General features: G+C 72.4%; 51 protein-coding genes and 1 pseudogene (1 of these 52 cut by a window edge). 21 read left to right on the forward strand and 31 right to left on the reverse strand.

The annotated features are described in order from the left end of the window. From C1729_RS06065 to C1729_RS06085, 5 genes are all read right to left on the reverse strand, one after another. The coding region (locus C1729_RS06065; RefSeq protein ID WP_102510554.1) for a type II secretion system F family protein at positions 1-1,059 on the reverse strand (1,059 nt) is incomplete at its 3' end. Next, positions 1,056-1,910, reverse strand: a complete 855-nt coding sequence (locus C1729_RS06070) for a type II secretion system F family protein (RefSeq protein ID WP_102509141.1) — start codon at positions 1,908-1,910, stop codon at positions 1,056-1,058. The genes C1729_RS06070 and C1729_RS06065, both read right to left, overlap by 4 nt. A 1-nt stretch (position 1,911) precedes the next feature. Next, positions 1,912-3,135, reverse strand: a complete 1,224-nt coding sequence (locus C1729_RS06075; protein ID WP_102509142.1) for a TadA family conjugal transfer-associated ATPase — start codon at positions 3,133-3,135, stop codon at positions 1,912-1,914. 223 nt (positions 3,136-3,358) lie between these two features. Then, a complete protein-coding gene (locus C1729_RS06080; RefSeq protein ID WP_102509143.1) occupies positions 3,359-3,844 on the reverse strand; it encodes an RrF2 family transcriptional regulator in 486 nt (161 codons plus the stop codon). 95 nt (positions 3,845-3,939) lie between these two features. Continuing rightward, a complete protein-coding gene (locus C1729_RS06085) occupies positions 3,940-5,163 on the reverse strand; it encodes a multidrug effflux MFS transporter (RefSeq protein ID WP_242493734.1) in 1,224 nt (407 codons plus the stop codon). A 70-nt stretch (positions 5,164-5,233) separates the two neighbouring features. Between C1729_RS06085 and C1729_RS06090 the strand changes: the two genes are divergently transcribed. Next, on the forward strand, positions 5,234-5,968 hold the full coding sequence (locus tag C1729_RS06090) for an SOS response-associated peptidase (RefSeq protein ID WP_102509145.1): 735 nt from the start codon (positions 5,234-5,236) through the stop codon (positions 5,966-5,968). Positions 5,969-5,974: 6 nt separating this feature from the next. Here C1729_RS06090 and C1729_RS06095 read toward each other — a convergent pair whose 3' ends face one another. Next, the gene (locus C1729_RS06095) at positions 5,975-7,015 is read right to left on the reverse strand and encodes an adenylate/guanylate cyclase domain-containing protein (RefSeq protein WP_102509146.1); all 1,041 of its coding nucleotides are present in this window, start codon (positions 7,013-7,015) and stop codon (positions 5,975-5,977) included. A gap of 15 nt (positions 7,016-7,030) precedes the next feature. Further along, on the reverse strand, positions 7,031-7,894 hold the full coding sequence (locus C1729_RS06100; protein WP_102509147.1) for a biotin--[acetyl-CoA-carboxylase] ligase: 864 nt from the start codon (positions 7,892-7,894) through the stop codon (positions 7,031-7,033). 305 nt (positions 7,895-8,199) lie between these two features. Between C1729_RS06100 and C1729_RS06105 the strand changes: the two genes are divergently transcribed. The 4 genes from C1729_RS06105 to C1729_RS15335 all read left to right on the forward strand — a co-directional run bounded on the left by C1729_RS06105 (position 8,200) and on the right by C1729_RS15335 (position 12,552). After that, positions 8,200-9,747 carry an HNH endonuclease signature motif containing protein gene (locus C1729_RS06105; RefSeq protein WP_102509148.1) on the forward strand — a complete coding sequence of 516 codons (1,548 nt, stop codon included), beginning with the start codon at positions 8,200-8,202 and terminating at the stop codon, positions 9,745-9,747. A gap of 261 nt (positions 9,748-10,008) precedes the next feature. Further along, positions 10,009-11,652 (forward strand): acyl-CoA carboxylase subunit beta, encoded by a 1,644-nt coding sequence (locus C1729_RS06110; protein WP_102509149.1) that lies wholly within the window; start codon positions 10,009-10,011, stop codon positions 11,650-11,652. Further along, positions 11,649-12,308, forward strand: a complete 660-nt coding sequence (locus C1729_RS06115) for a hypothetical protein (RefSeq protein ID WP_102509150.1) — start codon at positions 11,649-11,651, stop codon at positions 12,306-12,308. Before C1729_RS06110 ends, C1729_RS06115 begins: the two co-directional genes overlap by 4 nt. A gap of 19 nt (positions 12,309-12,327) precedes the next feature. After that, entirely contained in the window at positions 12,328-12,552 is a 225-nt protein-coding gene (locus C1729_RS15335; protein WP_102509151.1) for an acyl-CoA carboxylase subunit epsilon, read from the forward strand. Here C1729_RS15335 and C1729_RS15185 read toward each other — a convergent pair. Continuing rightward, positions 12,460-13,827 carry an acyltransferase family protein gene (locus C1729_RS15185; RefSeq protein WP_102509152.1) on the reverse strand — a complete coding sequence of 456 codons (1,368 nt, stop codon included), beginning with the start codon at positions 13,825-13,827 and terminating at the stop codon, positions 12,460-12,462. The two genes, C1729_RS15335 and C1729_RS15185, sit on opposite strands and share 93 nt — an antisense overlap. Before the next feature lie 241 nt (positions 13,828-14,068). On the opposite strand from C1729_RS15185, the gene C1729_RS06130 reads away from it, so the two are divergent. From C1729_RS06130 to C1729_RS06155, 6 genes are read left to right on the forward strand one after another with little or no spacing between them, the layout of a single operon-like run. After that, on the forward strand, positions 14,069-15,337 hold the full coding sequence (locus tag C1729_RS06130; protein WP_102509153.1) for a cytidylyltransferase domain-containing protein: 1,269 nt from the start codon (positions 14,069-14,071) through the stop codon (positions 15,335-15,337). Beyond that, positions 15,334-16,242 (forward strand): N-acetylneuraminate synthase family protein, encoded by a 909-nt coding sequence (locus C1729_RS06135; protein ID WP_102509154.1) that lies wholly within the window; start codon positions 15,334-15,336, stop codon positions 16,240-16,242. The genes C1729_RS06130 and C1729_RS06135 overlap by 4 nt, the downstream gene beginning before the upstream one ends. A 38-nt stretch (positions 16,243-16,280) precedes the next feature. Further along, positions 16,281-17,291 (forward strand): glycosyltransferase family 2 protein, encoded by a 1,011-nt coding sequence (locus C1729_RS06140; RefSeq protein ID WP_165375433.1) that lies wholly within the window; start codon positions 16,281-16,283, stop codon positions 17,289-17,291. Further along, positions 17,288-18,832, forward strand: a complete 1,545-nt coding sequence (locus C1729_RS06145) for a polysialyltransferase family glycosyltransferase (protein WP_102509156.1) — start codon at positions 17,288-17,290, stop codon at positions 18,830-18,832. The genes C1729_RS06140 and C1729_RS06145 overlap by 4 nt, the downstream gene beginning before the upstream one ends. Beyond that, positions 18,829-19,908, forward strand: coding sequence for a hypothetical protein (locus C1729_RS06150; protein ID WP_102509157.1), 1,080 nt, complete (start codon positions 18,829-18,831; stop codon positions 19,906-19,908). Before C1729_RS06145 ends, C1729_RS06150 begins: the two co-directional genes overlap by 4 nt. Continuing rightward, on the forward strand, positions 19,905-21,350 hold the full coding sequence (locus tag C1729_RS06155) for a DUF6716 putative glycosyltransferase (RefSeq protein WP_102509158.1): 1,446 nt from the start codon (positions 19,905-19,907) through the stop codon (positions 21,348-21,350). Before C1729_RS06150 ends, C1729_RS06155 begins: the two co-directional genes overlap by 4 nt. Before the next feature lie 139 nt (positions 21,351-21,489). Here C1729_RS06155 and C1729_RS06160 read toward each other — a convergent pair whose 3' ends face one another. Genes C1729_RS06160 through C1729_RS06170 form a run of 3 tightly spaced genes read right to left on the reverse strand, consistent with a single transcriptional unit; the run spans position 21,490 to position 24,712 of the window. Next, positions 21,490-22,746, reverse strand: coding sequence for a glycosyltransferase family 2 protein (locus tag C1729_RS06160; protein WP_242493737.1), 1,257 nt, complete (start codon positions 22,744-22,746; stop codon positions 21,490-21,492). 9 nt (positions 22,747-22,755) lie between these two features. Beyond that, on the reverse strand, positions 22,756-24,006 hold the full coding sequence (locus tag C1729_RS06165; protein WP_102509159.1) for an acyltransferase family protein: 1,251 nt from the start codon (positions 24,004-24,006) through the stop codon (positions 22,756-22,758). Positions 24,007-24,055: 49 nt separating this feature from the next. Continuing rightward, complete coding sequence (locus C1729_RS06170) at positions 24,056-24,712, reverse strand: vitamin K epoxide reductase family protein (RefSeq protein ID WP_102509160.1); 657 nt, start codon at positions 24,710-24,712, stop codon at positions 24,056-24,058. Positions 24,713-24,858: 146 nt separating this feature from the next. Between C1729_RS06170 and C1729_RS06175 the strand changes: the two genes are divergently transcribed. From C1729_RS06175 to pgi, 4 genes are all read left to right on the forward strand, one after another. Continuing rightward, positions 24,859-26,604, forward strand: a complete 1,746-nt coding sequence (locus tag C1729_RS06175) for a DUF885 domain-containing protein (RefSeq protein WP_102509161.1) — start codon at positions 24,859-24,861, stop codon at positions 26,602-26,604. A gap of 360 nt (positions 26,605-26,964) precedes the next feature. Then, complete coding sequence (locus C1729_RS06180) at positions 26,965-27,636, forward strand: nucleoside triphosphate pyrophosphatase (protein WP_102509162.1); 672 nt, start codon at positions 26,965-26,967, stop codon at positions 27,634-27,636. Positions 27,637-27,868: 232 nt separating this feature from the next. Next, positions 27,869-29,644 (forward strand): acetyl/propionyl/methylcrotonyl-CoA carboxylase subunit alpha, encoded by a 1,776-nt coding sequence (locus C1729_RS06185; protein ID WP_102509163.1) that lies wholly within the window; start codon positions 27,869-27,871, stop codon positions 29,642-29,644. 173 nt (positions 29,645-29,817) lie between these two features. After that, entirely contained in the window at positions 29,818-31,500 is a 1,683-nt protein-coding gene (pgi, locus tag C1729_RS06190) for a glucose-6-phosphate isomerase (protein ID WP_102509164.1), read from the forward strand. 311 nt (positions 31,501-31,811) lie between these two features. On the opposite strand, the gene C1729_RS06195 is transcribed toward pgi, so the two are convergent. Both C1729_RS06195 and C1729_RS06200 read right to left on the reverse strand, forming a co-directional pair. Beyond that, positions 31,812-32,300, reverse strand: coding sequence for a hypothetical protein (locus C1729_RS06195; protein ID WP_102509165.1), 489 nt, complete (start codon positions 32,298-32,300; stop codon positions 31,812-31,814). Between the two features lie 2 nt (positions 32,301-32,302). Next, positions 32,303-32,599: a hypothetical protein gene (locus tag C1729_RS06200; protein ID WP_165375434.1), complete on the reverse strand. Its 297-nt coding sequence runs from the start codon at positions 32,597-32,599 to the stop codon at positions 32,303-32,305. Positions 32,600-32,918: 319 nt separating this feature from the next. Here C1729_RS06200 and C1729_RS14560 point away from each other — a divergent pair, with 319 nt between their 5' ends. Genes C1729_RS14560 through C1729_RS06215 form a run of 3 tightly spaced genes read left to right on the forward strand, consistent with a single transcriptional unit; the run spans position 32,919 to position 36,346 of the window. Further along, positions 32,919-34,997: an endonuclease/exonuclease/phosphatase family protein gene (locus C1729_RS14560; RefSeq protein WP_102509167.1), complete on the forward strand. Its 2,079-nt coding sequence runs from the start codon at positions 32,919-32,921 to the stop codon at positions 34,995-34,997. Between the two features lie 13 nt (positions 34,998-35,010). Next, positions 35,011-35,559, forward strand: a complete 549-nt coding sequence (locus tag C1729_RS06210) for a hypothetical protein (protein ID WP_102509168.1) — start codon at positions 35,011-35,013, stop codon at positions 35,557-35,559. Between the two features lie 55 nt (positions 35,560-35,614). Then, a complete protein-coding gene (locus C1729_RS06215; RefSeq protein ID WP_242493738.1) occupies positions 35,615-36,346 on the forward strand; it encodes an HAD hydrolase-like protein in 732 nt (243 codons plus the stop codon). A gap of 91 nt (positions 36,347-36,437) precedes the next feature. Here the strand turns inward: C1729_RS06215 and C1729_RS06220 are convergent, their stop codons facing one another. Beyond that, a complete protein-coding gene (locus C1729_RS06220) occupies positions 36,438-37,886 on the reverse strand; it encodes an NAD(P)H-quinone dehydrogenase (protein WP_422917641.1) in 1,449 nt (482 codons plus the stop codon). Positions 37,887-37,976: 90 nt separating this feature from the next. On the opposite strand from C1729_RS06220, the gene C1729_RS06225 reads away from it, so the two are divergent. The 3 genes and pseudogenes from C1729_RS06225 to C1729_RS06235 form a co-directional block, all read left to right on the forward strand. Continuing rightward, positions 37,977-38,804 carry a purine-nucleoside phosphorylase gene (locus C1729_RS06225; RefSeq protein ID WP_102509170.1) on the forward strand — a complete coding sequence of 276 codons (828 nt, stop codon included), beginning with the start codon at positions 37,977-37,979 and terminating at the stop codon, positions 38,802-38,804. Then, on the forward strand, positions 38,804-40,558 hold the full coding sequence (locus tag C1729_RS06230) for a phospho-sugar mutase (RefSeq protein WP_102509171.1): 1,755 nt from the start codon (positions 38,804-38,806) through the stop codon (positions 40,556-40,558). The genes C1729_RS06225 and C1729_RS06230 overlap by 1 nt, the downstream gene beginning before the upstream one ends. Before the next feature lie 118 nt (positions 40,559-40,676). Beyond that, positions 40,677-40,862: pseudogene (locus C1729_RS06235) on the forward strand (response regulator transcription factor); the annotation flags it as partial. 109 nt (positions 40,863-40,971) lie between these two features. On the opposite strand, the gene C1729_RS06240 reads toward C1729_RS06235, so the two are convergent. The 17 genes from C1729_RS06240 to C1729_RS06320 form a co-directional block, all read right to left on the reverse strand. Beyond that, on the reverse strand, positions 40,972-43,329 hold the full coding sequence (locus tag C1729_RS06240; protein WP_102509173.1) for a hypothetical protein: 2,358 nt from the start codon (positions 43,327-43,329) through the stop codon (positions 40,972-40,974). Beyond that, positions 43,326-44,081 (reverse strand): ABC transporter ATP-binding protein, encoded by a 756-nt coding sequence (locus C1729_RS06245; protein ID WP_102509174.1) that lies wholly within the window; start codon positions 44,079-44,081, stop codon positions 43,326-43,328. Before C1729_RS06245 ends, C1729_RS06240 begins: the two co-directional genes overlap by 4 nt. After that, a complete protein-coding gene (locus C1729_RS06250) occupies positions 44,081-44,416 on the reverse strand; it encodes a peptidase inhibitor family I36 protein (protein ID WP_165375435.1) in 336 nt (111 codons plus the stop codon). Before C1729_RS06250 ends, C1729_RS06245 begins: the two co-directional genes overlap by 1 nt. Before the next feature lie 408 nt (positions 44,417-44,824). Continuing rightward, positions 44,825-45,610, reverse strand: a complete 786-nt coding sequence (locus C1729_RS06255; RefSeq protein ID WP_242493739.1) for a siderophore-interacting protein — start codon at positions 45,608-45,610, stop codon at positions 44,825-44,827. Beyond that, positions 45,611-46,309: a deoxyribose-phosphate aldolase gene (deoC, locus tag C1729_RS06260; RefSeq protein WP_102509176.1), complete on the reverse strand. Its 699-nt coding sequence runs from the start codon at positions 46,307-46,309 to the stop codon at positions 45,611-45,613. After that, positions 46,306-47,433 (reverse strand): adenosine deaminase, encoded by a 1,128-nt coding sequence (locus tag C1729_RS06265; RefSeq protein ID WP_102509177.1) that lies wholly within the window; start codon positions 47,431-47,433, stop codon positions 46,306-46,308. The genes deoC and C1729_RS06265 overlap by 4 nt, the downstream gene beginning before the upstream one ends. Before the next feature lie 146 nt (positions 47,434-47,579). Continuing rightward, on the reverse strand, positions 47,580-47,819 hold the full coding sequence (locus C1729_RS06270; RefSeq protein WP_102509178.1) for a hypothetical protein: 240 nt from the start codon (positions 47,817-47,819) through the stop codon (positions 47,580-47,582). Positions 47,820-47,915: 96 nt separating this feature from the next. After that, complete coding sequence (locus tag C1729_RS06275; RefSeq protein ID WP_102509179.1) at positions 47,916-48,917, reverse strand: hypothetical protein; 1,002 nt, start codon at positions 48,915-48,917, stop codon at positions 47,916-47,918. Beyond that, on the reverse strand, positions 48,914-49,258 hold the full coding sequence (locus C1729_RS06280) for a DUF202 domain-containing protein (protein ID WP_102509180.1): 345 nt from the start codon (positions 49,256-49,258) through the stop codon (positions 48,914-48,916). The genes C1729_RS06275 and C1729_RS06280 overlap by 4 nt, the downstream gene beginning before the upstream one ends. Then, entirely contained in the window at positions 49,255-49,806 is a 552-nt protein-coding gene (locus C1729_RS14735; protein ID WP_102509181.1) for a DUF202 domain-containing protein, read from the reverse strand. The genes C1729_RS06280 and C1729_RS14735 overlap by 4 nt, the downstream gene beginning before the upstream one ends. 121 nt (positions 49,807-49,927) lie before the next feature. Beyond that, positions 49,928-51,238: a thymidine phosphorylase gene (locus C1729_RS06290; protein ID WP_102509182.1), complete on the reverse strand. Its 1,311-nt coding sequence runs from the start codon at positions 51,236-51,238 to the stop codon at positions 49,928-49,930. 116 nt (positions 51,239-51,354) lie between these two features. Continuing rightward, entirely contained in the window at positions 51,355-51,759 is a 405-nt protein-coding gene (locus C1729_RS06295; protein WP_102509183.1) for a cytidine deaminase, read from the reverse strand. Between the two features lie 57 nt (positions 51,760-51,816). Beyond that, positions 51,817-53,112: an ABC transporter permease gene (locus C1729_RS06300; RefSeq protein ID WP_102509184.1), complete on the reverse strand. Its 1,296-nt coding sequence runs from the start codon at positions 53,110-53,112 to the stop codon at positions 51,817-51,819. Continuing rightward, the gene (locus C1729_RS06305; RefSeq protein ID WP_102509185.1) at positions 53,109-54,413 is read right to left on the reverse strand and encodes an ABC transporter permease; all 1,305 of its coding nucleotides are present in this window, start codon (positions 54,411-54,413) and stop codon (positions 53,109-53,111) included. Before C1729_RS06305 ends, C1729_RS06300 begins: the two co-directional genes overlap by 4 nt. After that, positions 54,410-55,927, reverse strand: a complete 1,518-nt coding sequence (locus C1729_RS06310; protein ID WP_102509186.1) for an ABC transporter ATP-binding protein — start codon at positions 55,925-55,927, stop codon at positions 54,410-54,412. The genes C1729_RS06305 and C1729_RS06310 overlap by 4 nt, the downstream gene beginning before the upstream one ends. A gap of 82 nt (positions 55,928-56,009) precedes the next feature. Beyond that, positions 56,010-57,116 (reverse strand): BMP family lipoprotein, encoded by a 1,107-nt coding sequence (locus tag C1729_RS06315; RefSeq protein ID WP_102509187.1) that lies wholly within the window; start codon positions 57,114-57,116, stop codon positions 56,010-56,012. A gap of 292 nt (positions 57,117-57,408) precedes the next feature. Next, positions 57,409-57,671, reverse strand: the 3' portion of a protein-coding gene (locus C1729_RS06320) for an amidohydrolase (RefSeq protein ID WP_102509188.1). Its footprint extends 928 nt past the window's final position; only the last 263 of its 1,191 coding nucleotides appear in the window; its start codon lies off the right edge, out of view — the gene reads right to left on this strand; its stop codon occupies positions 57,409-57,411.

The raw sequence follows: 57,671 nt of genomic DNA on the forward strand, positions 1-57,671 counted from the left end.
TAAACAGCCACATCTTAACAAAAAGCAGAAAACAGTCGATGTAATACATGTAGTTTTGTTTTTGCTGTATAGAGATGTGTGGAGAAGAAAGAGCACAGGAAGGAGTCGTAGGAAGGGTGAGATGGGTAGAAGAGAAAGAAAGAGAAAGAAGGAGGGAGGGTAGAGGGCGAAGAAGATCGTGATCGGCAGGACGAGGAAGACGACGGGCACGAGCATCGCGACCTCCTTGCGTCCGCCGATCTCCATGAGCCGTCGGTGCCCGTCCTCGCGGACGTCCTGCGCCTGGGCGCGGAGGACCTCGGCGACGGGTGTGCCGCGCTCGACGGCGACGGCGATTCCCTCCGCAAAGCGGCCGAGCGCCGGGACACCGGTGCGGTCGGCGAGCCGGTCGAGGGCGTCGGAGAGGTTGGCGCCCGCGTGGATGTCGGCGAGAGCGTGTCGCATCTCGCCGACGAGTTCGCCGTCGGCGATCCGGGCGACGCGCTGGAGCGCGGCGTGCGGGCTCTCGCCCGCGGCGACGGCGAGGGCGAGAACCTCCGCGATCGTCGGGAACTCGAGGAGCATCGCCTCCTCACGCTGCTTGATCGCGGTGCCGAGCCGGACGTCGGGCAGGATCGCGCCGCTCAGGCCGAGGAGGAGGACGAGCACGATCGCGACCGGCACGGGAAACGCTCCCGCCACTCCCGCCGGCACGGCGACGACGAGCCCGAGAGCGAGCCCCACGCACAGCCCGACCACCTGGCTCGCACGGACCTGCTCGACGCTCCGGGCGTCCCCCGCGCGCCGCAACCGACGAGCGAGCTCGTCGCTCCCGCCGAGGATGCGGACCGTGGCGTGCGTCGCGCGGCGCAGCGGCGCGCCGAGCATACCGCCGAGGAATCCACTGAACTGGGGCAGCGCACCCTCGTCGGTGCCCGCGCCGAGGTCAGGACGTGGGACGTACGGCGCGAGCCGCTGCTCGAAGGTGACGCGCCGCGCACGCACGTGGGCGTGGAGCAGTACGATGCCAAGACCGAGGGCGAGCCCAGCCCACATGCCCACGGAGTCGGCGCCCGTCATCGGAGCACCCTCCTGTCGGCGGGGAGCCGCCCGACCCTCACCATTGCCCGGTACGCGACGAGACACATGAGGCCCCCGACCGCGAGGACGAGGGCACCTGCGGGGGTGCCGTACGCCGCAGCGGTCCCGGGCCGGGTCGCGAGGAGTGCGAGCGTCACCCAGGGCGCGGCGACCGCGAGCCGTGCGCCGGCGACGGTCCAGCTCTGCCGGGCCTCGAGCTCGCCGCGCGTCCGGTTGTCCTCACGGAGGAAGCTCGCGAGGGTTCGCAGGAGCCGCCCGAGGTCGGTCCCGCCGACCTGCCGGGTGATCCGGAGAGACTCGACGAGCCGGTCGGCGACCGGGTCCGCGAGCCGTGCCTTGAGATCGTCGAGACTCTCGTCGAACCGTCCGGACGCACGATGGTCGGCCGCGAAGCGCGCGAACTGGCCCCTGAGCTCGGCGGGCCCACGGTGTGCGAGCTGCGCGAGCGCCTCCGGCAGCGAAAGGCCGGCACGCACTCCCGAGACGAGGTGGTCGACGACCTCGGGCCAGACCTCACGCATCGCCTTGGCCCGCGAGGCGGCCCGGGCCCGCACGACGGTCGTCGGCGCGCCCGCGGCGATGAGGCCGAAGCACACGCCGAGCGGCACCGCGCCGGTCGCGGCGCTCGCCCCGACGAGGACGAGCACGCCGAGGACACCGGACAGTACGACGAGCCCCGCCGGGCTCGTCCCTGGAAGACCCGCGCCTGCGAGATCGTCCGCGAGGCGGCCGAGCGCGCGCGGGCGCTTCCGCGGGCCGGCCGACTCCCAGCTCGCAGTCCAGACGAGCAGCAGCCCGCAGCCCAGGAGGAGCCCGACGACGACGTCCACGTCAGTCACCCGCCCGGAGCAGCGCCGCGACGTCGATGCCGACGCGCGTGAACGGCTCGGTGCTCACGGGGTGCCCCGCGCCGCGGACGAGCGCGTCGCGCTCCGTGCGGTAGATCTCGGCGAGCTCGACGACGCCGCTCTCGACGCGCCCGGTGACGAGGGCGATCTCGCGGACGCGCCGTGCCCCGCGCGCGTCCCGCGCGAGGTGGACGACGACGTCGAGCGACGTCGCGACGGACGGCACGACGAAGCCCGACGTGACGTTCTCTCCGGCGAGCAGCGGGAGCGTGCACATCTTCGCGACCGCCTCGCGCGCCGAGCCGGCGTGGAGGGTGCACATGCCGGGGATGCCTGACGAGAGGGCGACGAGCAGGTCGAACGCCTCCGCCTCACGCACCTCGCCGACGACGATCCGGTCGGGTCGCATGCGCAGCGCTTCCTTGACGAGCCGTCGCAGCGGGATCTCGCCCGTCCCCTCGAGGCTCGGCTGGCGGCACTGCATGCCGACGACGTCGCGGCCCGGAAGCCGCAGCTCGAAGACCTCCTCGCAGACGATGACGCGCTCGTCGGCGGGGATCGATCCGCCGAGGGCGTTGACGAGCGTCGTCTTGCCGGCGTGGGTCGATCCCGCGACGAGGACGTTGAGGCCCGCGCGGACGCACGCATCGAGGAAGCGTGCGGCTGGAGCGGTGAGCGTGCCGAGCGCGACGAGATCGTCGAGGCTGCGGGCGCGGGCGACGAACTTGCGGATGTTGAGGGACCACTCGCGTGTGACGTCGGGGATGACGACATGGAGCCGCTCGCCGCCGGGGAGCGAGGCGTCGACGAAGGGGCTCGAGACGTCGATCCTCCGACCGGTGGGCTCGAGCATGCGCTCGACGAGGTCGGCGACCTGGCCGGAGGTGAGGATCGTCGGCGTAAGCTCGGCCGTCCCGCCGCGCGCGACGAAGACGCGGGAGGGCGAGTTCACCCAGATCTCTTCGATCTCGGGGTCGTCGAGGTAGCGCTGGAGGGGGCCGAGCCCCGCGACGGCGTCGCGGACGGCTCGCTCGGCGCGCACGAGGTCGAGGAGCGGCGGCACGGCGCCGCGGCCCGCGCGGCGCTCATAGTCCTCGCGAGCAGCGTCGAGGAGTCCGTCGAACGCAGTCCTGTCGCGGACGGGGTCGATTCCGTGGGTGCGCACGAGTTCGCGCACCTCGGACTCGAGGATCGCCACCGCGTCCACGTGCACCTCCTTGCCGGGCGGTCAGAACCTCGCCGACACTAGGTGAACGATTCGGACTCCGCTCGCCGAATGTGGATAACGCTCAGCGCACCCGACTGTGGACAGGAAGGACCGCACGCGGCCAACATCGCGCCGACCTGCGGCGATACCGTGCACATCATCCGCGCGACTGTGTCTTGCGTTGTGGACGACAGAGTGTTCTCACCCGATCGCCCGGGCGGACTCACCCCTCGGCGTCACGGCCGGGCACCGGACGCGTCACGTACGCGTCATCGTGCGACAGCAGCTCGCGCGCCACCGCGGGCAGGTCCCCCGCAACCACGTCCGCCAGCGTCGTCGCCTCGAGCACCGAGCGCATCGCGACCCGCAGCGCGACCCACGCGTCCCTCAGGTGCACCGACGCACCCCGGTAGTCGACGTCCTCCGGCTGCACGCCCGCGATGCTCGCGAGCGGCCCGTCGATCGCCCGGATGACGTCCGCGAGAGCGACGTCCGCCGGGTCGAGCGCGAGCCGGTACCCTCCGTCCGCCCCGCGGCGCGACTCGACGATCCCCGCGGCGCGCAGGTCACCGAGGATCGAGAGCATGAATGCACCCGGAATCTGCTGGGCAGCCGCGATCTGGTCGGCCTTGAGCATGCCGTCGGCCCGGTGCGCGGCGAGCTCGAGGCACCCACGCACGGCATAGTCGATCTTGGCGGTCACACGCATGGGGTCAGCATGCCAGCCGCCACGACCCGTCGTCGGGCGCGTTCAGGAGCGGCGTCAGCGCCGCTCGGGCCCGACGCCGTCGGCGACGGCGACGCTCAGGGCGCGCCCCACGCTCCCCCGCGCCGGTACGCGGGCGTCGCGGTCGCGAGCACCGTGAACGCGACGAGCACCGACGCCGTCATCACCGCGACCATCGAGACACCCGACCCACCCGTGAACCCCACGATCGGAGAGACGAGGCCGCCGAGCGCCGCCTGCATCGCGCCGAGGAACGCGGCAGCCGTCCCCGCCATGTGACCGTAGTCGTTGAGCGCGAGCACGCTCGCGTTGCCCGGCACGAGCCCCTGCATCGACAGCATCAACCAGAGGACGACGCACATGAGCGCGAGCCCACCGAGCCCGCTCGCCGTCACCGCGACGAGCGTGAGCCCGAGGAGCGCCTGGACGACGATCGCGACCCGGAGCACCCGCAGCGGCGCGAGCCGCTTGACGAGGTGCGCGTTGACCTGCGCACCCCCGACGAGCGCGACGCCGTTGATCGCGAAGAGCAGCGCGAACTGGTTGGCGTCGAGCCCGTGCTCACGCTGGAACACGTACGTCGAGCCAACGACGTAGCTCATGATGACGGCCTGCGCCATGCCCGGAATGAGCGCGAGAGCCATGAAGCGCCGGTCGCGCAGCAGCTCGAGGTAGCCGCGTGCCACACCCCGCGGGCCGGCGATCCGCCGGCGGTCGGCCGGCAGCGTCTCCGGCATGAACCGCCACACGAGCACCGCAAGCGCCACGCCGAGCCCCGCGAGGACGCCGAAGACCCCGCGCCACGTCCACGCGTGCGCGATCGCGCCGCCCACGGCGGGCGCGAAGAGCGGCGCGACACCGATGACGAGCATGAGCCGCGAGAGGAGGCGCGCGGCGTCGGACCCGACGAAGCGGTCGCGGATCACCGCGATCGCGACGACGGACGCGGCCGCGTTGAAGAAGCCTTGGAGGACGCGCAGCGCGATGAGCGCCGTGATGTTCGGCGCGACCATGCACAGCACCGACGTGAGCACGTGGCCGAGGAGCCCGACGAGCACGGGCAGGCGTCGCCCGAAGCGGTCCGAGAGCGGACCGATGACGAGCTGCCCGACGGCACCGCCGACGAGCATGCCGGAGATCGTCAGCTGGGCGGCGGCCGCGGTCGCGCCGAGCTCGGCGCCGACGGTCGGCAGTGACGGGAGGTAGATGTCGGTCGTGATCGCGGGGACGGCAGCGAGCGAACCGAGGAGAAGGACGTACTTGGGGCCGGGGCGGTACTGCGGAGGGGCCGGGGTCGTCACCACGAGATCATAACGTTTCGAGACACCGGTTCCCGGCGCCGGTGTCCGTGGCTCGTGCCACAGTGGAGACATGTGCGGACGCTTCGCCTCGGCCCGGGCGACCCAGGACCTCCTCGACGCCTTCATGATCGACCCGACGCTGCCCCTCGACGACGAGCTGCGCCAGTGGCGCGCGTCCTGGAACGTCGCCCCCACCCACGACGTCCGCATGATCGTCGAACGCGCCCCGCGCGAGACCCCCGACGCCCCGCCCGTCCGCCAGCTGCGCACCGCCCGCTGGGGCCTCGTCCCGTCGTGGGCGCGCGACCCGAACGGCGGCGCCCGACTCCTCAACGCACGCTCCGAGACGGTCCTCGAGAAGCCCTCCTTCAAGCGCGCCGCAGCATCCCGCCGCGCCGTCGTGCCCGCCGACGGCTACTACGAGTGGCGCAAGCTCGACGACGGCCCGCGGCCCTCCAAGCAGCCGTTCTACATCCACCCCGCCGACGGCTCCGTCGCCGCCCTCGCCGGCCTCTACGAGTTCTGGCGCGACAAGGACCTCCCCGACGACGACCCGGGCCGTTGGCTCGTCACGTGCACCATCCTCACGCGCGCTGCCACCGGCGAGCTCGCCGACATCCACGACCGCACGCCCGTCATGCTCACGGACACGACACTCGACGGCTGGCTCGACCCCTCGACCGACGGCCGCGAAGCGCTCGACCTCGCACTCTCCGACGCACCCGAGCTCGCCTGGCACCCCGTCTCCCCACGCGTCGGCCGGGTGAGCGAGAATGACGCGAGGCTCCTCGACACCGAGGGGTAGACACGCTCAGTCGCGCGCGAAGTCCAGCCGCACCGGAGTGAGCGTCCCGAGCCCCAGCACCTCACGTGGCTCGAGCGTCGTGAGCGCGAAGTGCGGGTTCGACGCAAGCCGGTGCGCCGTCACCTCGTCGAGCAGCACCGTCGACGGCTCCGCCTGGTCCGTGAGCCGCGACGCGAGATTGACCGACGGGCCGAAGACGTCACCGAACCGCGCCAGCACCCGACCCCACACGAGGCTCACCCGCACCGGACGCCCCGCGATGCCCGCCACTCCGAGCTCGTCCTCGGTCGCCTTCGCGAGGCCGAGCGCGACGCGCGCCCCCGTGACGACGTCGTCCGCGATGAACAGCAGCGCGTCACCGATCGTCTTGACAACCCGCCCGCCGTTCGCCGTGACGATGTCCCGCGCACGCGTCTCGAACGCCTGGATGAAGTTCGCGAAGTCGTCCGGCGCCATCGTCGCCGTCATGCGCGTGAACGAGACGATGTCGGCGAAGCCCACCGCCCGCGGCAGCGGCAGGTCACGGCCCGAACGGATCGACGCCGTGTCCTGCGCCTCGTCGCCGAACTCCTCCGCCATGCGCGTGACGAGCGCCGTCGTCTGCCGGCGCCACGCGTGCACGAGCTGACGCTCGAGCACCGGCGCAAGCCGGCCCATCGCCCGGATGACCGCACGACGCGCGTCCGGGTCGAGCAGACCCTGCTGTCGGACGACGTGGTCGACGAGCGCCTCGAAGTGCCACCACGACAACCGCTCGGTCGAGTGGCCGACAGACCTCACGAGCGACGCGATCGTGCGTGCGTCGAGGTTCTCCCGCACCGCGAGGTCGTGCAGGTCCGCGAGCGCCTGCGCATCCTCGCGCGTGTACTCGGTGGCGTCAGGACTCGACGGGGGCAGCCCCATGAGCTGCCAGTAGCGCTCGACCCATGACTCGTCGAGCCCCGCCTCATCGGCGAGGTCGTGCAGGGTCGACGAACGCTCGCCGCCGAGCAGACCAGCGACGACGCGCTCGACCTCGTCGGCCCACTCGTGCGACACGTCGGCCATCCTAGGACGTCACGCTCACTCGGTGCCGATGACGCGCAGGTGCTGTACGTCGCCGCTGACGATCCGTTCGACCTCGCCCGCCGTCGTCCTGACGAGGAGCGCCCCGTCGTCGTCGAGCCCCGCCGCAGTGCCCCGCAGCTCTCGGCCACCCGCTGCGGTGACGCGGACGTCCGTGCCGACGGTGACGCACACCGCCGTCACCTCCTCGGCGAGGCCCGCCGCGACCGCGTCGCCCGCGTGCTCGCGCCAGAGCTCGAGGACCTCGACGAACGACGTCTCCATGCCGGCGATGAGCATCTCGCGCCGCTGCGACGCACCGTGCGCGGCGAGCGAGGACGCCGACGCGACGGGGAGCTCGTCGGCCACCTGGTCGACGTTGACGCCGAGCCCGACGACCACACGTTCGTCGTCGACGACCTCCGCGAGGATGCCGCCGACCTTGCGCCACGGGCCCCAGCCGAGCAGGTCGGAACCGTCGGGCGCAGGAACGAGCAGGTCGTTGGGCCACTTCGTCCGGACGTCGAGCGCCGTCATGCTGCGCAGCGTCCGCGCCGCGGCGAGCCCCGCGAGCAGCGGGAGCCAGCCCCACGTCTTCCGGGGCGTGCCCGGCGCGACGAGAAGCGACGCGGTGAGCGCGGTGTGCGGCGGGGTCTGCCACGCACGGTCGAGGCGACCGCGGCCCGCGGTCTGATGGTCCGCGACGAGCAGGGACGGGGGCGGCCACGCGTGCGGCGCCTCGCGCGCCTCCGCGACGAGGACCGTGTTCGTCGACGTCACCTCGGCACGGACGTCGACGCGGTGGAGGACGCCGACGGGCGCATGGAGCAGGTCGCGCAGCAGCTGCGCGTCAAGCGGCTCACGAGGCGCGTCGGAGGTCATGGGTCCATCCTTGCGCACGTTCGTGCGGCGCGTCGCACGCGTTCGTAGAACGCCGCGCGGGTGCGCGCGGAGCGCAGAGCTGGCGTCCGTGGATCCTGGCAGTTCCAGGGGTGAGAGCGGGGTGAGAGGTACGCTCGCCCCACCCAAGTCGAACGAGTGTTCGATAGAGTGAGGGGGTCGCTCCAGCCGGGCAGAAGCTCCCCGGCTATGGCGCTGCGGCGCTGACGACGAGACTTCTGGCAGGACCTGGACGCGAGCAGATCGCGGCGAACGTGACGTGGTGGAACAGACGAGGCGGTGAGCGCATGAACGACGGCACGGACGACCGCGCAACCGACGCGCTCGGGCTCCTCACGTCGATCGAGACGCTCGTCGACGGGCTGTGCTCGCTCGATCCCGCGGCCGCGCCCGGCAGCCTCGCCGCCGAGGCCTCGGCCCGCACCGTCGCGATCCTCGACCGGCTCGGTGCCCAACGGTTGGGGTGGCTCGGTCGGGTCGAGTCCGAGGGCGCCTGGATGGCGGAGACCATGCGGTCGTTCGCGCACTGGGTCGCCTGGAAGGAAGGGCGCGGGCTGCCCGTCGCACGTCGCGAGGTGCTCGCTGCCACGCGCCTGCGCGACGACCTGCCAGCGACGCTGCGCGCAGCGCGCGCAGGACGGCTCAGGGGCCCGCAGGTCGACGTCCTCGTCCGCACGCTCCCGACCTCGGACGCACGACGGGCCGCCCTTGCGGCGCTGCACCCTCAGGACGACGCTCACCGCGGCGCGCAACTTGAGTCCTCGGTCGCCACGCGGGACGACAGCACGCAAGTCGACAGCACGCAGGTCGACAGCACCGCGCCGTCGCTGCTGCCCTCCTCGCTCGAGGACCATCTCCACGCCCCCGGCTGCACCGCGGACGTCGGCCGCTGCACCTGCCCGCGACAGGTCGTCTCCGGCGAGCAGGTGATGCTCGGACTCGCCGCCCGTTTCGACCTGCGGGACCTCGGCTCGGCGGCACGACGCTTCGCCCACGTCGCCGACCCGGAGGCCGACGAGCGCGGGTACCGCCACGCCCAGGACCGGGAGCACCTCGACCTGTCCCGCACGCTCGGTGGCTATCACGTCGCCGGTTTTCTCACCGAGGAGCACGGGCAGGAGCTCTCGACCGCACTGTCCGCCCTCATCGGCGTACCGCCCGCCGACGACAGGCTCCGACCCACCCAGCGTCGCGCCCTCGCTCTCGCAGGGCTCGCCCGCCGCGTGCTCGACGGCGGCGACCTCGGCCGCGGCTCGGCAGTCCGGCCTCACCTCACGGTCCTCGTTCCGTGGCAGGACTTCGAGGCCCTCGGCGCCCGGCCGGGCACCGCGCACGCGGGCACCGCGCACCCGGGCACGCTCGCGGGTGACCGCACGAGCGCGGAGTCCCTCCGAACCGAGCTGTGCAGTCCCGGACCGACGTGGCTCGACGGCACCGGCCCGGTCCCCCGTGAGGTGCTCGAGCGCATCGCTGCCGATTGCAGCGTCACGCGCGTCGTCTTCGGCCCCGACTCCGAGGTGCTCGACGTCGGACGCGCGCAGCGCACCTTCACCGCGGCCCGCCGCAAGGCGGTCATCGCACGCGACCGCACGTGCGTGTGGCGCGGCTGCGACGCACCGCCCCAGATCTCCGAGGTGCACCACGCCCAGGTCCACTGGGCCGACGGTGGCCCGACATCGACCGACAACGCCGCGCTCCTGTGCTGGTTCCACCACCGGCACGTCGATCAAAGCCGCATCGCCATGACATGGCGCGGAGGGTGGCACTTCGGCGAGCCCGGGTCCTACGGCGCGCCTCCCGTCCCGGAGCCGGTCCCCCGGGCACGGACCGGGTGAACGGCGAGGACCGCCGTCCGCGAAACCGCGACTCTCAGCGGCCCACCCCCCGGGAGAACTGCGACGACCGCTGTCCGCCGACCCGCGACTCCCGGCCTCCCGGGGCACAAACCGGGTGACCTCCCCGCACCGCTTCCCTCGCGCCGACCGCCCCCGACCACTTGTGCGACGTCGACATCGACCACCCCAGGAGAACCCTGCATGCCCAGCACCTCCGCACACGCTTTGTCGACTTCCGACAACTCCCGCACCTCAACTCGCATGAGACGCACGGCTCCGCCGGCTGCTGTTCGCCCTACGCTCGGAAGAGTGACCGAGACCTCCCGCACCGCGACATCCCGCACGGCCGCCAAGCTCGACGACCTCCGCGCCCGCCGGGCCGCCGCGATCGACGACCACGAGGCCCTCGCCCGCGAGAAGCAGCACCCGCGCGGCAAGAAGACCGCCCGCGAGCGCATCGAGGCGCTCCTCGACGAAGGCAGCTTCGTCGAGCTCGACGCGTTCGCGACCCACCGGTCGACGAACTTCGGTCTCGACAAGCGCAAGATCGCGGGCGACGGCGTCGTCGTCGGGCACGGCACGATCGACGGCCGCCAGGTCTGCATCTACTCCCAGGACTTCACGACGTTCGGCGGCTCGCTCGGCGAGGTCCACGGCCAGAAGATCACCAAGGTCCAGGACCTCGCCCTGCGCATCGGCGCGCCGATCATCGGCATCTCCGACGGCGGCGGCGCACGCATCCAGGAGGGCGTCGCAGCGCTCACGCAGTTCGCCGAGATCTTCCGGCGCAACGTCGCGGCCTCAGGCGTCGTCCCGCAAATCTCGCTCATCCTCGGCCCGTCGGCTGGCGGCGCCGTCTACTCCCCGGCGCTCACCGACTTCATCGTCATGGCCGACGGCACCTCGAACATGTTCATCACCGGCCCCGACGTCATCCGCGCGGTCACCGGTGAGGACGTCGGCTTCGAAGAGCTCGGCGGCGCACGCACCCACAACGAGCGCTCGGGCGTCGCCCACTTCATGGGGACGGACGAGGACGACGCGATCGACTACGTCCGCCACCTCGTCGGGTTCCTCCCGCAGAACAACCTCGCGGACCCGCCGTCCTTCCCCGAGGAGGCCGACCTCACGGCGACGGACGCCGACCTCGAGCTCAACACCCTCGTGCCCGACTCCGACAACCAGCCGTACGACATGCGGACCGTCATCGAGCACGTCCTCGACGACGGTGACCTCCTCGAGGTCCAGCCGATGTTCGCGCCCAACGTCCTCGTCGGCTTCGGTCGCGTCGAAGGACGCTCCGTCGGGATCGTCGCCAACCAGCCGCTGCAGATGGCCGGCACCCTCGACATCGCGGCCGCCGAGAAGGCCGCACGCTTCGTGCGGACGTGCGACGCCTTCAACATCCCCGTCCTCACGTTCGTCGACGTCCCCGGATTCCTGCCCGGAACCGACCAGGAGTGGGACGGCATCATCCGCCGCGGCGCCAAGCTCATCTTCGCGTACGCCGAGGCCGCCGTCCCGCTCGTCACCGTCATCACCCGCAAGGCGTACGGCGGCGCCTACATCGTCATGGGCTCCAAGCAGCTCGGAGCCGACGTCAACCTCGCCTGGCCGACCGCCCAGATCGCCGTCATGGGCTCGGGTGGCGCGGTGAACATCCTCCAGCGCGGCGCGCTCAAGAAGGTCGCCGACGCGGGCGGCGACGTCGAGGCCGAGCGCCAGCGCCTCACCGACGAGTACGAGGACGCGATCGTCAACCCGTGGGACGCTGCCGCGCGCGGCTACGTCGACGACGTCATCGAACCGTCGACGACCCGCGTCCAGATCGTGCGTGCTCTGCGGGCACTGCGCACCAAGCGCGCCTCCCTTCCCGCCAAGAAGCATGGGAACATCCCACTGTGAGCACCGACCCCACAGCGATCCCCAGCCCCGACGAGCCCCACGCCGACGGAGGACCCAGCGGCGCGCACGACGACGACGCGCACGACGCAGCCGCCGAGGTGGGCGACGACAATCTCAACCACGACCGCCTCGACGACGCCAGTGACCCCGACGATGACCTCGACGACGTCGACCCGAAGCACCTCGCGCCGCTCGTCGTCGACTCGACCGATCTCCACGCGCGCGTCGACGAGCTCACGGCGGCACTCCACCGCTACGTCGACCTCGCAGTCGGAGCCCGAGCAGAGTTCGACGCGGCCACCGTCGAGGACGACCCACGCATCGAGGCAGCCGAGGACGAGATCGGGCGGCTCAACGCCGCGGTCTCCGAGGCGTTCGAGTCCGAGCTCGGGCTCGTCTCGGGCCACACGACCGAGTCGTGGGAGTCGGACGACCTCGACGACCTCGACGACGACGACCTCGGCACGCTCGTCGAGCTGACGTTCACGGTGAGCCCCGGACCGTCGACCACCGGCGACGACCCGCTCGAGCGCGCCCTCGAGATCGTCGAAGACGCTGCCGACCAGGTGACGAGCGCGCTCGAGGACGCGGGCTACACCGTCGACGGATGGTCCGTGAGCCGCGACATCAACCTCGATCTCGACGACGACGACTGAGGAACGCAGAGGAGAGCACATGAGCATCGTCAACCACGACCTCCCAGGCGTCCGCGTCGTCCGCGGTGCACCCGACGACCTCGAGCTCGTCGCACTCGTCGCAGGCCTCGCCTCGACCACCACGGACGACGCCCCCGAGGACGCGCCCGCCTCAACCCCCGTCTGGGGACGGGACCGCGGCATCCGCGGCGCCCGGCCCTATGGCCTCGACAGCGACGCGTGGCGGTGGAGCACCCGCCGCTGAGCGCTGCGGATGCCACCGCGACAGTGGCGCGGTCGAGGGCGCGAGCACCGTCGGCGGAGCCGGCGCGGGAGCAGGTCTCGTGAAGCCCGCGGGAGCACAGGCGGCCGCGGAAGCACGCACCGGCGCTGGAACAGGCGCAGGGGCAGGCGCAGAAGCAGGATCAGGATCAGGTGCGGACGCAGGACCACGCACCGACGCAGGATCCGGTGCACCGCCAGCCACCGACGACCCCGGCGGCGGCGCGAGCCACCATGTTCCGCGGGGCTGCACGAGCGGCCGGAGCACGGCCCGCACAGGCGGGCTCGCGAGCACCAGGGCGAGCCCGACCCCGACCACGACGAGCGCGACGAGGTCCGCCGGCTCGCGCACCGCGTCGAACGCCCGGACGCTCTTCGCATGCTGCACGAGCACCGGGTGCACGACGTACACGGTCATCGACCCCGCGCCGAGCGTCGTCCACCACGGCACGCGCGTGACCGGCACGAGCGCGAGCGCGCCAAGCGCCCCGACCGTCCCGAGGGCGAGCACGAGGCCGCGAAGACCTGCCTCGCCGAGCTGCTGCTCCCACCCACCCCCGTACGGACCCGCGAACCTCAGCACTCCCCGTCCGAACCGCTGCGAGAGCAGGAGCATCCCGCCGCCCGCGACCGCGAGCCCGACAGCCCCGACGACCCGGGCCCGCACCGTCCCCAGCGCGCCCCGCGCACCGCGCTGCCGCAGTCGCCATCCGAGCCAGAACAACGGCAGGTACGCGAACGTCCGCGAGCCGGCGAACGCCTGACCGAGTTGCGGGACGAACCCCGCGCCGAGCGCGAGCACCCACACGAGCGCACCCGCACCACGGACGCGCACGAGCAGAGGAAGCATGAGACGCCACCACAGGAGCGCGAGGAGGAACCACAGCCCGAACGCGGGAGAGGCAGGTTCGTAGCGCCACAGGTCGTCGACGATCCCTCGCCGCAGGAACGCGACGAGGTCCCACACGAGGTAGACGCCGAGGACGTTGCGGAGGAGGACGACGATCCTGCGGTCGTCAAGCGGCCGCGCATCAGAGAAGTACCCGGCGACGAGGACGAACACCGGAACGCGGAGCGGCCACGTCGCCCAGTAGAGACCCGTCGCGGTGCTCGAGCGTGCGAGCACGGGCTCGAGCAAGTGCATGACGACGATGAGGGTTGCCGCGACGAGACGCGCGTTGTCGGCCCACGGGTCGCGAGCACCGCGCGCGACGGCACGGGACGCAGCATCCGGGGCACCGGGAAGATGAGGTCTCACGGTCGCACGCTAGGGTCCCCGCACGCCCAGGAGTCGCTCCGCCCTGCATGTCCGGCCAAGGTTCCCGCCCTGTTCAACACTGCGTCGCCGGCGCTCAACGTGACGTCGCGACGCCGGTTGCCCGCCGTCGCGCGGCCACCTCCGCCTCACCGTCCCGACACCCGACGCTCCTAGCGTCGGCGACGTGACAGTCAACTCATCTGGTCGTGTCGGGCACGGTCCCGACCGGTTCCCGGACGACGTGCCGCTCGCCGTCGTCGTCATCCCCGCCCGAGGCGGGTCGCGCGGCATCCCGCGCAAGAACCTCGAACGCGTCGCGGGCAGGAGCCTCGTCGCCCGCGCGGTGCGCTCCGCGCTCAGCGCGGGCGTCGGCCCCGTCGTCGTGTCGACGGACGACGAGGAGATCGCGGTCGAGGCTGCCCGTCATGGCGCACGGGTCGTCCGCCGGCCCCCCGGGCTCGCGACGGACACGGCTGGCTCGGAGGGCGTGGTGCTCCACGTGCTCGATCAGCTCGACGCGCACGGCGAGGCTCTGCCGCCCGTGACGGTGCTCGTCCAGGCGACGAGCCCGTTCCTCGATCCGCTCGACCTTGCCGTCGCGGTGCACCGTGTCGCCGACGACGCGGCGGACGTCGTGCTCGCCGCGACCGCGGACCACAGCTTCCGGTGGACGCACGACGCTGACGGCGTCGCGTCGCCCGTCGGGCACGACGCCTCGCACCGGCCGCGCCGTCAGGACCTGCCGCCGCAGCTGCGGGAGACCGGCGCGTTCTACGCGATGCGCACGACAGGTCTGCGCGAGCACCGCAACCGCTTCTTCGGCCGCATCGCGCTCCACGAGGTCCGCGGGCTCACGTCGATGGAGATCGACACGCCCGCGGACCTCGCCCACGCCCGAGCCATCGCCGCGCACCTCCTCGACCCGTCGTCCGCGCCGCACCTCGACGTCGACGCGATCGTCACCGACTTCGACGGCGTCCACACCGACGACCGTGCGTCCGTCGCGGCCGACGGCACCGAGCACGTCCGCGTCCACCGGGGCGACGGGCTCGGCGTCGCCCGGGTGCGGCGTGCAGGCGTCCCGTTTCTCGTCCTGTCGACCGAGCGCGACGGTGTCGTCGCTGCGCGCGCCCGCAAGCTCGGCGTCGACGTCGTCCACGGGAGCGACGACAAGGCCGGCGACCTGCTCGCATGGCTCGCCGCGCACGACCTCGACCCTGCACGCGTCGTCTACGTCGGCAACGACGTCAACGACCTCGCGCCGATGTCACTCGTCGGCTGGCCGGTCGCCGTCGCCGACGCGCACCCCGAGGTGCGAGCGGCCGCACGCCACGTCCTCACGCGGGCGGGCGGCGAGGGTGCGGTCCGCGAGATCTGCGACCTCGTGCTCGCAGCCCGCGACGAGCACGCTCCCATCTCGCACGGCGCCACGTCGCACGTCCCCAGCTCTCCCGTTCCAGCCTCATCCACCCACGCGGCGACCGCCGCCACGCTCAGGAGCTACTCATGACCCCGTCCCCGCTCACCGCACCCGCCGCCGCCCCCGCACCCGTCGCGATCGGCGACCAGCTCGTCGGCGAAGGGCAGCCCGTCTACGTCATCGGCGAGATCGGCATCAACCACAACGGCGACGTCGAGATCGCCAAGCAGCTCATCGACGTCGCAGCCGACGCCGGCGCCAACGCCGTGAAGTTCCAGAAGCGCACTCCGGAGATCTGCACGCCGGCCGCGCAGCGCGACCAGATCCGCTCGACCCCGTGGGGCGAGATGACGTACCTCGACTACCGCTACCGCGTCGAGTTCGACCGTGGCGCGTACGAGAAGATCGCGCAGCACGCCGCGGACCGCGGTCTGCACTGGTTCGCGTCGCCGTGGGACGTGCCGTCGGTCGACTTCCTCGAGGACCTCGGCGTCGTCACCCACAAGGTCGCGTCCGCGTCCGTCACCGACCTCGAGCTGCTCCGCGCGCTCGAGGCGACGGGCAAGCCGATCATCCTCTCGACGGGCATGTCGACGCTCGAGCAGATCGACACGGCCGTCGAGACGCTCGGCACGTCACGCCTCGTCCTCATGCACGCGACGTCGACGTACCCGCTGCCGCCCGAGGAGGCGAACCTCCGGACCATCGCGACGCTCGCCGAGCGCTACGGCGTGCCCGTCGGCTACTCGGGCCACGAGCGCGGCCTGCAGATCTCGGTCGCGGCGGTCGCGCTCGGCGCCGTCACCGTCGAACGCCACATCACGCTCGACCGCACGATGTGGGGCTCCGACCAGGCCTCGTCGCTCGAGCCGACCGGCCTCTCCCACCTCGTGCGTGACATCCGCATCATCGAGAAGGCCATGGGCGACGGCGTCAAGCGCGTCTTCCCCGGCGAGCTCGCACCGCTCTCGCGGCTGCGTCGCGTCGACGCCTGAGCATGACGCACCCGCTGCCCGCGTCGGGACGACCGCGCGTGAGCGTCGTCGTCCCGGCGCGGGACCAGGCCGAGCACGTCGAGGCTGCGCTCACGAGCCTCACCCGTCAGCTCGACGACCCGCGCGAGCTCGAGGTCATCGTCGTCGACGACGGATCGGTCGACGGCACCGGGGGCATCGTCGAGGAGATGTCCGGACGATTCGCCCGGCTCGAGCTCGTCCGCAACGACACCCCGACGGGCGTCGCGAACGCCCGCAACACGGGTCTCGCGCTCGCGCGCGGACGCCACGTCGCGTTCCTCGACCCCGACGACTGGTTCGCGCGCGGACACCTGCAGCATCTCAGCGACGCCCTCGAGCACCTCGGCGTCGACTTCCTCCGGTGCGACCATGTGCGTGACGACCATGGCACGCGGTCCGTGCACGCTGTGCCCGAGCACCGGCGCGACCTCGTCCTCGACCCCCGCGACGGCATCGGCGCTGCCCACCTCACGACGCCCGTCGACTACCCGTTCGTACCGTTCGGTCTCTACGACGGCCGTCTGCACGACGAGGGGCTGCTCGGCTTCGTCGCAGGTCTGCACACCGCGGAGGACCGCGCATGGATCTGGCGCATGCACCTGCACGCGCGGACCTGGGCGGTCGTCGGCGGCCTCGGAGCCTTTTACCGGCGCGGCACACCGACGTCGCTCACCCGTGTCCTCGACCGACGGCAACTCGACGTCATCCACGCATATCGCGAGATCTTCCTCCTCGTCCGGCGTGACCCCGCCCACGAGCGGCACTGGGCGAAGGCTGTCCGGCAGCTGCTCGCGATGGCATGCCACCACCTCGCACGGCTCGCGGACGTCGACCCCGCACTCGCCGCCGAGCTGCGCGACGGCGTCGACGTGACGCTGGCGATCGCGCCTCCCGAGGTCGTCAGCGCGACGCTCCGCGACCTCGCGCCCCGACGCCGTGCGCTGCTGCTCGGCGACCCGACAGGCACGGACGTGTCGTTCGCACCCGCACGGGCCGACGGCTCGGCAACCTCCCGGAGCTCACGTTGACGCAGCTGCTCGTCGTCACCTCGCCCCGTCAGATGCTGCTGCTCGCCGCAGCGATCGACCACGGCGCTCTCCCTCCCGCCCCGCGCGGGCGCGTCGTCGTCCTCGCGGACACCGTACCCGTGCCGGAGACGGGTCCCGAGCTCTCGGCGAGCGCAGCGCTCGGTCCTCTCGCGCGCCGCACCAACCGCATCGTCAGCTGGACAGCGACGATCGCGCCGCTGCGGCCCGCGACGTTCGTCCCGCGACGGGACGAACAACCAGTCTGGGAGCGTCTCCTCCGCGAGCACTGGCAGCTCGGCGACGGCCCCGTCACGCTCGTGCTCGCCGACCCGGCGCAGGGGCCGGGGCGCGCGCTCACACGTGTCCTCCCCCACGCACGTCTCACGCTCGTCGCCGACCGTCTCGAACGATGGGCGCCGCCACGAACGCCGCTGCGGGACGGGTTGCCGGCGCGCATCGACGCGCTGGTCGCGCCCGCGCTCCTCCCAGGTCTGCTGCCGCACGCGTACGACGAGCACGGCACCCGGACGGTCCTCGTGCCCGCACGACGTCTCGTCAACGTCGTCGCGGAGGCCGCCCGCGACATCGCGGACGGCGCCCACGAGGTCTCGTCGAACGTCTCGGTGCCCGACCGGCCCGCACACAGCACGGGGGCTGCCGGGGCCGGCGAGGACATGGCCCTGCTCATCGTCGACGCGCCCGAAGACCTCGGCCACGACGGTGGCGATCGCGAGCCCACGAGCGCGGCCGGCTCCAGCGCCTCGGCCGGCTCCGGAGGTCCCGGCAGCCTCGGCGCGCTCGCCGAAGGGCTCGCGGAGCTCGCGGTCACCGAGATCCGTGCCGCTGGGCTCCGGCGCGTCACGCTCGTCGTCCACCCACGGGCGACGCCGACCCAGGTGCGACGCACCGTCCAGGCGCTGCGAGCCGCGAGCCTCGACGTCACGATGTCGGGCGCAGACGTGCCCGCGGAGGTCGTCGTCGTCCGCGACGCGCCGAGGCTCGTCGTCGGGACCGCGTCGACCGCCCTCGTCACGGCGCTCGTGCTCGGGGCGCACGACGTGCGCGCGGTCGGCACGGCCGAGGTGCTCGACGCGCTCACTCCGTACCACCACCCCGCGCGCACGGCCCTCACCGTGACGGACCGCCTGCTCGCGACGGGTCCCGAACCGTCGACGACCGACGTGGTCCGGCTCCTCGAGGCCGTCACGTACGTCATGCACCCGGATCGTGTCCCCCACCTGCGGCCGGCCGCCGTCGCCGTGCTCACGTCCATGCAGGGCACGGACGCCGAGGGGCGTCCACCGTGGCGCCGATGGATACGGCGGCGACGCGTCGAACGGCTGAGGCTCGTCGCTGCCCCCGACGGTGCCGTGACCGACGTGCCGCCCCCGACGCCAGGCCCCGCGCCCATACCGGTGCCGGAGCCGATGCCCGTGCCGACCGCACCGGCCCGCGCCGCGGCAGCCCCGCGGCGCGGCCGAGGCCTCCGGACCGCTCTCCGCCTCATGCGTGCGGGCGACGCACCGCGGCAAGAACCATGACGGGCCTCGCGATCGTCGAGTCGCCCCTGCAGGTCCTGGGCCTCCTCGACGCGCTCCTTGCGGGGTCGCTCGGCCCGGTGACCGCCGTCGTGCGGACCGATCCAGCCCGGGCGACGTTCCGTGCGCTCGCCCCCCACGTGGGTGCGGCTGCGCCACCCATCACCGCGCCTGCGAGCCTCCGGGAGGTCCGACGCGCCATGATCGGGCCTGCCGACGTCGTCGTGCTCGGCGACCCGTTCTCCGGCGTCGCGCAGTCGCGGCTGCTCCTTCCCGGACGCCCCTCCGAGATTGTGCTCGTTGACGACGGCACCGCGACCGGTCTCGTCGTCGATGCCCTTCTCGGACGGGCCCCGCTCGTGCGCGCGCACGTTCCGGTTGCCTTCCGGAGGCGGGTGCTGGGCGCTGTGGCGTCCGCGACTCTTGCGCGGCAGGCGGGCGCCCGGCGTCTGACGCTCCGCACGTGCGTCGGGGTGCCCGACGACGACCGTGTCGCGCTCGCCCGTGAGGGCGTCGTCGTCGCGGAGCACACGCTCGGGAACGTACGAGCCCTCGACGTGGGAGCACCCGTCACCGAGGACGTCGTCGTGCTGGGCTCAGCACTCGCCGACGACGGTCTCATCGCGGCCGACGCCTACGACGCGTGGCTCACCCGCACTGTCGACGACGCGCTGTCGACAGGAGGCACCGTCCGGTACCTCGCGCACCGTCGTGAACCCGCGTCGCGGCTCGCAGCACTCGCACGGCGAGGAGTGCGGACCGACACCGTGCCCCTGCCGGCCGAGCTGCGGCTCCGGCCCGGGAACGGCGTCCGACGCGTCGTGTCGCTGCCCACGTCGGTCCTCCTGACGATCGGTGCCGCGCTCGTCGAGGACGGCGTCGACGTTGACGCACAGTACGTCCCCGACGCGTGGTGGACCGCGAGCCCCCCGGCCGAGCTACGAGCCCACCTCGATCAGCCGCGTGCCCGCCTCGCCGACGGGACCGGGACGGCGCGGCCACGGCAGCACCGCTCACCGGGGGACGCCGCCGCGGCACCCGGGAACCCGACGATGCCCTCGGAGGCGCGACCCGCATGACCCTCAGCACCGGAGTCCAGCTCGCTCCCGCCACCACGACGTCCGTCCGTGTGCTCGCGGTCGCCGACTCGGACTCGTACCTCAAGTGGGGGGCGTCGACGCTCGCGACACTCCCCGACGACGCGACGCTCGACCTCGTGCTCCTGAGGTCGCCGATCCTGCCGTCCGCCGACCAGCGCGCCGCGGCGGTCGCGGGCACGCCGTTCGCGGACGCCGACGTCCCGGTCCTCACGCCCCGGGCGCTGTGCGCGCACCTGCGTGCGACGGATCCCGACGTCGTGCTGCTCTCGGCGACAGGCCCGATCGCTGAGCTCGTGGTCCGGCTCGTCGAGCGCGTCGGCGGCAGCCGTCGGCCCGCGCTCGTCGGCGGTCTGCCCGGCATGTCGTACCCGGCGACGCTCCGGGCGTTGCGCTTCCGGGCGGGGCAGGATGCGTTCGTCGTGCACTCCCTGCGGGAACGACGCGAGTTCACCGCGGTCGCTGCCCAGCTGGGGCTCGACCTGCCCGTCGTGCTCGCGCCGCTGCCGTTCCTCGCGCCGTCGCCGCCGGGCGCGCCGGTGTCATCGGGCGCGCCGGTGTCATCGGGTGCGCCGGTGTCATCGGGTGCGCCGGTGTCATCGGGCACATCGGTGTCGTCAGGCGCGTCGGGCGCGACAGGCGCATCAGACGCGTCGGGCCCGTCAGGCCCGTCACGGTCGACGGACGACGGCCGCACCTCGCCCTGGCTCTCCCGCGTCGTCTTCGCACCCCAGGCGAAGATGCCCGTGACGCGAGCGCACCGCGAGCAGATCCTCCACGCCCTCGCTCGTCTCGCGGACGACCGCCCCGACGTCGACGTCGTCGTCAAGGTGCGCGGGCTCGCAGGCGAGGCGCAGACGCACCACGAGGCGTTCCCGTTCGACGTCCTCCTCGCGGACCTCGTCGCGGCCGGCGACATCCCGGCCGGGGCGGTCCGGGTCGCGACCGGGCCGCTCGCCGACCAGTTCGGTCCGGGGTCGGCGCTCGTCACGGTGTCGTCGACAGCGGCCCTCGAGTCGATCGCCGCCGGCATCCCGACGCTCGTCCTCGAGGACTTCGGCGTCAACGAACGCATGCTCAACGCGGTGTTCCTCGGCTCGAGCTGCCTCGGCACGCTCGACGACCTGGCCTCCGGACGCTTCGGGGCGCCCGAGCCGCGGTGGCTCGCGGACAACTACCTCCACCGCACCCCGAGCGAGCTTCCCGACGCGGTCCGTCGGCTCGCGGCGGCACGCCGTGCGGGCGGGCTCACGCCACCGCGCACCCGCCGCACGCGCGGGGTCGTCCTCGGCAGGGTCCGTCGTCGGCTCCTGCGGACGTTCGTCCGGTCCCAGGCACCGCGGCCACTCCTCGTGGTGCTCGGTCTGCCGGGGCGCGTCCGGAGATCGCTGGCATCGTCACGGTCACGGGTCGCGGCCCGGTAGCTGGCAGCGCCGCGGTCGCAGGCAGCGGCCCCACCGTGGGCCCTGCCCAGGCGTGGACTCTGCCCAGGCGTGGGCCGCGAATCGGTCACAGACGGCCTCTCCGTCGCGGACGACGCGCCGCTCAGGACGGCGAGACAACCTACCTCGGCGTGCCGATCCCCCGGAGGAACCCCGCGCCCCACGTGAGGTGCATCGTCGCGAGCACCGCAGGGAGCCTCACGACGACGCGCCACGGGTGCCCACGGCCCGCGACGAGCGCACCCCCGACGACGACGAGGCCGTACCCGAGCCACGGCAGCGCCCCGAGCGTGAGCAGCCACGGCGCCCAGGCGGCGCCGACGGCAGCCGCGTACACGCCCGCCGCCGCGACCACAAGGCCCACGAGGAGCGCGAGGACGGTGAGCGGCGGCGCGAGGTACCGCATCGACGCGGTGCCGCGGTGACGACGCACGACCTCCCGCCGCCATCGTCCGGTCGACCAGAACTGCCGCGCGAGCGCACGGTAGGACGCGCGGGGACGGTACTCGACGACGAGCGCGGGATCGAACCACACGAGGCCCCCGCCTCGCCTGATCCGGAGGTTGAGCTCCCAGTCCTCGGCGCGTTCGAAGAGCTCGTCGTAGCCCCCGGCACGTTCGACGGCCTCGCGGCGGAACGCACCGAGGTAGGCGGTCTCGCTCGGTCCTGCGACCCCGCCGACGTGGAACGGGGCGGGACCGATCCCGACGGGGTGCGACATACCGATCGCGACCGCGCGCTGCGTCGCCCCGTCACCGCGCGGCACCATGAGGCCCCCGACGTTGTCGGCGTGCGTGTCGAGAAGGATGCGGACAGCGTCACGCACGTAGCCGGCGGGGAGCGCGGTGTGCCCGTCGAAGCGGACGAGGATCTCGGAACGCGGGTCGCACGCGCGCATCGCGACGTTAAGGCCGTCGGGGATGAGGCCCGTACGGTTCTCGACGACGCGCACGCGACCGTCGGCCCGCGCCGTCTCGGCCGTGATCCCGTACGTGTCGTCGCGCGACGGCCCGACGGCGACGACGACCTCGAGGTCGCCCGGGTAGTCCTGCGTGAGCACGGACGTGAGTGCGCGGCGCAGGTGCTGCTCCTCGTTGCGCACGGTCGCGAACACGGAGACCGCGGGCCACGCGCTGCCACCCGCAGGGGCACGCGAGGGCGACGTCCGCGGCGCGCGGGGGCCACCGGCACGGGGCCGGGGCGCCGTCGTCGTGACGACCCGCACCGTGGGTGCGCTCGGCGGCCCGTCCGCGTTACGCGTCCCGTTCGTCGGTGTGCGGTCCGACGAAAAAACGTTCTCGACCTCTGGTGCGGTGGCGGGCGTGCTGCATGCCTCGGGAGCGTTCGTGCGCCGCTCCTCGGCGTCGGTCCGGGTCACGCCCCGACGCTACGACCGGTGCGGGTCCTCCGGTCGAGGGATGTGCGACGCGGGGGTGTCGTCGAGGTGAACGGCCGGCACGGCCTGCCCGGCGAAGGCGACGTTGTCGAGGTTCTCCGTCGGCACGTTTGTGGGCGACGAGGTCGACCCGGAGACCGACGCGTCGTGCGCGCTCGGCCGCGCCGACTCCGTCACCGGTACGTCCTGGCGGGGCACGGACGGCTCAGGGAGGAAGAGCCAGGTGTAGGTCGGCTGGATGATCGGCCGCAGGAGCCGGCGGACGGGAGGGGTGGCGAGGAGCGCGCCGACGACGGCCGTGCCGACGAGCATGAGCACGACGTCGGTGCGCGAGTCGAGGCGCTCGAGCAGCCCTGCGTCGACCGCCTGACGCACGAGGAACGGGTGGAGCAGGTAGATGTACATCGACCCGGTGCCGAGGTACGAGATCCAGGTCAGTCGCGAGCGCGGCGCCAGGGCGAGCACCGCGAGCGCCGCGAGCATCCCCCCGCCGAGGAGCACGAGCGTGCGGGCCTCGAGGTCACCGACGAGGTTCGACTGCGCGTAGGGCTTCACCATGCTGAACCAGCGGCGCTTGAGGTCGCCGTCCGCGAGGATCGCGACGATCGCAGCGCTCCACACGAGCAGGACGCCCCCAGATGCCCAGCGCACCCACGTGCGGTCGAGGACCTCACGGAGACCGTGCTGCCGGAGCTTCCAGCCGAGCAGGAACACGGGCAGGAACGCGACGGTCCGGCTCATCGACCCGGCCGGGCCGATCGACGGTGCGAACCCGGCCACGAGCGCGACGACGACGCTCAACGGGACAATCCAGCGGATCGTCGCGAGCAGCGGCAGGATCGCGCGCCAGACGAAGAGCGAGAGGAGGAACCACAGGGCAAGCGACGGAGTCCCTGGGTCGAACACGAAACGTCCCCCGAGCAACCACTTGTGGATGGTCGCGAGCATCTCGAAGCACAGGTAGACGAGAAGCACGTTGCGGACGAGCCCGACGGCCCTGCGCCGCGTGAACGGCGACGCGTCGGAGAAGTACCCGGCGAGCAGCGCGTAGAGCGGGACGCGTGCGGGCCAGGTGAGGAAGAAGACGTGCTCGAGGAGGTCGCTCTCGCCCGGCACCTGGTCACCGAAGTGCATCATGACGATGAGGATCGCGGCGATGAACCGCGCGTTGTCGGGCCACGGGTCACGCGGTTTCCGAGTCGTCGTCGTGCGCGCTCGCGCGGTCTGCGCACGTGAGCTCATATCGCGGTTCTCCCTGTCAGCTTCCGGCCCGCGAGCCGGACCGTACGGCTCACGCAAGGATCAGTGTGCCGTACTTCGCGACGATGAGGGTTGTGATGATGACGACGATCCCAGCGGCGAGGTAGGCGTCGGCACCTGACCTCACGAACGTCAGCGCGCGCTGCTGGGCGGCGGGCGGCAGGTAGAGGTTGTCCTCGAGGATGTTGTGGTGGAGCAGCGTCATGAAGACGAGCGTCGTGCCGACCGTGATGACGAGGCACCAGGGGCACAGCGCCCCGATGACCCACATCGACTGCGAGAACAGCCAGAACGCGAAGGTGAGGCCGAAGAGGTAGACGACCTGCGCGGAGAACATGAACCAGCGGGGGAAGCGGACGCCGCCGAGGCTCGCGACCGCGATGGTGATGACGACCGGTTCGCAGATCATCCCGAGGAACGCGTTGGGGAACCCGAAGACCGACGCCTGCCACGAGAGGCCGACGCTGCTGCACGAGAGGACGGAGTTGATGTCGCAGCCAAACGTCGCGTCGGGGTTGCCCGCGAGCACGATCGCGTCGTAGGAGAGCACGAACGACGCGGTGAGCGAGAGCAGCGCGGAGAGCAGCATCGTGCCGAAGATCCAGCCGCGCGAGTGGCGGAAGCCTCGCGGGTGCTCGTCGACGGGGTGGTCGTCGACGACGTCGGTGTGCTCATCGGTGTCGGTCATGTGCCCTCCAGGGTGTCCGGTCCATCGTCCGTGACGTCCGGCCCGTCCGGCCTCGGACGAAGGTCCCGTGCGACGTCGACGTTCCGCGGCGGCGACGTGGGACGCCGTCGGTGCGCCGACGACCGCGGACGTCCTAGTGTGCCTCCATGACCACCTCGCACGACGACCCGTCCGTCCCCGCCACCTCGCCCGCGCCAGCACGCGTGTCGACCGCGATCGACGCCCTCGCGGACGCGCACGTGGCGACCGTGTGCCGGCTCGACCCGTTCGTCGCGACGGTCGCGGGCGTGCCCGGGCACGACCACGAGGTACCGGACTGGTCGCCCGCGGGCACCGCTGCGCGTGCCGCTGCCGTGCGGGAGACGCTCGCGGCGCTCGACGGCCTCGACCCGGTCGACGACGTCGACCGGGTGACGGCTGCGGCCATGCGCGAGCGGCTCGGCCTCGAGCTCGAGCTCTTCGAGGCGGGCGAACTGCTCGCGCCGCTCAACAACATCTCGTCGCCCGCGCAGGACCTGCGGGACGTCTTCGACCTCATGCCGACCGCGACGCCCGAGGACTGGGAGACGATCGCGCTCCGCCTGCTCGCGGCACCGGCCGCGCTCGACGGCTACGTCGAGTCGTTACGCGAGGCCGTGCGCACGGGTCCGGTGCCCGCCCGGCACCAGGTGGAGCTCGTCGCCGGCCAGGCACGCGAGCAGGCGGACGCGTCGTCGTCGTTCTTCACGGCGTTCGTCGAGGGCGAGGCGGTCGACGCCGCGCTCGAGGGCTCCGCCGTGTGCGCGGCGCTCCGCCGTGACCTCCTCGAGGGTGCGGCCGGCGTGCGCGCCGCCTATGGTCGCCTCGCCGACGTGCTCACGCACGAAGTGGCACCGCACGCGTCGGACGTCGACGGCGTCGGCGAGGAGCGGTACGCGCTGTGGTCGCGCCACTTCCTCGGCGCGCGCGTCGACCTCCGCGAGACGTACGCGTGGGGCCTCGAGGAGCTCGCGCGGATCGTCGCGGAGCAGGAGGCCGTCGCGGCCGAGATCGGCGGCGCCGGAACGACGGTCGAGCAGGCGATCGAGCTGCTCGACGCCGACCCGGAGTACACGCTCGAGGGCACCGACGCGCTGCGGCGCTGGATGCAGGAGACGTCGGACGCCGCGATCGAGGCGCTCGACGGCACGCACTTCGACATCCCCGCGCCCCTCCACACGCTCGAGTGCCGCATCGCTCCGACGCAGACGGGCGGCATCTACTACACGGGCCCGTCGGCCGACCTCGCGCGACCGGGCGCCATGTGGTGGTCCGTGCCCGCGTCGGTGACGACGTTCTCGACGTGGCGCGAGCTCACGACCGTCTACCACGAGGGCGTCCCCGGCCACCACCTCCAGGTCGGCAGCGCCGTCATGCTGCCGCTCAACGACTGGCGTCGGCTGCTGTGCTGGACGTCGGGCTTCGGCGAGGGCTGGGCGCTCTACGCGGAGCGCCTCATGACGGACCTCGGGTTCGTCGCGACGCCGGGCGACCGTCTCGGCATGCTCGACGCGCAGCGCATGCGTGCGGCGCGCGTCGTCCTCGACATCGGTGTCCACCTCGGCCTGCCGTGCCCCGCGGAGTGGGGCGGCGGCACGTGGGACGCCGACAAGGCGTGGGACTTCCTCCGCACGAACGTCAGCCTCGACGAGGACTCGCTGCGCTTCGAGCTCGACCGTTACCTCGGCTGGCCGGGGCAGGCGCCGTCGTACAAGGTCGGGCAGCGGCTGCTCGAGGAGATGCGGGACGCGGCGCGCGACGCGGCCGCGGAGCGCGGCGAGACGTTCGACCTCCGTGAGTTCCACGCGCGGGTGCTCGCGGTGGGGGCGGTCGGGCTCGACACGTTGCGGGACGCGGTCCTCGCTGCGGGCTGACGGGGGTTCGGGGTCACCGCCGCGGTGCTCGCCGCCCGCGAGCGGCGTGCACGCCGCAGGCTGACGGGGGCGTTCGGTGAGCCGGGCGAGCAAGCGCGGTGCCCCGCCCCCGGGTGTTGGAGGGCACACGTGGCGGGGCACCGCGGTCGAAGCGTGGGCACGGGGTGCCGGAGGGGTACGTGACCCCGCACCCACGCTTGCTCGCGAGGCGACGTCGCTGTCGCCGGGGACCTGTCGGCGTCCGAGGCGCTCACAAGCACCCCGGGGGTTCCCGGCGCATGTCCCTTCCCTTCATCCTCGCCGCGCGGCCGCGCGCTCCCGCGGGACGAACGTCCCCGGTCGCGCGGATACGCTGGGCCCATGACCAGGCTCGTCCTCGCCTCCGCCTCCCCCGCCCGCACCGCGACGCTCGCCGCCGCCGGCATCGACGCGCCCGTGCGCGTATCGGGCGTCGACGAGGACGCCGTCCTCGCCGACGCTGCCGACCGCTTCGGCACGCTCGACCCGGCCGACGCGGTGCTCGTGCTCGCGCAGGCGAAGGCCCTCGCGGTCGCGGAGGACCTCGAGTCGGACGACACGCCCGACGCGCTCGGCACGGACGACGTCATCGTGCTCGGCTGCGACTCGATGCTCGAGATCGACGGCGAGGTCGTCGGCAAGCCGGGCGATGCGGAGACGGCGCACGAGCGCTGGCGACGCATGCGTGGACGGTCGGCGACCCTGCACACGGGGCACTGGCTCGTCGACCTGCGCGGCACGGACGCGGGTGGCTCGGGTGGCACGCTCGGCGCGACGAGCTCGACGGTCGTGCACTTCGCGGACCTCGCGGACGACGAGATCGACGCGTACGTCGCGACGGGCGAGCCGCTCGTCGTCGCGGGAGCGTTCACGATCGACGGTTTCGGCGGGCCGTTCGTCACCGCGGTCGAGGGCGATCCGCACGGGGTCGTCGGCCTGAGCCTGCCGCTCCTGCGGGAGCTGCTCGCGGAGGTCGGCGTGCACGTCCACGACCTGTGGCGGACGCGGGTCTGAGCCGCGCCGCGCCGGTGTCCGACGGCCGCAGGGTGCATGCGCCGTGAGGTGTCGGCGCACCTCGTCGCTTGTCGTTGCGACACAACCGCACACTGGGCGCTTCCCCGGCTGACCCCGCAGGGTTGTGGGTCCTCCACAAACGACCCCGCGCGGGCTTGGACCCCCGTCCAATGTTGTCCCGACACCCGGATGCGCGCCCACGGGCGGGTGCGCGCAGGCGTTACGGTGAGCCGTGCCCGCTCTCACGAAGGTCCTCATCGCCAACCGCGGCGAGATCGCCGTCCGTGTCGCCCGCGCGTGCGCCGACGCCGGCATCGCGTCGGTCGCCGTCTATGCCGACCCCGACCGCGACGCCCTCCACGTCCGGCTCGCCGACGAGGCGTTCGCGCTCGGCGGCGCCCGCGCCGCCGACACCTACCTCGACGTCGCCAAGCTGCTCGACGTTGCACGCCGCTCGGGCGCCGACTCCGTGCACCCCGGCTACGGCTTCCTCGCTGAGAACGCCGCGTTCGCGCAGGCCGTCATCGATGCGGGCCTCACGTGGATTGGTCCGCCGCCCTCAGCGATCGAGTCGCTCGGCGACAAGGTGAGCGCGCGTCACATCGCGCAGCGCGCCGGCGCCCCGCTCGTCCCGGGAACGCCCGACCCCGTGACCTCCGCCGCCGAGGTCGAGGAGTTCGCCCGCACGCACGGCCTGCCCGTCGCGATCAAGGCGGCGTTCGGCGGCGGCGGCCGCGGCCTCAAGGTCGCGCGCACGCACGAGGAGATCCCCGAGCTCTACGAGTCCGCGGTCCGCGAGGCCGTCGCGGCGTTCGGTCGCGGCGAGTGCTTCGTCGAGCGGTTCCTCGACCGGCCACGTCACGTCGAGACGCAGTGCCTCGCCGACGAGCACGGCACCGTCGTCGTCGTCTCGACCCGCGACTGCTCGTTGCAGCGACGCCACCAGAAGCTCGTCGAGGAGGCCCCCGCGCCGTTCCTCACCGAGGCGCAGGAGGCCGAACTCTACGCGGCGTCACAGGCGATCCTCCGCGAGGCGGGCTACGTCGGCGCGGGCACGTGCGAGTTCCTTGTCGGCGTCGACGGCACCCTGTCGTTCCTCGAGGTCAACACGCGGCTCCAGGTCGAGCACCCCGTGACCGAGGAGGTCACGGGCATCGACCTCGTCCGCGAGCAGCTGCGCATCGCCGCGGGCGAGCCGCTCGGCTACGACTCCGTCGAGGTCCGGGGCCACTCGTTCGAGTTCCGTCTCAACGGCGAGGACCCGGCCGCGAACTTCCTCCCCCAGCCCGGCACGATCACGGGTCTGAGCTTCCCGTCCGGGCCAGGCGTGCGCGTCGACTCGGGCGTCATCGCCGGCGACACCGTCTCGGGGCTCTTCGACTCGATGATCGCCAAGCTCATCGTCACGGGCGCGACCCGCGCGGAGGCCGCGCAGCGCGCACGCCGCGCGCTGCGCGAGCTGCAGATCGAGGGCATCCCGACGGTTGTGCCGTTCCACCGCGCGGTCATGGCCGACGAGCGCTACGTGCCCGCCGACCCGGCCACGCCGTTCGAGGTGCACACGCGCTGGATCGAGACGGCCTTCGTCGACACGCTCGCGACGCTCGCCCCCGCGACGCCCGCCGTCGCCGAGGCCGAGACCGCACCGGCGACCGAGCGCGTCGTCGTCGAGGTCGCGGGCAAGCGCCTCGAGGTCGTCATCCCCGCAGGCCTCGCGGGCGGCCGACGCCCCTCGGGGGCAGGCCCGCGCCCGCAGCGGGCCCGCCGTCAGGCGCGTGCTACCTCGGGCACGTCGGGCACGTCGCTGTGCTCCCCCATGCAGGGCACGATCGTCAAGGTCGCCGTCGCCGAGGGCCAGGAGGTCACCGAGGGTGAGCTCGTCGTCGTCCTCGAGGCGATGAAGATGGAGCAGCCGCTCGTCGCCCACCGTGCGGGCGTCGTCACGGGGCTGCAGGCCACCGCCGGTGCGGGCGTGAGCTCCGGCACCGTCATCTGCGAGATCGTCTGACGCGGCCCGTCGTGCGGGGCGACCCGGGTCCCCGGAGCGTCCCGCACGACGACGCGCGTCACGCGCGCCCGCACGCTCAAAGAGCTCGCGCCAGCGTCCGAGAAGTCCCAGCCGCTTCCCGCGTCCGCACCGTACGGTAGGACGGACAGTTTCGAACGAGTCGAGGAGTCCTCGTGCCCACCTCCCCCATCGACGCCACGACGACCGACGCCTGGCGCGCGCTCTCCGAGCACCGCGACGCCTTCCGCGGAGACCTGCGCGGCTGGTTCGCTGCCGACCCGAAGCGCGCCGAGCGCCTCACCCGCACCGCGGGCGACCTTTACGTCGACCTCTCGAAGAACCTCCTCACCGACGAGACGCTCGAGCTCCTCGTGCGACTCGCGGACGAGGTCGGCCTCCGCGGTCGCGTCGACGCGATGTTCGCGGGCGAGCACATCAACACGACCGAGGACCGTGCCGTCCTCCACACCGCGCTCCGCCGCCCGGCCGGCGCCGAGCCTGCGCTCGTCGTCGACGGCCAGGACGTCGACGCTGACGTCCAGGAGGTCCTCGCGCAGGTCGCCGAGTTCGCCGAGAAGGTCCGCACGGGCGAGTGGCGCGGCATCACGGGCGCACCCGTGAAGACCGTCGTCAACATCGGCATCGGCGGCTCCGACCTCGGCCCCGTCATGGCGTACGAGGCCCTCAAGCCGTACGTCGGCGACATCGAGGTGCGCTTCGTCTCGAACATCGACCCGACGGACGTCGCCGAGACGACCGCGGACCTCGATCCGACGACGACCCTCTTCATCGTCGCGTCGAAGACCTTCACGACGCTCGAGACGCTCACGAACGCACGCCTCGCGCGCGAGTGGCTCTGGGAGACGCTCACGGCCGCGGGCGCGATCGACGGCTCCGAGGCGTCGCGCGCCGACGCCGTCGCGCACCACTTCGTCGCCGTCTCGACGGCCCTCGACAAGGTCGAGGCCTTCGGCATCGACCCGACGAACGCGTTCGGGTTCTGGGACTGGGTCGGCGGCCGCTACTCGGTCGACTCGGCGATCGGCCTCGCGCTCGCGATCGCGATCGGCCCCGACGCGTTCGGTGAGCTCCTCGAGGGCTTCCACACGATGGACGAGCACTTCCGGACCACGCCGTTCGAGCAGAACGTGCCCGCGCTCATGGGCCTGCTCAACGTCTGGTACGTGAACTTCCTCGACGCGCACTCGCACGCCGTGCTCCCTTACGCGCAGCACCTCCACCGCTTCGCGGCGTACCTCCAGCAGCTCACCATGGAGTCGAACGGCAAGTCGGTCCGCTGGGACGGCTCGCCCGTGACGAGCCAGACCGGCGAGATCTTCTGGGGCGAGCCCGGCACGAACGGCCAGCACGCGTTCTACCAGCTCATCCACCAGGGCACGCGCCTCGTCCCCGCGGACTTCATCGCGGTTGCGACGCCCGCGCACCCGCTGCGCGACGGCGAGGCCGACGTCCACGAGCTCTTCCTCTCGAACTTCTTCGCGCAGACGAAGGCGCTCGCGTTCGGCAAGACGGCCGACGAGGTGCGCGCGGAGGGCACGCCCGAGGCGATCGTCCCGGCGCGCGTCTTCTCGGGCAACCGTCCGACGACGTCGATCATGGCGCCCGCGCTCACGCCGGCCGTCCTCGGCCAGCTCGTCGCCCTCTACGAGCACATCACGTTCGTCCAGGGGATCGTCTGGGGCATCAACTCGTTCGACCAGTGGGGCGTCGAGCTCGGCAAGAAGCTCGCGATGGAGATCGCCCCGGCGATCTCGGGCGACGACGAGGCACTCGCGGCGCAGGACGCGTCGACGAAGGGCCTCATCGAGTACTACCGGGCCCACCGCACCCGCTGACCCCCCGCCCTCCCCCCCCCCCCCCCCCCCCCCCCCCCCGCCCCCCCCCCCCCCCGGCCCCCCCCGCCCCCCCCCCCCCCCCCACCCCTCCCCGTCCCCGGCCCGCACCCCCCNTTCATCCCCATGCAGACCCGCATGGCGCGTGACGACCTGCTCGTCGAGTACCTGCGGCACACGGGCTCAGGGCTCTTCGCCGTGCCGCCGGGCGTGCCCGCGGACGCGCGACTGTCCCCCGTCGACGGGGCGTACGTGGGCGAGGGTTGCTCAGCTAGGCGCTACGTGTGGCCGACGTCAGGTGAGTGCGCGGGCAATCAGGCCTCTGCCACGTGCTCAGCTGCGTCATCGATGGCGACCGTCAGCGCGACGGCGGCGGGGTACGTGCCGTCGAAGGCATACCGCCCGTCGAGGATTCTGTCGGGTCCGCTCACGCGCACAGTTGCGGACGCGCCGTCTGTCCTCGCTCCGACGAGCGTCCAACCGCCAAGCCGCGCGAGATCGTCGGGCCCGTACGCGAGGTCGCGGAGCAGCTCGACCCAGTCAAGGTGCGGGTCGCCACGCACGATGTCGGGCAGGTCGCCACGGTGGGGGACCGCGCATTCGACGCCTGCCGCGCGGAGCGCGTCGTGCAGAGTGTCGCGCGTACTGCCAGGACTCAGCGCAATTCTGGCACCACAGGCCGACGTGGTGAGGATGCCTTCGACGGTGACAACGAACTCGACAATGACAAACGTCTCCTGGCCACGCTCAAACTCGGAAAGTTCAAAGAGAAGCGCGCCTTGCGCGGAGGGGTCACCACGCATGTTCAGATGTTCAATGCGTTCTTGACGAAGTCAGGGCATGCCGTCATTCCCTCACAGTACGTGGTGACGACACCATAGCCCCGCCGGTCGGACGTGTCGGTCCGGAAGTCCACGCGTGCGAACAGACTCACGGTCCTTACTACACGACACTTGCGGCACCAGAGCGCACCGGTGCACTGGATCTCGTGAACAGGCGTGCGGTACTCCCCGTCGGTACGGGTGCGCACCCCGTCCTGCGATGTCTCCGGATACTGCGTGACGGCCCGCGCCACTCGCCACGTCACGTTGTGCTTCGACACGACCTTCGCATAAACGTTGCTTCGCAGGTTCACGGTCCGCCCCGTGACGTCCCGCCAGGAGTACGCGACCGACGACGCGGAAGCTGACGTGACCGCAGCCTGCGTGAGATCTCCAATCTTGCTCTCCGAGCCCGCACGACGTCCGGACTGCGGCCCCCTTGCACCATCGTCGACAACGTCACCACCACCGAGATCTGGACGTCCGACGATGCTGAACGTCTCGTCCGCCCGGCCAGGCGATCTCAGCTCTCCAGCACAGTTCGACGGTTCCCGGTCGCCCCGAGCCGGGAATGTCGGGGGCCGTCGCTAGGCTCCTGGCATGGTCGACGCACCGACGCGCCCGCTCGCGCGCACCGCCCTGCTCATGCTCGTGACGGCGCTCACGGTCGAGCTCGTGCGCGCGACGGGCCCGATGCTCGACCGCGCGTTCTCCGCCGGGGTGATCGTCGTCGCGCTCACGGCGCTCGGCACGTACGTCGCGCCGGGCCTCGTCACGCTCGCGGTCGCATGGCTGCGGCCCGTCACGGGTCGGACGGTCCTCGCGGGCGTCGTGCTTCTCGCGCTCGCGCGTGTCGCCGTCCAGGCGACGGGCGGCGTCCCCCGGTACTGGCTGACGCTCGGTGCGGCGTCGGTCGCGGTGAGCGTCCTCGCGCTCACGGTGAGCCTCGTCGCGGGTGACGGCGACGGTGATCGGGCCGGATCACGCCGCGCGGCTCTCGCGACCGCGACCGGCGTCGGCGTCGCTGCCGTCGTGAGCGTCGCGCTCGGGACGTGGGACGCGCCCTGGCGTCCGGGGCTCGACGGCTGGCTGCCGACGCTGCTCGTCGCGGGTGCCGCGCTCGGCTGCGCGTGGCGGCTCCGGGACGCCGGTCCGTCGGCGACACCGCGGCGGATGTGGATGCTCGGGCCCTACCTTGCCGTGATGATCATGGTGCTGGGCAACCCGGCCTACCTCTCGTCGCAGCTCGGGATCCCCTTCGATGCGGCGGGGGTCGGCGTCGGGCTCGGGCTCTTCGTCGCGGGCGGGTGGTTCCTGCTTCCCGGGATCGGTGCGGTCGACGCTCGCAGCAGGGGACGCTCGATCGCGTCCGTCGTCATAGCGGTCGCCCTCGTGGTCGCCGCCGTGCTCGTGCTCTTCCCGACGCAGCCCGTCAACGATGTGGTCTCGGACGCCCCCCGCTGGATCGCGATCGTCACGATCCCGGTGCTGTGGTCCGCCACGACGTACGGGCTCTCCGTCGCCTGGTCGGTGCCGCTCGCGCAGCGCGCGCCGGTGCGGGCGGGCCTCCTCCGTGCCGGCAGCGCGACCGCGGTCGGGCTGGGCCTCATCCTGCCGCTCCTCGTCTACCAGCTCGACTACGACGTGCCGCTCGGCTTCCCCAACCAGCTCGTCATCCTCGCGGCCTTCTGCGCCCTGGCCGTGGCCGGCGTGCGTCGCCCGGCCTCGGGCCCAGTCCCGGCCCCGGCCCCGGCCCCGGCCCCGGCGGACCTTCCCGAGGCAGCCGCCCGGACCGCACCCCGCGTCGTGCCGGAGCAGATGCTCTCCGGCGTCGTCGCGATCGTGCTCGTCGGTGTCGTCTCCTTCTACGCCCGCGTCCCTGCCATTGCGCCGGCGATCGACAAGCTGCCGGGCACCGTCCGGATCCTCGACTGGAACCTCCACTACGGCGTCACGCAGGACCCTGGCCTCGGTCTCGGACGCATGGCCGAGGCGATCCGTGGCAGCGGCGCACAGGTCGTCGCGCTCCAGGAGGTGTCACGCGGCTGGGTCATGGGCGGCGGCGCCGACATGCTCACGTACCTCGAGCACGTGACCGGGTTCCGTGCGGTCGCGGCGCCCGCAGCGGACCGGCAGTTCGTCAACGCCCTTCTCATCGACCCCGCGCTGCTCGGCGATGACGGCGAGGTCGGCGCCGAGGAGAGAGTCGTCCGCACGCGCCTCCCGTACGGCGACGGACCGCAGTGGCGCTCCGCGATCACGGCCACCATCGACGTGCCGGGCCCGGACGGCGACGTCGTGCCGCTCGTCATCACGAGCGCGCACCTCCAGCACCGTGAGGAGAACACCCCGACGCGCCTCGCTCAGCTCGACGTCCTCATGGCCGCCGACATCGCCTCGAGCCCCGCCGCGATCATCGCGGGCGACCTCAACTCCGAGCCGGGCTGGGCGGAGATCGACCACGTGACGAGCCGCGGCTTCGTCTCGGGGCAGGACCCCGCTGGTGACCCGTCCCTCCTCACGTTCCCGGCCTGGGACCCCGAGGTCCGCATCGACTGGATCTTCGGCCGTGGCGTAACGTTCACCGACGTGCAGGTCATGCCGGACGACGGTTCCGACCACCGCGGCATCCTCGCGGACATCGACCTTGCCGCCGTCGAGGCGACCGCGAGCGAGTGAGGGAGCGCCCACTATGGACCTCATTCTCACGACGCACGAGCTCGTCGCGCTCGCGCTGCCGAACGGTCTGCCACGGGGCGTCAGCACGCCCGTGCTCGTGCGGGACGACCTCCCCGGTGATGCTCCGGCGAGCGCGGGCGTCGCCCCAGCCGGGGACGTGCTCGTCGTCGACGTCGACCCGCGCGAGGTGCCGGGGCTGCCAGGCGCGGCGCGTCTCGCGGCCCGTGCGGCCGGCACCGTGACGGTCAGGGTGCGGATCGTCGAGGTGACGTCGGGGCATGTCCGGTGCGACGTCGCGGCCGCCGCGCGCGGGCTGCCCGCGCACCGGCTCGTCGGGCTCGTGCGCGGGCCGGTCGAGGCCGCGCTGCAGCGGCGTCTCGTCGCGCGGGGCATCGCGTCGGACGCGGTCCGTCTCGTGCCCGACGGCGACCGGCTCGAGGTGATCGCCGACACCGCGGCGCTCCTCGCGCCTGCCCCTCTGCCGGCACACCTGCGCGGCCTGCGGGTCACGGACCTGCGTCTCGCGGACGGTCGCGCCCGCCTGAGCATCACGCTTCCCTGAGGCGACCGGGCCGGACGTGACCGTCGTCCTCGGTGCCCCGGGAGACACTGGTCGCGTGACCTTCTCCGACCGTTCCCTCGTCCTCCTCGACCTCGACGGCACGCTCATGAACTCGGCCCCGGGCATCATCTCCTCGGTGGTCCACGCCTTCGAGACCCACGACCTTCCGGTGCCGTCGCCCGACGACCTGCGCCGCTTCGTCGGCCCACCCATCGGCGAGTCGTTCGCCCGCCACGGCTTCGCACCCGCCGACGTGCCGGACGCGATCCGCACGTATCGCGCGCACTTCGTCCCGCACGGCATGTGGATGAACTCGGTGTTTGACGGCATCCCCGAGGTGCTCGGTGCGCTGCAGGCGTCGGGCCGTCGTCTTGCGGTCGCGACGTCGAAGCCGCAGGTCTACGCGCGGCAGCTCACGGAGCGGTTCGGGCTCGACCCGTTCCTCGAGGGTGTCTTCGGCGCGACGCTCGAGGAAGCGGTCACCGGCGTGCCCGCGAACGGTCCGGTGCGATCGTCGAAGGCGGACGTCATCGGGTACGCGCTTGCCGAACTGGGCGTCGACCCGGCGACGGCCGGTGCGACGACGGTCATGGTCGGTGACCGTTCGTACGACGTCGAGGGCGCGGCCGAGCACGGCATCGACACGATCGGCGTGGCATGGGGCTGCGCGGACGAGGGCGAGCTGGAGCGCGCAGGCGCGTCGGCCGTGTCCTCGTCCCCGGAAGAGCTTCTCAGTCTCCTCGCCCCCACTCTCGCCCCGTCTCCGACCCCGTCCCCCCGCCCGTAGCGGAGACCGCGAGATAGCGCTCTCGCGGCGAGATAGCGCGCGTCGCGCGCTATCTCGCCCGGGGAGCGCTATCTCGAGGACAGGAAGCGCGTCAGTCGAGCGTGCGGCGGTGGCCCATGCGGGCCACCTCCGCGATCGACCCCGACAGCGACGGATAGACGGTGAACGCCTCCGCGACGTCGTCGACCGTGAGCCGGTGCTGCACCGCGAGCGTGATGGGGAAGATGAGCTCGCTCGCGCGGGGCGCCACGACGACGCCACCGAGGACGACGCCCGCGTCAGGATGGTGGAAGAGCTTGACGAAGCCGTGGCGCATGCCGAGCATCTTGGCGCGCGCGTTGCGCGCGAGCGGCAGCATCGTCACCGCGTACTTCGACCCGCGCTCCTGAAGCGCCGTCTCTGAGTAGCCGACGGTCGCGATCTCGGGCGTCGTGAAGATGTTCGCGGCGACCGTGCGCAGGCGGATCGGCACGACGGCGTCGCCGAGCGCGTGTGACATCGCGATGCGCCCCTGCTGCGCGGCGACGGACGCGAGCGGCAGGACGCCCGTGACGTCACCGGCCGCGTAGACGCCGCGCACCGACGTGCGCGAGACGCGGTCGACCTCGACGTGCCCCGAGCCCGAGAGCTTGACGCCGATCTCCTCGAGGCCGAGGCCCGCGGTCGACGGGATCGAGCCGACGGCCATGAGCACGTGCGAGCCCTCGACGACGCGCCCGTCGGCGAGCGTCACCTCGACGTGCTCGTCGTCCCCGGACCCGACGACGCGCGCGGACTCGGCCCGCGAGCGCGACATCACGGTCATGCCGCGGTCGCGGAAGACCTCCTCGATGAGGTTCGCGGCGTCGGCGTCCTCGCCGGGCAGGACGCGGTCGCGCGAGGAGACGAGCGTCACGGGCACGCCGAGCGCGTTGTAGGCCCCCGCAAACTCGGCGCCGGTGACGCCCGAGCCGACGACGACGAGGTGCGTGGGCAGCTCGGTGAGCTCGTAGAGCTGCGTCCACGTGAAGATGCGTCGGCCGTCGGGCTTCGCGTCGGGCAGCTCGCGCGGGGTCGCGCCGACGGCGACGAGGACGACGTCCGCGTCGTACGGCGTGACGGTGCCGTCGTCGGACGTCACCTCGACCCGCGACGCCGACACGAGCCGTCCCGTTCCGGTGACGAGCCTCACACCCTCACGCTCGAGGCGCGTGCGGATGTCGGTCGACTGCGCGAGCGCGAGCTCGCGCACGCGCGCGTTGACGCGGCCAAGGTCGACGCGTGCGCGGAGGTTTCCGGGCTCGGCCTCCTCACCCTCGGGGGCGAGCGAGATGCCGAGCTCGGTCGCTCGCTCGGCGATCGTCATCCAGTCGGACGTCGCGATGAGCGTCTTCGACGGGACGACGTCGGTGAGGACGGCGGACCCGCCGAGGCCGCGGCGCTCGACGAGCGTGACGTCGGCGCCGAGGCGCCGCGCGACGAGAGCGGCCTCGTAGCCGCCGGGGCCACCGCCGACGATCGTCACGGTCGTGGCCTGGAGGTGCTGCTGATCGTTTGTCACGGCGACCATCGTGCCACCATGCGGACACCAGGACGAGCCCGTGCGAGAAGAGCAGGCCGGATGGTGGGGGTGACGGCTTAGCCTGGGGGCATGACGACTCTCTCGATCGACGACCCCACGAGCGACCCTCTCGACGTCGCGGCGGCCGCCGCGGCCGTCATCGCCGAGCGCACGGGCGTGGCCCGCCACGACGTTGCACTCGTCCTGGGCTCCGGGTGGGGCGGCGCGGCCGACCTCCTCGGCGAGACCGTCGCCGAGATCCCCTCGGCGGAGATCCCCGGCTTCACCGCCCCCGCGGTCGCGGGCCACGGTGCTTCCATCCGTTCGATCCGTGTCGAGGCGACGGGCAAGCACGCGCTCGTCCTCGGCTCGCGCACCCACTACTACGAGGGCAAGGGCGTGCGCCGCGTCGCGCACGGGATGCGCACCGCTGCCGCTGCGGGCTGTTCGACGGTCATCCTCACGAACGGCTGCGGCGGGCTCAACCTCGCATGGGGCCCGGGCACGCCAGTCCTCATCTCGGACCACATCAACCTCACGGGGGCGTCCCCCATCGAGGGCGCGAACTTCGTCGACCTCACTGACCTCTACTCCTCGCGCCTGCGTGACCTTGCGCGCGAGGTCGACAGCACGCTCGACGAGGGCGTCTACGTGCAGTTCCGCGGCCCTCACTACGAGACGCCGGCGGAGGTGAAGATGGCCGGCATCATGGGTGGCTCGCTCGTCGGCATGTCGACGACGCTCGAGGCGATCGCCGCCCGGCAGGCGGGCCTCGAGATCCTCGGGATCTCGCTCGTCACGAACCTTGCGGCGGGCATCTCGCCGACGCCGCTCTCGCACGCCGAGGTCATCGAGGCCGGTCAGGCGGCCGGACCGCGGATCTCCGCGCTCCTCGCGAACATCGTCGGGAGGATCTGATGGCAGTCTCCGCCGAACTCCGCGCACAGGTCGAAGCGTGGATCGACGACGACCCGGACGCGGCGACGCGCGGTGAGCTCGAGATGCTCCTCGAGCGGGCCTCGCAGGACGACGCCGAGGCCGCGGTCTTCGCGGCCGAGCTGGCCGACGCGTTCAGCGGGCTGCTGCAGTTTGGCACGGCCGGCCTGCGCGGGCGGATGGCGGGTGGCCCGGCGCGCATGAACCGTGCGGTCGTCATCCGGGCGGCGGCCGGCCTCGCGGCGTACCTGCTCGAAGCGCGTGCGGGCGCCCGCCCGTCAGTCGTCATCGGCTACGACGCGCGCCACAACTCGAGGACGTTCGCGCTCGACACGGCGGCCGTCATGACGGCCGCGGGCGTCGACGCGAAGATCATGCCGCGCGCCCTGCCGACGCCGGTCCTCGCGTACGCGGTGCGGCACCTCGGCACGGACGCGGGCGTCATGGTGACGGCGAGCCACAACCCGCCGCAGGACAACGGCTACAAGGTGTACCTCGGCGGCGAGGTCGTCACGGACGCGGGCCAGGGCGCGCAGATCGTGCCGCCGTACGACGGGCTCATCGCGGCGAAGATCGCCGCGATCGAGTCGGTCGCGTCGGTGCCGCGCGCGGACGACGGCTGGGAGACGCTCGGCGAGGAGATCCACCTCGCGTACCGCGAGTCCGTCGGGCGCCTCGCGTTCCCCGAGGGTGCGACGTACCCGCGCGACCTGCGCGTCGTCTACACGCCGCTGCACGGCGTGGGCGCGGAGACGGCGCTCACGACGCTCGCGGGGGCCGGCTACGGCGACGTCTTCGGCGTCGAGCAGCAGCTCGAGCCGGACCCTGACTTCCCGACTGTCGCGTTCCCCAACCCGGAGGAGCCCGGCGCGATCGATCTCGCGATCGAGCTCGCCCGCAAGGTGGGTGCGGACCTCGTCGTCGCGAACGACCCGGACGCGGACCGTTGCGCGGCAGCGGTCCTCGACCCGCGCCGTGCGGACGAGGACTCCGACGGCTGGCGCATGCTCCACGGGGACGAGGTCGGTGCGTTGCTCGGTGCTGCCCTCGCGGAGAACGCGTCGCGGCTGCGCATCGTGCCGAGCGCCCTGACGTTCGCGAACTCGATCGTCTCGTCGCGCCTGCTCGGCCGGATCGCGGCCAAGCACGGCTTCACGTACGCGTCGACGCTCACGGGCTTCAAGTGGATCTCGCGTGCCGAGGGGCTCGTCTTCGGCTACGAGGAGGCGCTCGGGTACTGCGTCGACCCGGGTCAGGTCCGTGACAAGGACGGGATCTCGGCGGCGCTCGTGCTCGTGCAGCTCGCCGACCGGCTCAAGGCCGAGGGGCGCACGCTGCTCGACCTGCTCGACGATCTTGCGCGCGAGCACGGCCTGCACCTGTCGTCGCAGCTCTCGGGACGCTTCAGCGACCTCTCGCTCATCCCGGTGACGATGGAGCGGCTGCGCTCGGCTCCCCCGGCGACGCTCGCGGGGTCGCCCGTCGTGAGGGTCGAGGATCTCTCCGAGGGGCTCGACGGGCTGCCGCCAACCGACGGGCTGCGGTTGTACGCCGCGGACTCGACGCGCGTCGTCGTGCGTCCGTCGGGCACGGAGCCCAAGGTGAAGTGCTACCTCGAAGCGGTGTTACCGGTCGAGTCGGACGCGTCGTACGAGGCGATCTCGCGGGCGCGGATCGAGGCGCACGCGCACCTCGAGATCGTCACGAGCGAGCTGCGCGAGCTGCTCGGGCTCTGACGCGCACGCGCGAGGCGCCCGTGACCGGCCTCGGCCGGTCACGGGCGCTTCGTCGGGGCGCGCCGATGAGGGTCCGGACCGGGCGGCCGCGCAGCGCGCGCTCACGACGCTCACGTCGCGGCAGCGTGAGATCGCGGTCGCGGTCCACGCAGGGCGGACGAACCCGGAGACCGCCGAGGCCTCGTTCACATCGCCGTCGACCGTGAAGTCGCACCTCTCGGACATCCTCACGAAGCTCGGTCTCGCGGGCCGGCACGACCTCATGCTGCTCGTCGAACGGGCGGGCGGCGTCCCGGGCGAGTGATGTCTTCAGGCCGCGGAGAAGCTGACCCGCCCCGGAGACGCAGCCTCGCCCCGGAGACGTCGTCACGCGTCGGCGCCCGACGGGCAGATGCCCTCCCGCTCCCCGCCGATCAGTTCTCGACGGGTGCTGTACCGACCTGACGGACCGCGACGACGACGACACCGGCGACGAGCACACCCGTCCCGACGAGGTACGCCAGCAGCGGCACGACCGGCACGACACCGTCGAAGCCCAGCCTCGCGAGCCCCGCAAGGGTTGCGCCGACGGACAGCAACGTCCCGAGGACGGCGCCGGCCATGAGCGCCACGACGATCTCGCTCGCGAGGCTGGTCGCGACCCAGGTCCTGGGGACGCCAAGGGCACTGAGGCTCGACGCCTGCGATCGCAGGGACGCGACCCGCCCCCGTGCAGCGCCGACGAGGAGGGCTACCGCCAGCAGCGCGATCCCGGTGACGATCGCAGCCGCGGCGGGTTCCATGCTGTACGGGTCGTCAGGGCGATAGGTCCTCACGAGGTTCTGGTCGAGCCCCGCGTCGGAGAGCGCCTGAGGGATCCTCGCCTGGGCGTGGGCGTCGAGACCGGTGTAGACGATGCTTCCCTCTCCCGCCGAACCGCCGGCGGACGTCACCGCGCCCGTGAGCACGAACCCCTCGTAGTCGCGCGCCCAGCGTTCGTCGACGTGCCGAGCAATGCTCGCAGCCAGTGGCACTGTGCTCCGGTCCTCGCGCACGAGGCGAGGACCACGGTCCGGCCCTCCCCAGAGCACCCCGCCAGCCTCAAGGACTGAGCGTGCGTCCGCGTCGACCTGGGTCGCGAGGAGGAGCTCGAGGTCTTCGACGGACTCGAGGACCGCGACGGGACCCAGCGCGTCGTCGGTCCCGGTCAGCACGCCCGAGTCGGCGTCGAAGGCGACGTGGACGACGATGCGTCGCCCGGCACCGACGTCGTTGCGGAGAACGTCGTCGACCATCGCGTCGACCCGCGCGTCGCCGGGGTAGTAGAGGACCTGCCCCTGCGAGGGTGCGGTCCGTGCTGCGGCGTTGTCGGCGTCGACCTGGGTGGCGACGAGCGTGAGCAGCGCGGTCGCAGGTGCGACCGCGACGAGCGAGGACGCCAGGACGATGGCCGCGGGGCCGCGCGTGCGTCGGACCCTCCGCAGCGCGAGACGTGCGGCGCTCGGCGCCGACCAGGGCCGCGAGACGAGGACGCGGACGATCTCCGGCGCGACGAGGCCGAGCGCCGCCGTCCCGAGGATCACCGCGAACAGGACCCCGACGAGGTCCATGGGGGTCAGAAGGACAAGCACGGCGAGTCCGGCGAGGATGATCGCACCGAGGTGGCGTGCCGTGGTGCGAGGCGGTTCCGTACGTGCCGGACGGGGGGCCCGACCCGCCCCACGGATGTCGACGAGCGCGACGAGCGCGACGAGCGCGACGACGACGCCCGCGGAGCGCATGGCCGGCTCGCCGGGCGCCACCAGGACAGGGACGTCGTGACCGAGGACCCGGGTCACGATCGGGCTCGCGATCACGCCGAGACCCGCACCGAGGACCGACGCGAGGACGACGGCTGCGGTGATGCCCACCGCGTCGGCCAGGTGGACCGCCGCGGCGGCAGGTCGCGGTCTCATGCCCTGCCCGACGAGCAGACCCACGCGCCGACGGCGTACCGGCGCGCGCAGACCGAGCACCAGGGCTGTGACGACCAGGAGCAGGACCGTCGCGGGATACCGGTAGACGAGAGGGCTGCCCGCCGTCACCGACGCCGTCTCGACGACGGTGTGCACCTGGGCCTCGCGCCCGTCGTCCTGGGAGGACGTCGACCGCGCGAGGGTCTCGGCCGTGAGGAGGTCGGAGTAGACGACCATCGTGGCAGTGAGCCTGGGGTATCGGGCGGCGACCTCTGGCCACCCGAAGGCGTCCCAGGTCCCGGGCGCCAGGAGCACGACGTGACCGTCACGGACCCAGTGGTTCTCGACGATACCGACGATCTGCGCGCGTCGGGGGAGCATGCCGTCCGGCAGACTCTCTCCCAGCCCCAGCCCCATCGCACGGGAGACTGCGATCTCACCCGGTTCCGTGGGGCTCCTGCCGTCCGTGACCCGCCAGCCGAGGTCGCCCGCGCCGCACCCGTGGAGCTCGAAGGCTGCGATCGTCTCAGTCGCACGTCCGGGCCGGGGCATGAGGGTCCCGAGCTCCACGCACGCCGCCGGATCGGAGGTACGAGCAGAGGCGAGCGTCGCTGCGACGTCCTCTCCGGGGGTGTCGATGCTGACGGCGCCAAGCAGTGCTGCAGCCTCGCGACCGGCCGTCTCGGTCGTCAGCCGCCCCTCGAGCGGCATCGTGATGCGTTCGACGACGGAGTGGAGCAGGACGATCACAGCGACGACGGCGACGACGGGGACGAGCCAGGCGAGGCCGCCCCGCGGGCGTGCCAGGCGGCGCGCGGTCCGGACGACGAGCCTCATCCGTGAGCCTCGGCGAGCGCATCAGGTCCCACGGACCTGGACGGGGACTCCTCGTCGCGGACGACGACCCCGTCACGCATCGTGACGATCCTGGTCGCCCAGTGCGCGACCTCGGGGTCGTGGGACGCCGCGACGACCGTCGTCCCGTCGGCCGCGAGCTCAGCCAGGAGCTGGTAGATCGATCGCGACGTCTCACTGTCCAGCGCGCCTGTCGCCTCGTCCGCAAGGATGAGCCGACGGCCACCGACGAGGGCCCGTGCGACACCCACCCGCTGGCGCTGTCCTCCGGAGAGCTCGTCCGGATAGCGTCGCCCGAGCCCGTCCAGCCCCACGGTGGCCAGCGCCGCGAGCGACGTGCGCTCGGCCTCGGCGACGCGACGTCCGGCAACCTCGAGCGGAAGCATGACGTTCTCCACCGCCGTGAGTTCCGGCAGGAGGCGATGCTCCTGGAACACGTAGCCCGTCGTAGCCAGGCGGTGGGCCGCCCGCTCCGCGTCGGTGAGGTCGTCGAGCACGACCCCGCAGACCTCGACGGAACCTGAGTCAGGACGGTCGAGACCAGCAAGAAGATTGAGGAGCGTCGACTTCCCGCATCCGCTGGGACCCATGAGGCAGACGAACTCACCCTCGTGGACGGACAGGGTGACCCCACCGACCGCGACGACCCGCTCCGCCTGGGACGAGTAAATCTTGTCGACCCCAGTCGCTCGGACGACGACGTCGCGCGTCCGCGCGGCCACCCTGTCACCCATCAGCAGGCGCCGTTGCCGGCCCAGGACGACATCGTGTCGCTCTGGGTGAAGACGTTCATCTTGGCGTTCTCGCGCTTGGCGCTCATCGTGTAGCAGGTGCCCGTGCCGTTACGCCCCTTGTACCAGCGCCCGTTGTCCGACCGCCGGTTCTCCCAGGACGAGACCTGGTCCTCTGCGGAGGTCGAGAGGTTCGTGAGCGAGAAGCTCGTCCCGCGCCAGCCCAGACCGCCGTCGAAGTTCCAGTTCTTGTAGACGCAGATCCTGCCAGAGGCGCAGTAGTCGGGGTTGCCTGCTCCGGCGACCCCCGGCGTTGCAGCGACGACCAGACCGATCATCGCGGCAGCCACCACAGATTTCAGACGTCGAGTGTTCACAATCACTTCCCTGCGTGTGCACCTGACCATCGACCCACGACGGCCGACGGCCGACGGCCGACGGCCAAACCACACCAGAGTGCAGGGACGTTGTCAAACATGCAGAACGCGCAGGAAGGCAGAAACACGTGTTCTCATAGAAGAGCGCTGCGACCGACGGCCGTTTCTATCTCGACATTCAAGACTCGCTCCGGGCACGCAGCGCAAAGTTCTGCGACGAGGCCTGCAAGCCATGCCGTACCGCCCATCACACCCACCACCCGACATCTCGTCAACCAGCGGACGCTGCGCGTCGATGCAGTCCACTCGCGGTCCAGGTAGGCCTGGACCGCAGGCGACCCAGGGCGGCACACATCGCACCGGACCGCGTCATCCCCCCAGCTCGGCCTCGTCGCGCGCGACCGCGTCCTTCCACTCGCCCTTCGAGGCCCGCCAGCCCTCGTCGTCGACGCCGAGGCGCCAGTAGCCCGACGCCGAGAGGTCCTCGCGCGAGACGCCACGGTCGGCCCGCACGTGACGACGCAGTTCGCGCACGACCCCGGCCTCGCCGTGGACGAACGCCTGCAGCCGGCCTGCGGGCAGATCCGCGTCGCGCACGGCGCGCACGAGCGCGCCGCCCCACGTCTCGCCACGCAGCACCCACGTGACATGCACACCCGGCTGCGCGGGGACCGGCTGGCGCTCGTCGGCCGAGGCGACCTCGACGAACACGTACGTCGGCAGGCCCGCTGGCGCGGCCTCGAGCGTCCGCAGGATCGCAGGCAACGCGGACTCGTCACCGACGAGCAGGAGAGCGTCGCACGTCGGGTCGGGCACGAAGTCCCCGCCCTGGCCGCGCAGGGTGACCTGCGCGCCGACCTCGACGGTCGCGGCCCACGGGCCGGCGACCCCGGCGTCACCGTGAACGACGAGGTCGATCGTCATCTCCCGGGCGGCCGCGTCCCAGGCCCGCACCGTGTACGACCGCATGACGGGTCCGTCCGGCCCGGGCAGGACGAGCTTGACGTACTCGTCCGTCCACGGCAGGTCCGCGATCTCGTCGAGGCCCCGGCCGCCGAGGACGACCCGGACCATGTGCGGGGTCAGCCGTTCGACGCGCACGACCTCACCGGTGTGCTGGCCCGGGACCCGTGTCGGGGCGTCAGGACGTGGCACTCAGTAGCCCCCGCCGTCGCCCGCGACGTGCTCGGCCGCGGTCGCGCCCGCAGCGACACCGTCGAGAACGGCCGCAGTGCCCGAGAGCCCGAGGCGCGTCGCGCCGGCCTCGATCATCGCGAGGGCGGCAGCGCCGTCACGGATCGCGCCCGACGCCTTGACGCCGAGGCGTCCGCCGACGGTCTCGGCCATGAGCCGCACCGCGTGGACGCTCGCTCCGCCGGTCGGGTGGAAGCCCGTCGACGTCTTGACGAAGTCAGCGCCCGCAGCCTCGGCGGCGCGGCACGTTCCGACGATCTGCTCGTCGTTCAGCGCCGCGGACTCGATGATGACCTTGAGGATCTTGTCGGCGGGCACGGAGGCGCGCACGGCGGCGATGTCGGCCTGCACGGCCGTGAAGTCGCCCGTGCGGGCGGTGCCGACGTCGATGACCATGTCGATCTCGTCGGCGCCGTCCGCGATCGCGCGGGCGGCCTCGGCTGCCTTGATCTCGGACTTCACCTTGCCGGACGGGAACCCCACGACCGTCGCAACCTTGAGGCCCTTGGCGTCGATCGGCAGCATCGACGGAGAGACGCACACCGAGAAGACCCCGAGGCGGACCCCCTCGTCGACGAGCGCGGCCACGTCGGCCTGGGTGGACTCAGGCTTGAGCAGGGTGTGGTCGACGATCGCGGCGACCTCGGCAGCAGAAGTCACTTGGAACGCTCCTCCTTGACAACCGCGGTGCGCGGCAGGATCAGCTGCGACACGAGCTCCTGGCGCTCGTCGAACGGGATGAACGCGTTCCACGCGGCCGTGAGGGTCACGGCGAGCAGGTCGTCGAGCGTCCAGTCCGCGTCGGTGACGAGGCGGTGCATCTCCGTCGTCATCGACGTGCGCGACATGAGCCGGTTGTCGGTGTTCACCGTGACGGCGAAGCCGAGGTTCTTGAGCAGGGTGATCTGGTGGTCCCGCACCGAAGGGGCGGTGCCCGTCTGAACGTTCGAGAGCGGGCACAGCTCGAGGGCGATGCGGCGGTCCCGCACCCATGTGGCGACCGGGCCGAGCTCGAGCTCGGAGAGGTCTGCCTTGCCGCGACGACGCATGGCTTCCTCGACGCCGGTGATGTCCTCGACGAGGCGTGCGCCGTGGCCGATGCGTGCGGCGTAGCCGTCGGTGAGGGCGGAGCGCACGGAGTCGACGCCGTCGGCCTCGCCCGCGTGGATCGTCGTCGGGAAGAGGCCGTCGTGGAGGAGGTCGAACGCGGCCGCGTGCTGCGAGGGCGGGAACCCGAGCTCGGCACCTGCGATGTCGAACCCAACAACCCGGTGCTGCCCGCGGTTGGCGAGCGTGAGCTCGGCGATCTCGACCGAGCGGTCCGCGTGGCGCATCGCGGTGACGAGCTGGCGGGCGACGATGCGGCCCCCGACTGACTCGACGGCGGCCTCGCCCGCGGCGAGGCCGCGACCGACGGCCTCGACGGCCTCCTGGAGCGTGAGCCCCGCGCGGAGGTGCTGCTCGGGCGCCCAGCGCTGCTCGGTGTAGACGACGCCGTCGGCGGCGAGGTCGATGACGGCCTCGCGCGCAACGCGCTCGAGCGCGTCGGCGGTCTGGAGGACCGCGATCGTGTGGTCGAACGTCTCGAGGTAGCGGACGAGCGACCCGGAGTCCGCGGCGGCCTCGAACCAGTCGGCGAGAGCCTCGGGGGTGCTCGCGGGCATCGTGTAGCCGATGCCCTCGGCGAGCTCGAGAAGGGTCTGGGGCCGCAGGCCGCCGTCGAGGTGGTCGTGGAGGACGACCTTCGGCAGGACGCGGATCTGGTCGAGGGACGGCGCAGTCATGGTCCAAGGATAGGCGTCGCGAGGCAGCCTCGGACCCACGGCGCACCGGTGAGGTCGCGCGTCACAGTGGCTGCGGACGGCATGGTGCGAACGCGCCGCTGCCGGCGGCCCGCGGGGGCGGCGCGCCGACAGCGGCCTCGGAGGTGTCAGTCGCCCGGGACGTCTGCCGTCCCGTCAGGGCCGTCGTCGAGGACGACCTCGACAGCCTGGTCGGCGACGTCGCCCTCGCTCGCGCTGCCCTCGGTGTCAGGGCGGGCGATCGTCGGGCTGTACTCCTCGGGGTCAGCGGGCGGTGGGACCGGGTCCTGAAGAAGGTCGACGGGCTCGCCGGGCGACGGTGGCTCGAGGCCTGCGTCGTCCCAACCTGCGGTCGGATCGGTGCTCATGGGAGAACTCCTTCCTGCCGGGGACGGTTCTCCATTGTGCGCCGTGCGCGCCGCTCCCGCACCTCCCCAGCGCCCGAACCCGGTGCCCCGCTCCTGTCAGCGGGGCAGGAGGATCCAGTGCGGGCGGCTCCAGCGGCCCCACGCATCGCGACGCTCGGGGACGGCCCACGTGCCGGTGTCGACGGTGAGCACCTGCCCGCGCGAGGGCTCGTAGACGCGCCACGACGTCCCCTCGACGTCGACGAGCAGGACGACGTGCCGCGGCACGGCGGTCGACCAGCCCGTGCGGCTCGCACCGCCCGTGAAGAGCGGAAGGGGCGTCCCGGCGCGCAGGCTCGCCTCGATGTGCGCGGCGAGAGCGTCGGTCCGGAGGCGGTCGCCGACGTTGACGACGACGTGCCGGTAGCGCACGTCGGCGCAGCGGGCCTCGCGCGCGAGACCCCACGGCGGCGTCCCGAACCTGCGCGGCCACGGCAGCAAGCCGAGCACGGCCCTGCGGGACGTCGCGCGGAGGAGGTGGCGCTGGAGCTCGTCGAACCCAGCCGCGGCGGCGGTGAGTGCCGGGGCGTGCGCCGGGCTGCGGACGCCTGCGGGCGCGGTGCCCGTCCCGAGCACAGTGCCCGTCTCGAGCGCGACGGCGACGACGGGGTCGCCTGCGGCGAGGAGCATCGCGCCGACGGCCGCGCCGCACGTCGTGCCGTCGACCTGGACGGCGGGCCGGCCGCGCCACGTCGGGGCGTCGGAGGCGAGCGGTGCCGCGACGCGGAGCCGGGCCTCAGGTCCGAGCGCCGCCCACGCGTCGCGCAGGAGCGTGACCGTCGCAGGCGCGTGCCCTGCACGCAGGGCACGCGCGCACGCGTCGTCGAGGAGCTCGTCGCCCCCTGGACTGCGCGCGTCGCGCGCCTGGGCCGGAGGCGGGTCACCGGCCCGCGCCGCGGCCAGCGCGCGCGGGTCGCACGTCGCCCGGGCACGTCCGGCGTCGGGCGGCGGTCCTGGCCGGGCCCAGATCCCGAGCGCTGCGAGCACGCGCACGAGCGTGAGCCCGCCGAGCGGGTCGCGCTCCTCCCCCGGCGGCCGCGTCCGGGGCGACGGCGTCATGCGAGCGCTCCGACGACCGCGAGGGCGAGCCCGACGACGGCGAGCGCGCCGACGAGGAGCGCGGCCCGCACGAGCAGCGGCCAGCCCTCGCGGACGAGCGCGCCCGCGAGCCCGCCATCGGCGAGCGTGCGTCCCCGGCCGGGTCGCAGGACACCCGGCCAGACGGCGCACACCGCGACAACGAGCGCCACGGACGCGAGCCACCAGTGGCCGGCGTGAAGAGCGGTCGTGCCGCCGACGACCGCGCCGAGCGTCACGCCGAGGACGGTGCGCTGCCAGGCGAGGCTCGACCGTTCCGCGGGCAGGCCCGCGTCGCGCGCGAGCGGGACGTCGGCGTTCACACGGCGCGCCCGAGCGCGAAGGCCGCGAGGAGCAACCCGAGGAGGACGACGCCTGCGACGAGCGTCGGGAGCGCACCGGGAACGGGCAGCGGGTGCCCGAGGCGCAGGGCGCGCTCGTTGGCGCGCCAGCGGTGGAGCGCGTAGAACGCGACGATCCCGCCAGTGAGGCATGCGAGCGCCGCGACGATGTCGACGACGACGTGCGGACCGGTGAGGTTCGCGAGGCTTGCGAGGCCGACGCCGCCTGCGACGAGGCCGAGCGCCGTGCGCAGCCACGCAAGCGCGGTGCGCTCGTTGGCGAGGGAGAAGCGCGCGTCGGGCTCGGTGCCGACGCCGTAGACGGACGCGGGTCGGCGGGCTGGCGCGTCCGCGGGACGAGCGTCGTCAGGCCGGGCGTCGTCGGGCCGGGCGTCGTCAGGCCGGGCGTCGTCGTGCCGGGCGTCGTCAGGCCCGGCGCCGTCGGGCCGGGCGTCGTCGGGCCGGGCGTCGTCGGGCCGGGCGTCGTCGGGCCGGGCGTCGTCGGGCCGGGCGTCGTCGGGCAGGTCCATGAGGCGATCCTCCCACCTCGCTGCCAGCGCCCCACCCCCGTGCAGAAGAATCCGCGCAGATGGTCGCTGGGAGCAACCATCTGCGCGGATTCCTGGGCCGGGGACCCGGGGCCGGGAGGGGTTAGAAGCCGCTCAGGCGGTCGAGGACCAGGGGCGTCGGGGTGAAGCCCGCGCCGTCCGTGACGTCGAACGCGCCGTCGAGCGCCTCGAGCGCGCGACCGAACTTCTCGGGCGTGTCCGTGTGGAGCGTGAGGAGCGGCTGCCCCTTGCGGACCGTGTCGCCGGGCTTCGCGTGCATGACGACGCCCGCGCCCGCCTGCACCGGGTCCTCGCGGCGGGCGCGGCCCGCACCCAGACGCCACGCGGCGATACCGATGTCGTACGCGTCGAGACGCGTGAGGACGCCGTCCGCGGGTGCAACGACGTCGTGGGTCTCTGTGGCCCACGGGAGCGCAGCGTGGGGATCGCCCTCCTGCGCCTCGATCATGCGGTTCCACACGTCCATCGCGCGGCCGTCGGCGAGAGCGGCACGCACCTCGTCCTCGCCCACGGGCTTGTGCGCGGCCGCGAGCATCTCGACGGCGAGCGCGACCGTGAGGTCGACGACGTCGCGGGGACCGCCACCGGCGAGGACCTCGACGGACTCCCGCACCTCGAGCGCGTTGCCCGCGGTGAGGCCGAGCGGCGTCGACATGTCGGTGAGCAGCGCGACCGTGCGCACGCCCGCGTCGGTTCCGAGGTCGACCATGGTGCGTGCAAGCTCGCGCGCACGTTCGAGGTCCTTCATGAACGCGCCCGAGCCGACCTTGACGTCGAGGACGAGCGCGCCCGTGCCCTCGGCGATCTTCTTGCTCATGATGGAGCTTGCGATGAGCGGGATCGCCTCGACGGTGCCCGTGACGTCACGCAGGGCGTAGAGCTTGCGGTCCGCGGGCGCAAGGCCCGAACCGGCCTGGCAGATGACGGCGCCGAGGTTCTCGAGCTGCGCCATCATCTCGTCGTTCGTGAGGGCCGCGCGCCAGCCGGGGATCGACTCGAGCTTGTCGAGCGTGCCGCCCGTGTGGCCGAGTCCGCGCCCGGAGAGCTGCGGCACCGCGACGTCGAACACCGCAACGAGCGGCGCGAGGGGCAGCGTGATCTTGTCGCCGACGCCCCCGGTCGAGTGCTTGTCGGACGTCGGGCGCGAGAGCGCCGAGAAGTCCATGCGCTCGCCTGACGCGATCATCGCGGCGGTCCAGCGGGAGATCTCGGGGCGCGTCATGCCGTTGAGGAGGATCGCCATGTTGAGCGCCGCCATCTGCTCCTCGGCGACGACGCCGCGCGTGTACGCGTCGACGACCCAATCGATCTGGGCGTCGGTCAGCACCTTGCCGTCGCGCTTGGCGACGATGACGTCGACGGCGTCGAATGCCTCGGTCCGAGACGTGGTCATGGGGTCCTCCTACGGTCGGTCGTGGCGGCCCGGTCGGGGCCGCCGTGGCGTGCGCCGATCGGGCGCGTGCGCGCCTGCGGCGCGGTCCTGCACGTGCGAGGTGCGCGGGCGCGACCTCAGGCGCGCGTGACGAAGTCGTCGGGCCCGAACGCGTCGGGCAGCACCTCGGTCATGGGGCGGATGCCGGAGACCGAGTCGACGAGGAGCTCGGGGCCGCCGTGCTCCCAGAGGAGCTGGCGGCAGCGGCCGCACGGCATGAGCTTGTTGCCGTGGCGGTCGACGCACGCGAACGCGACGAGGCGACCGCCGCCGGTTGCGGCGAGCTGCGAGACGAGCCCGCACTCGGCGCACAGGCCGACGGGGTAGGACGCGTTCTCGACGTTGCAGCCGACGACGACGCGGCCGTCGTCGACGAGCGCGGCGACGCCGACGGGGAACTTCGAGTAGGGGACGTACGCGCGGGTCATGACCTCGCGTGCGGCGGCGCGCAGCGCCTCCCAGTCGATCTCGGGCGTGGGCACGGGTTTACCTCCCGGACGGGGACACCCCGCGGCCTGCCGGCCGCGGGGTGTCGGTGGTCATTCCTTGACGTAGGCCGTCCCGGACGCGGCCGGGGCCCGCGACTTGCCGATGAGACCGGCGACCGCGAGGAGCGTGACGACGTACGGGAGCATGAGCATGAACTGGCTCGGCACGGGTGCCTGGACGATCGTCATGGCGCTCGCGAGAGCTGTCGAGAACCCGAAGAGCAGGCCCGCGAGGGTCGCCTTGAGGGGGTCCCACTTGCCGAAGATCACGGCGGCAAGAGCGATGAAGCCTGCACCCGCGGTCATGTTCTTGCCGAAGCCGGAGACGGAGACAAGCGTGTAGTACGCACCGCCCATGCCGACGATCGCGCCGGCGACGAGCAGCGCCCGGTAGCGCACGCTCTTCACCTTGATGCCGACCGTGTCGGCTGCGAGGGGGTGCTCGCCGACAGCGCGCAGGCGCAGGCCCCAACGGGTGCGGAACATCGCGAACCACACGGCAGGAACGGTGAGGTAGAGGAGGTACACGATGATCGACTGGTGGAACAGCGCCGATCCGATGATGGGGATCTCGCTGAGCACCGGGATCGAGACCCGCGGGAACCGCACGGTGCTGTTGTAAAGGTCCGCCTGCGGCACGAGCACCTGCGAGTAGATGAAGCTCGTGAGGCCGAGGACGAGGACGTTGAGCACGACACCGACGATCACCTGGTCGACCCGGTAGGTGATCGTGAAGACGCCGAGGACGAGGGCGACGAGCGCACCCGCGAACATGCCTGCGAGGAGTCCCGCCCACGGGCTTTGTGTCATCGTGCCGACGACGGCCGCGACGAACGCGGAGCCGAGGAGCTGCCCCTCGATCGCGATGTTGACGACACCCGCGCGCTCACCGATGGTGCCGCCGAGCGCCCCGAAGATGATGGGGACGGCGAGGAGGATCGAGGAGCCGATGAGGTTGGAGATCGGGACGTCGTTCGACGATCCGGCGCCGGCCCAGCCGAGGAATCCCGCGAGGAACACGACGGCGAAGACGATGCCGACGTACCAGGGCGTGCGTCGTCCCGAGCGCCAGAGCACCCAGCTCACTGCCGTGAGCACGACGCAGACGACGACGGACGCCCACGCGAGCGGCATCGCGGGCACGGCGATGCTCGGGATCTGCAGGGCCTCGCTGCCGCCGGAGAGGCGGAAGCGTGCCTCGCCCTCGCGCGGGACGAGCCCGACGATCGCGAGGAGGATGACGGTCGCGGACGTGAGGACGATCGCGAACTTCGCGCTGATGACCTCGACGTGGCGCAGCTGTCCGGAGACGGACTGCTCGTCGGGGACGGTCGTGGGGGCGCTCATGCCGCCACCTCCTTGCGAACGCGGCGCGCGGCCTTCGCGGTACCGGGGGCCGGGAGCCGGAAGATCGCCCGGACGAGCGGCGGGGCCGCGATGAAGAGGACGATGAGGGACTGGATGACCGTGACGATCTCGATGGGGATGGTCTCGGCGGCCTGCATGGTGGCGCCGCCGGACTTGAAGGCGCCGAAGAGGATGCCTGCGCCGAGAGTCCCGAGCGGCGTCGAGCGGCCGAGGAGCGCGACGGTGATGGCGTCGAAGCCCATGCCGGCGTCGACGTCGGTCGAGAAGCCTGTCGTCGACGTGCCGAGGACCTGCGTGGCGCCAGCGATGCCGAGCATCGCACCGGAGACGAGCATCGAGTAGACGGTCGTGCGCTTGACGTCGATTCCGGCGACGCGTGCGGCCTTGGGGTTCTCCCCCACAGCGCGGAACGAGAAGCCGAGCGCCGAGCGCTCGAGCAGCCACCACGTCACGGCGACGGCGGCGAGCGCGAGGAGGAAGCCCGCGTGGAGCGGGAACCCGCTGCCGAAGATGTCGGGCAGGATCGCCGTGCTCTTCATCGGCGGCGTCTTCGGGTTCGCGGAGCCCGGGGCCTGGAGGAGGCCGGGTGTCGCGAGGAGGAAGAAGAGCAGGTAGTACGCCGTGTGGTTGAGCATGATGGTCGTGATGACCTCGTGCGCTCCCGTCGCGGCCTTGAGGAGGCCGGCGATGCCGGCCCACAGGGCGCCGGCCGCGATGCCGACGACGATCGCGAGCAGGAGATGGAGGCCTGCGGGCAGGTCGAGCGCGAAGCCGACCCACCCGGCGCCGATCGCGGCGAGGATCATCTGACCCTGGCCACCGATGTTGAACAGGCCAGCCCGGAAGCCGATCGCGAGGCCGAGACCTGCAGCGATGAGGGGTGTCGCGTACGTGAGGGACGTCGCCAGCGGGCGGATGTTCTCGAGCAGGGTGTCGCCGGCCGGGTTCCAGATCGCACCGCGCAGGAGCGCCCCGTACGCGTCGCGCACCGAGTCCCACACGGCGGCGAGCATGTCGCCGGGCTTCGAGAAGAAGTAGGTCGCGGTTTGGCGGACCGTCTCGTCGGTGCCGGCGATCATCACGGCGCCCGCGAAGAGCGCAAGGATGACGGCGCCGACGGACACGCCCCACGAGCCGCCGACGATCTCGCGCCATGCGGAAGAGAAGCGGTTCTCGGGCTCGCCCACAGGGGCGGTCGGCGCAGGTGCCGCGGAGGTTCCGGGCGTCGTGGCGAGGCTGTGGTCCTCGCCGCCGGGCCGCGGGCTCTCGGTGGTGCTCATGCGGCTTCGTACCCTTCTGCCGGGATGCCGGCCATCATGAGGCCGAGGACGTCACGCGGGGTGTCCGCGGGGACGATGCCAACGACGCGGCCGCGGTACATCACGAGGATGCGGTCCGCGAGCGCGACGGCCTCGTCGAGTTCGGTCGCGACGACGATGACGGGGATGCCCGCGTCACGTGTCTCGACGATGCGCTTGTGGATGAACTCGATCGATCCGACGTCGACGCCGCGCGTCGGCTGCGAGGCGACGAGGAGCCGTAGGTCGCGGGACAGCTCACGGGCGAGGACGACCTTCTGCTGGTTGCCTCCCGAGAGGCGGCCGGCGTGCGTCGTGATGCCCTGCGTGCGGATGTCGAATTCGGCGACCTTCTCCTCGGCGAACCGGTCGCGCTCGGCGAGCTGGAGCGAGCCTGCCTTAACGAAGGGCGGACCGTCGGTGCGGTCGAGGATGAGGTTCTCGGCGACGGTGAACGTGCCGACGAGGCCGTCGTGGCCGCGGTCCTCGGGGACGAAGCCGATGCCGGCGTCGAGGAACTGCCGGACGTTGCGTCCGACGAGGTTCGTCCCGTCGAGGCGGATCTCGCCGTCGGTAGGGGTGACGAGGCCGAGAAGCGCGTCGGCGAGCTCCGTCTGGCCGTTGCCCTGGACACCGGCGACGACGAGGATCTCGCCGCCGCGCACGGTGAAGGAGAGGTCGTCGACGAGGACGAGCCCCTGGTCGTCGCGGATCTCGAGGTTCTCGACCTCGAGGAGCGAGTCGGAGTACTGCGGCGCGTCCTTGTGGACGGTGAGCTCGACCGCGCGGCCAACCATGAGGGAGGCGAGGTCGGCGTCGCTCGAGCCGGGCTCGGCATGCCCGACGATCGCACCGCGGCGCATCACGGTGATGCGGTCGGCGACCTCGCGGACCTCGCGGAGCTTATGCGTGATGAAGACGATGGCCGTGCCCTCGTCCTTGAGCTGGCGCATGATCGCCATGAGCTCGTCGGTCTCCTGCGGCGTGAGCACCGCGGTCGGCTCGTCGAAGACGAGGACCTTCGCGTCGCGCGAGAGCGCCTTGATGATCTCGACGCGCTGCTGGACGCCGACGGGCAGGTCCTCGACGATCGCGTCGGGGTCGACCTGGAAGCCGAAGCGGTCGGCGATCTCCCTGACCTTCGCGCGCGCGGCTTCGAGGTCGAGACGCCCGCCCGCCTTCGTCTGCTCGTGGCCGAGCATGACGTTCTCGGCGACGGTGAAGACGGGGACGAGCATGAAGTGCTGGTGCACCATGCCGATGCCTGCGGCCATGGCGTCGCCGGGGCCGGCGAACGCGACCTCCTCGCCGTCGAGGAGGACGTCGCCCTCGTCGGCCGTGTAGAGGCCGTAGAGGACGTTCATGAGCGTGGACTTGCCGGCGCCATTCTCACCGAGGAGGCAGTGGATCTCGCCTGGCTCGACCGTGAGGTCGATGTGGTCGTTGGCGACGAGTGCGCCGAAGCGCTTGGTGATGCCGCGCAGCTCGAGCTTCATCGGTCGGTTCCTTCGCAGAGGGTTGTGCTGGGCACGCGTGCGCCCCGGGGCGGCCGGGCCGCCCCGGGGAGCACGCGTGGGGTCACTTCGCGAGGTAGGACGTGACCTTGACCTCGCCGTCGATGATCTGCGCCTTGAGGGCGTCGACCTCGGCGACGAGAGCTGTGTCGACCTTGCCCTCGAAGTTGTGGAGCGGCGCGATACCGACGCCACCGTTGGCGAGGGTGCCGATGTACGGGTCGAAGGAGAACTCGCCCTTGCCCGCCGTCGTCACCGCGTCGTAGACCGACTGGTCCATCTTCTTCTCGATCGAGGTGAGGATGTACTTCTCCGTCTTGGGGTCGGTGACGAAGACGTCGGCGTCGACACCGATGAGCGCGATCTCACGGCCGGAGTCGTCGATCGAGTCGAGCGCGGCCTGGTAGATCGGGCCACCGACGGGGAGGATGACGTCGACACCCTGGTTGATGATGCCGTCGGCCGCCTCGCGGGCCTTCTGGTTGTTCTCGAAGCCGCCCGTGAACGAGCCCTTGTCGCCGCCCTCGAAGCCGATGACCTGGACGTTGGCGGACTTCACCTTGTTGTAGTGCTCGACGCCCTGCTTGAAGCCGTCCATGAAGATCGTCACGGTCGGGAACGGCATGCCGCCGTACGTGCCGACCTTCCCGGCCTTGGAGTAGCCCGCGGCGAGGTAGCCCGCGAGGAACGCGGCCTGCGCCGTGTCGTAGACGAGCGGCTTGATGTTCTCCGCGTCGACCTTGCCGTCGAAGTCGTTGTCGGCGGCGTCGTCGACAAGGACGTACTGGATGTCGGGGTTGGCCTTCGCGGCCTCAACCGTCGCAGCGGACAGCGCGAAGCCGACCGACGTGATGAGCGAGCAGTTCGCGGTGAGGAGCGACTCGAGGTTCGGCTTGAAGTCGGCGTCCGACTTCGACTGCACCTCGCCGGCCTTGACGCCAAACTCGGCGGCCGCCTTCTGGAGGCCCTCGAAGGAGAGCTGGTTGAACGACTTGTCGTCGAAGCCGCCGGCGTCGGAGACGATGCAGGGCTTGAAGCCGTCGACGGGCTTGATCGTCTGGACGGGCGTCGTGGCGCTGGCCGTGCCGCCGTCGCCGGGGGCCTCGGCGCACGCGGCGAGCGCAAGCGCGGCCACGGCCGCGACGGCCGTGAGCTTGATGGTCTTGTTCACGCGGATCTCCTCAGCAGATCTCTCGGACGTCGCTCGACGGTGCAGGCGCGGCGTTGCCGACGGACATCGTCGGCCGTCGCGCCACTTCTCACCGGGGAGCGTGGTGACACGACTCTAACCAGTGGTCACCACAACGTCGGCACCCCAAGGTCACCGGAGGGCGATCCGTTACGCAGTCGGTACGGACGGTCTCGAGGGCGGGACGGGGCGTCTCACGCTCCGGGAAACGCGACCGTCGCTGGCTCTGAGCGACCGCCAGCCGTGATCGACGTCACCCGCAAGAAGCCGCGCCTCACGTCGCGTCGAGCGCGACCGTCCCCAGAAGTCGGGCACCGAGCACGATCGCCCGCTCGTCGGCGACGAAGTCCGCCTGATGGAGGTCCCCGGGACGCGATCCCGGCGTGCGGGTGCCGAGCCGCGCGAGCGCTCCCGGCACCTTCGTGAGGTACCACGCGAAGTCCTCGCCGCCGAGCGACTGCTCCGTGAGGACGGCCGCGCGCTGCCCGCACGTCTCGCGGACCGCGCGGTCGAGCGCGCGCGTGCACTCCTCGTCGT

It is taken from the genome of Sanguibacter massiliensis (assembly GCF_900240335.1).
Classification (GTDB): Bacteria; Actinomycetota; Actinomycetes; order Actinomycetales; family Cellulomonadaceae; genus Flavimobilis; species Flavimobilis massiliensis.

Bases quoted from the DNA above. Each gene is read 5' to 3' on its own strand.
- C1729_RS06310 (WP_102509186.1), bottom strand. From the start codon at position 55,927: ATGAAGCTCGAGCTGCGCGGCATCACCAAGCGCTTCGGCGCACTCGTC.
- C1729_RS06245 (WP_102509174.1), bottom strand. From the start codon at position 44,081: ATGGGTGACAGGGTGGCCGCGCGGACGCGCGACGTCGTCGTCCGAGCG.
- C1729_RS06230 (WP_102509171.1), top strand. From the start codon at position 38,804: ATGGCAGTCTCCGCCGAACTCCGCGCACAGGTCGAAGCGTGGATCGAC.
- C1729_RS06175 (WP_102509161.1), top strand. From the start codon at position 24,859: ATGACCACCTCGCACGACGACCCGTCCGTCCCCGCCACCTCGCCCGCG.
- C1729_RS06180 (WP_102509162.1), top strand. From the start codon at position 26,965: ATGACCAGGCTCGTCCTCGCCTCCGCCTCCCCCGCCCGCACCGCGACG.
- C1729_RS06100 (WP_102509147.1), bottom strand. From the start codon at position 7,894: ATGACCTCCGACGCGCCTCGTGAGCCGCTTGACGCGCAGCTGCTGCGC.
- C1729_RS06095 (WP_102509146.1), bottom strand. From the start codon at position 7,015: ATGGCCGACGTGTCGCACGAGTGGGCCGACGAGGTCGAGCGCGTCGTC.
- C1729_RS15335 (WP_102509151.1), top strand. From the start codon at position 12,328: ATGAGCATCGTCAACCACGACCTCCCAGGCGTCCGCGTCGTCCGCGGT.
- C1729_RS06135 (WP_102509154.1), top strand. From the start codon at position 15,334: ATGACCCCGTCCCCGCTCACCGCACCCGCCGCCGCCCCCGCACCCGTC.
- C1729_RS06290 (WP_102509182.1), bottom strand. From the start codon at position 51,238: ATGACCACGTCTCGGACCGAGGCATTCGACGCCGTCGACGTCATCGTC.
- C1729_RS06090 (WP_102509145.1), top strand. From the start codon at position 5,234: ATGTGCGGACGCTTCGCCTCGGCCCGGGCGACCCAGGACCTCCTCGAC.
- C1729_RS14735 (WP_102509181.1), bottom strand. From the start codon at position 49,806: ATGGACCTGCCCGACGACGCCCGGCCCGACGACGCCCGGCCCGACGAC.
- C1729_RS06210 (WP_102509168.1), top strand. From the start codon at position 35,011: ATGGACCTCATTCTCACGACGCACGAGCTCGTCGCGCTCGCGCTGCCG.
- C1729_RS06080 (WP_102509143.1), bottom strand. From the start codon at position 3,844: ATGCGTGTGACCGCCAAGATCGACTATGCCGTGCGTGGGTGCCTCGAG.
- C1729_RS06250 (WP_165375435.1), bottom strand. From the start codon at position 44,416: ATGATCGGTCTGGTCGTCGCTGCAACGCCGGGGGTCGCCGGAGCAGGC.
- C1729_RS06240 (WP_102509173.1), bottom strand. From the start codon at position 43,329: ATGAGGCTCGTCGTCCGGACCGCGCGCCGCCTGGCACGCCCGCGGGGC.
- C1729_RS06150 (WP_102509157.1), top strand. From the start codon at position 18,829: ATGACGGGCCTCGCGATCGTCGAGTCGCCCCTGCAGGTCCTGGGCCTC.
- C1729_RS06300 (WP_102509184.1), bottom strand. From the start codon at position 53,112: ATGAGCGCCCCCACGACCGTCCCCGACGAGCAGTCCGTCTCCGGACAG.
- C1729_RS06265 (WP_102509177.1), bottom strand. From the start codon at position 47,433: ATGACTGCGCCGTCCCTCGACCAGATCCGCGTCCTGCCGAAGGTCGTC.
- C1729_RS14560 (WP_102509167.1), top strand. From the start codon at position 32,919: ATGGTCGACGCACCGACGCGCCCGCTCGCGCGCACCGCCCTGCTCATG.
- C1729_RS06105 (WP_102509148.1), top strand. From the start codon at position 8,200: ATGAACGACGGCACGGACGACCGCGCAACCGACGCGCTCGGGCTCCTC.
- C1729_RS06195 (WP_102509165.1), bottom strand. From the start codon at position 32,300: ATGCGTGGTGACCCCTCCGCGCAAGGCGCGCTTCTCTTTGAACTTTCC.
- C1729_RS06305 (WP_102509185.1), bottom strand. From the start codon at position 54,413: ATGAGCACCACCGAGAGCCCGCGGCCCGGCGGCGAGGACCACAGCCTC.
- C1729_RS06110 (WP_102509149.1), top strand. From the start codon at position 10,009: ATGAGACGCACGGCTCCGCCGGCTGCTGTTCGCCCTACGCTCGGAAGA.
- C1729_RS06275 (WP_102509179.1), bottom strand. From the start codon at position 48,917: ATGACGCCGTCGCCCCGGACGCGGCCGCCGGGGGAGGAGCGCGACCCG.
- C1729_RS06225 (WP_102509170.1), top strand. From the start codon at position 37,977: ATGACGACTCTCTCGATCGACGACCCCACGAGCGACCCTCTCGACGTC.
- C1729_RS06165 (WP_102509159.1), bottom strand. From the start codon at position 24,006: ATGAGCTCACGTGCGCAGACCGCGCGAGCGCGCACGACGACGACTCGG.
- C1729_RS06270 (WP_102509178.1), bottom strand. From the start codon at position 47,819: ATGAGCACCGATCCGACCGCAGGTTGGGACGACGCAGGCCTCGAGCCA.
- C1729_RS06155 (WP_102509158.1), top strand. From the start codon at position 19,905: ATGACCCTCAGCACCGGAGTCCAGCTCGCTCCCGCCACCACGACGTCC.
- C1729_RS06170 (WP_102509160.1), bottom strand. From the start codon at position 24,712: ATGACCGACACCGATGAGCACACCGACGTCGTCGACGACCACCCCGTC.